General features: G+C 75.0%; 53 protein-coding genes, 1 pseudogene and 1 riboswitch (1 of these 55 running past the window's edge). Of the genes and pseudogenes, 24 read left to right on the top strand and 30 right to left on the bottom strand.

Annotated features, from left to right (window positions below):
- Positions 1-1548, bottom strand: partial view of a nitrate reductase subunit alpha gene (locus FB00_RS14720; protein ID WP_047233673.1) — the start only. 2409 nt of this gene lie to the left of the window's left edge; 1548 of the gene's 3957 nt are visible here — the first part of the coding sequence; its start codon is at positions 1546-1548; its stop codon lies beyond the left edge, outside the window.
- A 236-nt stretch (positions 1549-1784) separates the two neighbouring features.
- Here FB00_RS14720 and FB00_RS14715 point away from each other — a divergent pair, with 236 nt between their 5' ends.
- Complete coding sequence (locus tag FB00_RS14715; RefSeq protein ID WP_047233672.1) at positions 1785-2294, top strand: MogA/MoaB family molybdenum cofactor biosynthesis protein; 510 nt, start codon at positions 1785-1787, stop codon at positions 2292-2294.
- Positions 2295-2301: 7 nt separating this feature from the next.
- On the opposite strand, the gene FB00_RS14710 is transcribed toward FB00_RS14715, so the two are convergent.
- From FB00_RS14710 to moaC, 4 genes are read right to left on the bottom strand one after another with little or no spacing between them, the layout of a single operon-like run.
- Positions 2302-2538: a MoaD/ThiS family protein gene (locus FB00_RS14710; protein ID WP_047233671.1), complete on the bottom strand. Its 237-nt coding sequence runs from the start codon at positions 2536-2538 to the stop codon at positions 2302-2304.
- 3 nt (positions 2539-2541) lie between these two features.
- Positions 2542-2835 carry a DUF6457 domain-containing protein gene (locus FB00_RS14705; protein WP_047233670.1) on the bottom strand — a complete coding sequence of 98 codons (294 nt, stop codon included), beginning with the start codon at positions 2833-2835 and terminating at the stop codon, positions 2542-2544.
- Positions 2832-3497: a molybdenum cofactor guanylyltransferase gene (mobA, locus tag FB00_RS14700; RefSeq protein WP_231581871.1), complete on the bottom strand. Its 666-nt coding sequence runs from the start codon at positions 3495-3497 to the stop codon at positions 2832-2834. Before mobA ends, FB00_RS14705 begins: the two co-directional genes overlap by 4 nt.
- Positions 3494-3976, bottom strand: coding sequence for a cyclic pyranopterin monophosphate synthase MoaC (gene moaC, locus FB00_RS14695; protein WP_047233669.1), 483 nt, complete (start codon positions 3974-3976; stop codon positions 3494-3496). Before moaC ends, mobA begins: the two co-directional genes overlap by 4 nt.
- A gap of 89 nt (positions 3977-4065) precedes the next feature.
- On the opposite strand from moaC, the gene FB00_RS14690 reads away from it, so the two are divergent.
- Complete coding sequence (locus FB00_RS14690; RefSeq protein WP_047233668.1) at positions 4066-4737, top strand: AIM24 family protein; 672 nt, start codon at positions 4066-4068, stop codon at positions 4735-4737.
- Positions 4738-4746: 9 nt separating this feature from the next.
- On the opposite strand, the gene glp is transcribed toward FB00_RS14690, so the two are convergent.
- Complete coding sequence (glp, locus tag FB00_RS14685) at positions 4747-6078, bottom strand: gephyrin-like molybdotransferase Glp (protein ID WP_047233667.1); 1332 nt, start codon at positions 6076-6078, stop codon at positions 4747-4749.
- A 105-nt stretch (positions 6079-6183) separates the two neighbouring features.
- Between glp and FB00_RS14680 the strand changes: the two genes are divergently transcribed.
- From FB00_RS14680 to FB00_RS14670, 3 genes are all read left to right on the top strand, one after another.
- The gene (locus FB00_RS14680; protein WP_052877703.1) at positions 6184-6936 is read left to right on the top strand and encodes a PAS and ANTAR domain-containing protein; all 753 of its coding nucleotides are present in this window, start codon (positions 6184-6186) and stop codon (positions 6934-6936) included.
- Positions 6937-6975: 39 nt separating this feature from the next.
- Positions 6976-7836 carry an SDR family oxidoreductase gene (locus FB00_RS14675; protein ID WP_047233666.1) on the top strand — a complete coding sequence of 287 codons (861 nt, stop codon included), beginning with the start codon at positions 6976-6978 and terminating at the stop codon, positions 7834-7836.
- 327 nt (positions 7837-8163) lie between these two features.
- Positions 8164-8979 carry a GAF and ANTAR domain-containing protein gene (locus FB00_RS14670; protein ID WP_231581870.1) on the top strand — a complete coding sequence of 272 codons (816 nt, stop codon included), beginning with the start codon at positions 8164-8166 and terminating at the stop codon, positions 8977-8979.
- A gap of 39 nt (positions 8980-9018) precedes the next feature.
- Here FB00_RS14670 and FB00_RS14665 read toward each other — a convergent pair whose 3' ends face one another.
- Positions 9019-9759, bottom strand: a complete 741-nt coding sequence (locus FB00_RS14665; protein WP_052877702.1) for a PAS and ANTAR domain-containing protein — start codon at positions 9757-9759, stop codon at positions 9019-9021.
- 92 nt (positions 9760-9851) lie between these two features.
- Between FB00_RS14665 and FB00_RS14660 the strand changes: the two genes are divergently transcribed.
- Complete coding sequence (locus tag FB00_RS14660; RefSeq protein WP_047233665.1) at positions 9852-10343, top strand: DUF6328 family protein; 492 nt, start codon at positions 9852-9854, stop codon at positions 10341-10343.
- Positions 10344-10435: 92 nt separating this feature from the next.
- On the opposite strand, the gene FB00_RS14655 is transcribed toward FB00_RS14660, so the two are convergent.
- Positions 10436-11680, bottom strand: a complete 1245-nt coding sequence (locus FB00_RS14655; RefSeq protein ID WP_047233664.1) for an MFS transporter — start codon at positions 11678-11680, stop codon at positions 10436-10438.
- A gap of 116 nt (positions 11681-11796) precedes the next feature.
- Between FB00_RS14655 and FB00_RS14650 the strand changes: the two genes are divergently transcribed.
- The 4 genes from FB00_RS14650 to FB00_RS14635 are packed head-to-tail and all read left to right on the top strand — an operon-like array spanning position 11797 to position 14494.
- Entirely contained in the window at positions 11797-12501 is a 705-nt protein-coding gene (locus FB00_RS14650; protein WP_047233663.1) for a DUF1361 domain-containing protein, read from the top strand.
- Between the two features lie 33 nt (positions 12502-12534).
- Positions 12535-13233 carry a hypothetical protein gene (locus FB00_RS22125; protein ID WP_156186423.1) on the top strand — a complete coding sequence of 233 codons (699 nt, stop codon included), beginning with the start codon at positions 12535-12537 and terminating at the stop codon, positions 13231-13233.
- Positions 13230-13904, top strand: coding sequence for a hypothetical protein (locus tag FB00_RS22120; RefSeq protein ID WP_156186422.1), 675 nt, complete (start codon positions 13230-13232; stop codon positions 13902-13904). The genes FB00_RS22125 and FB00_RS22120 overlap by 4 nt, the downstream gene beginning before the upstream one ends.
- A 38-nt stretch (positions 13905-13942) precedes the next feature.
- Positions 13943-14494 carry a hypothetical protein gene (locus tag FB00_RS14635; RefSeq protein ID WP_047233660.1) on the top strand — a complete coding sequence of 184 codons (552 nt, stop codon included), beginning with the start codon at positions 13943-13945 and terminating at the stop codon, positions 14492-14494.
- Here the strand turns inward: FB00_RS14635 and FB00_RS14630 are convergent.
- From FB00_RS14630 to FB00_RS14615, 4 genes are all read right to left on the bottom strand, one after another.
- The gene (locus tag FB00_RS14630; RefSeq protein WP_156186420.1) at positions 14461-15840 is read right to left on the bottom strand and encodes a hypothetical protein; all 1380 of its coding nucleotides are present in this window, start codon (positions 15838-15840) and stop codon (positions 14461-14463) included. The genes FB00_RS14635 and FB00_RS14630 overlap by 34 nt on opposite strands.
- A gap of 91 nt (positions 15841-15931) precedes the next feature.
- The gene (locus tag FB00_RS14625) at positions 15932-16210 is read right to left on the bottom strand and encodes a DUF4235 domain-containing protein (RefSeq protein ID WP_052877701.1); all 279 of its coding nucleotides are present in this window, start codon (positions 16208-16210) and stop codon (positions 15932-15934) included.
- Positions 16211-16320: 110 nt separating this feature from the next.
- A complete protein-coding gene (locus FB00_RS14620) occupies positions 16321-18855 on the bottom strand; it encodes an ABC transporter permease (RefSeq protein WP_047233658.1) in 2535 nt (844 codons plus the stop codon).
- Positions 18855-19736 (bottom strand): ABC transporter ATP-binding protein, encoded by an 882-nt coding sequence (locus FB00_RS14615; protein ID WP_082141348.1) that lies wholly within the window; start codon positions 19734-19736, stop codon positions 18855-18857. The genes FB00_RS14620 and FB00_RS14615 overlap by 1 nt, the downstream gene beginning before the upstream one ends.
- Positions 19737-19913: 177 nt before the next feature.
- A riboswitch (TPP riboswitch) is annotated at positions 19914-20018 on the top strand.
- Positions 20019-20100: 82 nt separating this feature from the next.
- Here FB00_RS14615 and FB00_RS14610 point away from each other — a divergent pair.
- The 4 genes from FB00_RS14610 to FB00_RS14595 all read left to right on the top strand — a co-directional run bounded on the left by FB00_RS14610 (position 20101) and on the right by FB00_RS14595 (position 24509).
- The gene (locus tag FB00_RS14610) at positions 20101-21192 is read left to right on the top strand and encodes a thiamine ABC transporter substrate-binding protein (protein ID WP_047233656.1); all 1092 of its coding nucleotides are present in this window, start codon (positions 20101-20103) and stop codon (positions 21190-21192) included.
- Positions 21193-21259: 67 nt separating this feature from the next.
- Complete coding sequence (locus tag FB00_RS14605; protein ID WP_047233655.1) at positions 21260-22975, top strand: ABC transporter permease; 1716 nt, start codon at positions 21260-21262, stop codon at positions 22973-22975.
- Positions 22975-24105, top strand: a complete 1131-nt coding sequence (locus FB00_RS14600; protein WP_082141346.1) for an ABC transporter ATP-binding protein — start codon at positions 22975-22977, stop codon at positions 24103-24105. Before FB00_RS14605 ends, FB00_RS14600 begins: the two co-directional genes overlap by 1 nt.
- 80 nt (positions 24106-24185) lie before the next feature.
- The gene (locus FB00_RS14595; RefSeq protein WP_047233654.1) at positions 24186-24509 is read left to right on the top strand and encodes a DUF4235 domain-containing protein; all 324 of its coding nucleotides are present in this window, start codon (positions 24186-24188) and stop codon (positions 24507-24509) included.
- Between the two features lie 3 nt (positions 24510-24512).
- Here the strand turns inward: FB00_RS14595 and FB00_RS14590 are convergent, their stop codons facing one another.
- Both FB00_RS14590 and FB00_RS14585 read right to left on the bottom strand, forming a co-directional pair.
- Positions 24513-25145, bottom strand: a complete 633-nt coding sequence (locus FB00_RS14590; protein WP_047233683.1) for a response regulator transcription factor — start codon at positions 25143-25145, stop codon at positions 24513-24515.
- An 89-nt stretch (positions 25146-25234) separates the two neighbouring features.
- Complete coding sequence (locus FB00_RS14585; protein ID WP_082141345.1) at positions 25235-26470, bottom strand: sensor histidine kinase; 1236 nt, start codon at positions 26468-26470, stop codon at positions 25235-25237.
- 225 nt (positions 26471-26695) lie between these two features.
- Here FB00_RS14585 and FB00_RS14580 point away from each other — a divergent pair, with 225 nt between their 5' ends.
- Positions 26696-27205, top strand: a complete 510-nt coding sequence (locus FB00_RS14580) for a DUF6069 family protein (RefSeq protein WP_231581869.1) — start codon at positions 26696-26698, stop codon at positions 27203-27205.
- Positions 27206-27326: 121 nt separating this feature from the next.
- Here FB00_RS14580 and FB00_RS14575 read toward each other — a convergent pair whose 3' ends face one another.
- Positions 27327-30338 carry a carbohydrate-binding protein gene (locus FB00_RS14575; protein ID WP_052877700.1) on the bottom strand — a complete coding sequence of 1004 codons (3012 nt, stop codon included), beginning with the start codon at positions 30336-30338 and terminating at the stop codon, positions 27327-27329.
- Positions 30339-30583: 245 nt separating this feature from the next.
- Here FB00_RS14575 and FB00_RS14570 point away from each other — a divergent pair, with 245 nt between their 5' ends.
- A complete protein-coding gene (locus FB00_RS14570) occupies positions 30584-31204 on the top strand; it encodes a dihydrofolate reductase family protein (RefSeq protein ID WP_047233653.1) in 621 nt (206 codons plus the stop codon).
- Here the strand turns inward: FB00_RS14570 and FB00_RS14565 are convergent.
- The 7 genes from FB00_RS14565 to pgi form a co-directional block, all read right to left on the bottom strand.
- The gene (locus tag FB00_RS14565; protein WP_047233652.1) at positions 31162-32772 is read right to left on the bottom strand and encodes a fused response regulator/phosphatase; all 1611 of its coding nucleotides are present in this window, start codon (positions 32770-32772) and stop codon (positions 31162-31164) included. The two genes, FB00_RS14570 and FB00_RS14565, sit on opposite strands and share 43 nt — an antisense overlap.
- Positions 32769-34496 (bottom strand): ATP-binding protein, encoded by a 1728-nt coding sequence (locus FB00_RS14560; RefSeq protein ID WP_047233651.1) that lies wholly within the window; start codon positions 34494-34496, stop codon positions 32769-32771. The genes FB00_RS14565 and FB00_RS14560 overlap by 4 nt, the downstream gene beginning before the upstream one ends.
- Positions 34493-35533: an anti-sigma regulatory factor gene (locus FB00_RS23255; RefSeq protein ID WP_047233650.1), complete on the bottom strand. Its 1041-nt coding sequence runs from the start codon at positions 35531-35533 to the stop codon at positions 34493-34495. Before FB00_RS23255 ends, FB00_RS14560 begins: the two co-directional genes overlap by 4 nt.
- Positions 35530-35952, bottom strand: a complete 423-nt coding sequence (locus tag FB00_RS14550) for an ATP-binding protein (protein ID WP_047233649.1) — start codon at positions 35950-35952, stop codon at positions 35530-35532. Before FB00_RS14550 ends, FB00_RS23255 begins: the two co-directional genes overlap by 4 nt.
- On the bottom strand, positions 35949-36353 hold the full coding sequence (locus FB00_RS14545; protein WP_047233648.1) for an STAS domain-containing protein: 405 nt from the start codon (positions 36351-36353) through the stop codon (positions 35949-35951). Before FB00_RS14545 ends, FB00_RS14550 begins: the two co-directional genes overlap by 4 nt.
- Complete coding sequence (locus tag FB00_RS14540) at positions 36350-37189, bottom strand: STAS domain-containing protein (protein WP_047233647.1); 840 nt, start codon at positions 37187-37189, stop codon at positions 36350-36352. Before FB00_RS14540 ends, FB00_RS14545 begins: the two co-directional genes overlap by 4 nt.
- 145 nt (positions 37190-37334) lie before the next feature.
- Entirely contained in the window at positions 37335-39062 is a 1728-nt protein-coding gene (pgi, locus tag FB00_RS14535) for a glucose-6-phosphate isomerase (protein ID WP_047233646.1), read from the bottom strand.
- A gap of 57 nt (positions 39063-39119) precedes the next feature.
- Here pgi and FB00_RS14530 point away from each other — a divergent pair, with 57 nt between their 5' ends.
- On the top strand, positions 39120-39857 hold the full coding sequence (locus tag FB00_RS14530) for a dienelactone hydrolase family protein (protein WP_331386747.1): 738 nt from the start codon (positions 39120-39122) through the stop codon (positions 39855-39857).
- Positions 39858-39885: 28 nt separating this feature from the next.
- On the opposite strand, the gene FB00_RS14525 is transcribed toward FB00_RS14530, so the two are convergent.
- The 3 genes and pseudogenes from FB00_RS14525 to FB00_RS14515 all read right to left on the bottom strand — a co-directional run bounded on the left by FB00_RS14525 (position 39886) and on the right by FB00_RS14515 (position 42648).
- On the bottom strand, positions 39886-41079 hold the full coding sequence (locus FB00_RS14525; RefSeq protein ID WP_052877699.1) for a GNAT family N-acetyltransferase: 1194 nt from the start codon (positions 41077-41079) through the stop codon (positions 39886-39888).
- Positions 41076-42260 carry a hypothetical protein gene (locus tag FB00_RS14520; protein WP_047233678.1) on the bottom strand — a complete coding sequence of 395 codons (1185 nt, stop codon included), beginning with the start codon at positions 42258-42260 and terminating at the stop codon, positions 41076-41078. Before FB00_RS14520 ends, FB00_RS14525 begins: the two co-directional genes overlap by 4 nt.
- Before the next feature lie 117 nt (positions 42261-42377).
- Positions 42378-42648 (bottom strand): annotated as a pseudogene (locus tag FB00_RS14515) (GlsB/YeaQ/YmgE family stress response membrane protein).
- 130 nt (positions 42649-42778) lie between these two features.
- Here FB00_RS14515 and FB00_RS14510 point away from each other — a divergent pair.
- Positions 42779-43159 (top strand): RNA-binding S4 domain-containing protein, encoded by a 381-nt coding sequence (locus FB00_RS14510; RefSeq protein ID WP_047233644.1) that lies wholly within the window; start codon positions 42779-42781, stop codon positions 43157-43159.
- A gap of 365 nt (positions 43160-43524) precedes the next feature.
- Here FB00_RS14510 and FB00_RS14505 read toward each other — a convergent pair whose 3' ends face one another.
- The 3 genes from FB00_RS14505 to FB00_RS14495 all read right to left on the bottom strand — a co-directional run bounded on the left by FB00_RS14505 (position 43525) and on the right by FB00_RS14495 (position 46165).
- Positions 43525-44190 (bottom strand): lytic polysaccharide monooxygenase, encoded by a 666-nt coding sequence (locus tag FB00_RS14505; RefSeq protein ID WP_231581868.1) that lies wholly within the window; start codon positions 44188-44190, stop codon positions 43525-43527.
- Between the two features lie 292 nt (positions 44191-44482).
- Complete coding sequence (locus tag FB00_RS23020; protein ID WP_047233642.1) at positions 44483-45229, bottom strand: lytic polysaccharide monooxygenase; 747 nt, start codon at positions 45227-45229, stop codon at positions 44483-44485.
- Between the two features lie 354 nt (positions 45230-45583).
- Positions 45584-46165 (bottom strand): 1-acyl-sn-glycerol-3-phosphate acyltransferase, encoded by a 582-nt coding sequence (locus tag FB00_RS14495; RefSeq protein WP_047233641.1) that lies wholly within the window; start codon positions 46163-46165, stop codon positions 45584-45586.
- A gap of 153 nt (positions 46166-46318) precedes the next feature.
- Between FB00_RS14495 and FB00_RS14490 the strand changes: the two genes are divergently transcribed.
- Genes FB00_RS14490 through FB00_RS14480 form a run of 3 tightly spaced genes read left to right on the top strand, consistent with a single transcriptional unit; the run spans position 46319 to position 49916 of the window.
- Positions 46319-47530, top strand: a complete 1212-nt coding sequence (locus FB00_RS14490) for an ROK family transcriptional regulator (protein WP_052877697.1) — start codon at positions 46319-46321, stop codon at positions 47528-47530.
- Entirely contained in the window at positions 47527-48477 is a 951-nt protein-coding gene (locus tag FB00_RS14485; RefSeq protein WP_052877696.1) for a polysaccharide deacetylase family protein, read from the top strand. The genes FB00_RS14490 and FB00_RS14485 overlap by 4 nt, the downstream gene beginning before the upstream one ends.
- Positions 48474-49916, top strand: coding sequence for an MFS transporter (locus tag FB00_RS14480; protein ID WP_231581867.1), 1443 nt, complete (start codon positions 48474-48476; stop codon positions 49914-49916). The genes FB00_RS14485 and FB00_RS14480 overlap by 4 nt, the downstream gene beginning before the upstream one ends.
- A 49-nt stretch (positions 49917-49965) precedes the next feature.
- On the opposite strand, the gene FB00_RS14475 is transcribed toward FB00_RS14480, so the two are convergent.
- A complete protein-coding gene (locus FB00_RS14475; protein WP_082141343.1) occupies positions 49966-50544 on the bottom strand; it encodes a MarR family winged helix-turn-helix transcriptional regulator in 579 nt (192 codons plus the stop codon).
- A gap of 91 nt (positions 50545-50635) precedes the next feature.
- Between FB00_RS14475 and FB00_RS14470 the strand changes: the two genes are divergently transcribed.
- Both FB00_RS14470 and FB00_RS14465 read left to right on the top strand, forming a co-directional pair.
- Positions 50636-51571: an LLM class flavin-dependent oxidoreductase gene (locus tag FB00_RS14470; protein WP_047233640.1), complete on the top strand. Its 936-nt coding sequence runs from the start codon at positions 50636-50638 to the stop codon at positions 51569-51571.
- On the top strand, positions 51568-53913 hold the full coding sequence (locus FB00_RS14465; protein ID WP_047233639.1) for an LLM class flavin-dependent oxidoreductase: 2346 nt from the start codon (positions 51568-51570) through the stop codon (positions 53911-53913). Before FB00_RS14470 ends, FB00_RS14465 begins: the two co-directional genes overlap by 4 nt.
- Before the next feature lie 68 nt (positions 53914-53981).
- Here FB00_RS14465 and FB00_RS14460 read toward each other — a convergent pair whose 3' ends face one another.
- A complete protein-coding gene (locus FB00_RS14460; protein WP_047233638.1) occupies positions 53982-55265 on the bottom strand; it encodes a benzoate/H(+) symporter BenE family transporter in 1284 nt (427 codons plus the stop codon).
- A gap of 90 nt (positions 55266-55355) precedes the next feature.
- Here FB00_RS14460 and FB00_RS14455 point away from each other — a divergent pair, with 90 nt between their 5' ends.
- Positions 55356-55970, top strand: coding sequence for a helix-turn-helix domain-containing protein (locus FB00_RS14455; RefSeq protein WP_231581866.1), 615 nt, complete (start codon positions 55356-55358; stop codon positions 55968-55970).
- The last annotated feature ends 27 nt before the right edge of the window (positions 55971-55997 follow it).

Here is a 55997-nt window from a genome sequence, read left to right as displayed (position 1 = left end):
GGCCTCGTCGCCAGGCGCCGGGTCGAGGTCGAACCGCGGCAGCGCGACAGCGACCGTCTCGTAGGTGAGATCTGCCGAGGTAGAGCCCTGGTGGCGCGAGGTAGAGCCCCGGTCCGCCGAGGTAGAGCCTTGGTTCGGCGAGGTAGAGGCCGGGTCGGACGACGGGCGCTCGGGGACGGTGTCGCGGGTGGGTGCGGCCTGCGGGGCGCCCCAGAAGACGCCGTGGGGGTCGGCGACGGAGAGCAGCGGGTCGATGTCGCCGAGATCGAGGTTCCACCGGCCGGCGTCGGCCTCGCCGTAGCGGTGGCCGAGGCTGCCGTTCGGGACGCGCGGGGTGCCGTCGGCGTCGAGCACGACCGTCTTGAAGCGGGCGTTCGAGGAGGAGGCGTCGTCGTCGCCGGGGCGACCGACGCCGTCGGGCAGGTCCGCCGCGGTGAGGAACTTCCCGGGCACGTAGCCCGACCCCGACCCCGAGCCGTCGCCGTGCTCGTCGAGGACCACGAGGTTCGGGAGGTCGGTGAACCGCGCCGCGTACTCCGCGAACTGCGGGGTGCGGCGCTGCGCGTAGTGCTCGGTGAGGATGACGTGGCCCATGGCCTGGGCGAGGGCGCCGTCGGTGCCGGGGTGCGGGGCGAGCCACTCGTCGGCGAACTTGGTGTTGTCCGCGTAGTCGGGGGACACCACGACGACCTTCTGCCCGCGGTAGCGGGCCTCGGTCATGAAGTGGGCGTCGGGGGTGCGGGTGACCGGGACGTTGGAGCCCCACATGATGCAGTAGGTGGAGTTCCACCAGTCGGCGGACTCGGGGACGTCGGTCTGGTCGCCGAACACCTGGGGGGAGGCGACGGGCAGGTCGGCGTACCAGTCGTAGAAGGACAGCATCGTGCCGCCGAGCATCTGGACGAACCGGGCGCCGACACCGTGGGAGACCATCGACATCGCCGGGATCGGGGAGAAGCCGGCGACGCGGTCGGGGCCGTAGGTCTTGATGGTGTGCACGTGGGCGGCGGCGACGATCTCGGCGGCCTCGTCCCAGGTCGCGCGCACGAGCCCGCCCTTGCCGCGCGCGGACTTGTAGGCGCGGGCCGCGTCGGGGTCGGAGGTGAGCATCTCCCAGGCGAGCACCGGGTCGCCCCCGACCGTGCTCTTCGCGCGCCGGTACAGGTCGAGCAGGGTGCCGCGGACGTAGGGGTAGCGCACGCGGGTGGGGGAGTAGGTGTACCAGGAGAACGCGGCGCCGCGGGGGCAGCCGCGGGGTTCGTACTCGGGGGAGTCGGGGCCGACGGAGGGGTAGTCGGTCTGCTGGGTCTCCCAGGTGATGATGCCGTCCTTGACGTAGACCTTCCAGGAGCAGGACCCGGTGCAGTTCACGCCGTGGGTGGAGCGCACGACCTTGTCGTGGGACCAGCGGTCGCGGTAGAACACGTCGCCCTGGCGCCCGCCGGTCAGGAACACCTGCCGCAGGTCGTCCGACACCCGCCCGCGCTTGAGGTGCTTCCCCAGCCTGAGCAGCGCGTCCTCGACGGGCCCGTCGGACGTCGTCGTCATGCCGCGCTCCCGTCGCCTGCCCCGGCGAGGGAACCCACCGGACGCGCCCGAGAGGGCACGCGCACCGGCGACGCTGACGGCACGGACACGTACGACATACGAGCCTCCTGGGGCGAGCAGGGACGGCGGGGGTCGGTCCACAGCCACTATGCCCAGAACGGGTGGATCGCGCGCGCCGAGCGCACCCCGTCGGGAGACCGGGCAGCGCGGCGCGCGCAGGTCGTTACCGTGGCGCCATGAGCGCACCCACCGGACGGCCCGCAGGCGCGACCGTCGCCGTCGTCACCGTGTCCGACCGCTGCTCGCGCGGCGAGGCCGAGGACCGCTCCGGGCCGCTGCTCGCGGGGCTCCTCCGTGCCGCGGGCTGGGCCGTCGTCACGGACCTCGTGCCCGACGGCGTCGCCTCCGTGCGCGACGCCGTCGCCCGGGCCGCGGCCGGGGGAGCGCGCGTCGTGCTCACGACCGGAGGGACCGGCGTCGGCCCGCGCGACCTCACGCCCGAGGGGACGCGCGAAGTCCTGGTGCAGGACGTGCCGGGCATCGCGGAGGAGCTGCGCCGGCGCGGCGCCGTCAACGTGCCGGCGGCCGTCCTCTCGCGCGGCCTGGCGGGGATCGCGTCAGGGCCGGAGGGCCGGGTGCTCGTCGTGAACCTGCCCGGGTCGACGGGCGGCGTGCGCGACGGCTGGGCCGTCCTCGAGCCGCTCCTGCCGCACGTGCTCGCCCAGCTCGACGGCGGCGACCACTGACGGTGGTTCAGCCGCCGGCGAAGGGAGGCAGCACGTCGACGGTCTCGTCGGCGCCGACCGGGGTGTCGTCGGCGGACGCGCGCACGCCGCCGACGAGGAGCGAGCAGCGGGGGAGCACGTCCGCCAGGGCGGCGTGCCGGGCGACGAGCGCCGCGTGCAGCTCGCCGACCGTGACCGCGTCGACGGTCTCGGTCTCGGTGCCGGCGGCGTCGCGCGCCCCGGCGAAGTACCGGACGGTCGCCATCCGTCAGTCCTGCGTCTCGGCCGGCGCCGCGGTGCCGGGCAGCTCGGGCTCCGGTGTCCACGCCAGCGCGAGCTCGGCGGCGCGGTCGAGGACGTCCTGCACGGTGCGGCCCGAGCCGTCGTGCGCGGCCAGCCCGGCGACGTAGCCCGCGACGAACGTCGTGAGCGGCGCGGCGGGACGCTCGATACCGTGCGCGGCGTCGCGCGCGAGGTCGAGGATCGCGCCGATGTCCACCACCTGCGGGTCGAGGTCGAGGTCGCTCGCCAGCGCGTCGACCCAGCGCTCGAGGTTCGTCATCGGGGCCTCCTGCGGTCCGTCGGGGTGTCGTCGGGCGCCGGTACCGCACCCGCGCCCAGGCGGCGGTCCTGCTCGCGGGCATCTTCCCACGTGTCCACGTCGTCGGTGGCGCCGTCCTCGTCGGGGACCGCGAGCGCGGGCAGGTCGGCGAGCAGGCGGCGCACCGACGCGCCGTGCACCGTGGGGAGCGCCGCGAGCGCGTCGGCGAGCGCCGCCCGCTCGTACAGCCCCACGAGCCACTGGTCGCGCCCGCCGCGCACCGCGTGCACCGCCACCTCGTCCGCCCGGTGGCGCGCCGCGGCGAGCAGAGCGGGCACCGCCTCCGCGGCCCGGGGGACGTCGCACGCGAGGACGAGCACCCAGGGCGCGCCGCCGTCGTCGGTCCCGGGGAGCGCGCTCAGCCCGGTCGCGATGCCCGCGACGGGCCCGCCGAACGGCGGGTCCTCGCGCGTCAGGGTGTAGCGGGCGGGGTCGGCGAGCTCCTCCGGCCCGACGACGACCGTCCGCCCCGCGCCGGCGGTCGCCGCGAGCGCGTGCTCCAGCAGCGACCGACCCCCGACGACGACGCCCGGCTTGGGCGTCCCCAGCCGCTCCGCCCGGCCCCCGGCCAGCACGACCGCGTCGAACGGGAACGCCGGGTCGGCGGGTCGCGGCTCCGTCACGGCTCGCGGTGCCAGTCGCCGGACTTGCCGCCGGTCTTGGCGACGAGGCGGACGTCCGTGAGCTCGACGGACTTGTCGAGCCCCTTGACCATGTCGACGACCGCGAGCCCCGCGACGGCGACGGCGGTGAGCGCCTCCATCTCGACGCCCGTGCGGTCGGCGGTGCGCACGGTCGCGGTGACGTCGACGCCGTGGTCGCCCACGACGAGGTCGACGACGGCGCCGTGCACCCCGATGACGTGGGCGAGCGGCAGCAGCTCCGCCGTGCGCTTGGCGCCCGCGATGCCCGCGATCCGCGCGACGGCGAGCACGTCGCCCTTGGGGACCGTGCCGTCGCGCAGCGCGGCGACGATCTCCGGGGAGCACCGCACGACCCCGGTCGCCGTCGCGGAACGGACGGTGGGCTGCTTGGCGGTGACGTCGACCATGCGCGCGTGGCCGCGCTCGTCCAGGTGCGTGAAGTCGTGCGTGGGGCTCATGGCGCCACTCTCGCACGCGCGACCCGCCGCGCGGACGGGCCGGAGGACCCGCGCGTGCGCCCGGGTCCGCGAGCCGCGAGGATCGGTCCATGCGCAGCTCACTCCTCGACCATGCCGAGCGCTCCGTCGAGCCCGGCTCCTTCCAGCTCCAGAACGACCGCATGCTCAAGGTGGACCTCCGCGGCACGGGCGGGTTCTTCTTCGCCAAGCAGGGGTCGATGGTCGCCTACCAGGGCGACGTCGACTTCGCGTACGAGGGCAGCGGCGGCCTCGGCAAGATGTTCAAGAAGGCGTTCACGGGCGAGGGCATGTCCCTCATGAAGGTGTCCGGCAGCGGCGACGTCTTCCTCGCCCAGGAGGCGGACCAGGTGTTCGTGCTGCACCTGGAGGACGAGGGCGTGACCGTCAACGGCGCGAACGTGCTCGCGTTCGAGAGCTCGTTGACCTGGGACATCAACCGCGTCGAGGGCGCCTCGATGCTCAGCGGCGGGCTGTTCAACACGACGTTCACCGGGACCGGCGCGCTCGCCGTGACGGCGTTCGGCACGCCCGTCGTGCTCGACGTCGACGTCCCGACGTACGTCGACATGCAGGCCGCCGTGCTGTGGTCGACGTCCCTGCAGTCCTCGATCCGCAAGACGGCGAAGCTCGCCGCGGCGATCGGGCGCGGGTCGGGCGAGGCGTACCAGCTCGCGCTCTCCGGGCAGGGGATCGTCGTCGTGCAGGCCTCGGAGGGCCACCCGCCGCCCGCGCAGAAGTGACCCCGGCGGTCAGTCCAGGAGCAGGACCCGGACGGCGTCGCCCGGCTCGACGGCCGTGACGTCGGCGCCGACGACGGCGAGCGCGTCGGCGTGCGCGAGCGCGCTCACGCGGTGCGAGCCGGAGCCCCGTGCCCCCGCGGGGTCGGACCCCGGGCCGCGGTGCCGGCCCGCGGGGACGACCTGACCACCGCCGGGCGCGGTGTGCCGCACGAGCACGAGCTGCTCGCGCCCCGACGGCGACGACCAGCCCTCCCCGGCGACGCGCCCAACGAGCGTCCGGCCCGTGCCGGGGACGCCTCGGAGGCGGTCGAGGACGGGCCGGACGAACAGCTCGAACGACACGAAGGCGCTCACGGGGTTGCCGGGAAGCGCGAGCCAGGGGACGCCGCGCCACCGCGCGATCCCCTGCGGCTTGCCGGGCTGCATGCCGACCGCCACGAGCCGCGCGTCGTCGACCGCGCCCTCCCACGCCGTCCCGGCGCGCGTCGCGGGGTCGAGGACCTCGCGCACGACGTCGAACGCGCCCGCGCTCACCCCGCCCGTGGAGACGAGGAGGTCCGGCGGGGCACCGTCGAACGCGGCCAGCAGGTCGTCGAGGGCCGCGACGAGCGCGGGGGCGGTGTCGCCGACCGCGCCCCGCCGCACCACGCGCGCCCCCGCCGCGCGGGCCGACGCGGCGAGCAGGACGGAGTTGGAGTCGGGGATCCGGCCCGGACCCGGAGCGGTCCCCGGCGCCACGAGCTCGCTGCCGGTGGAGAGCACGGCCACGCGTGGCGCGCGGTGCACGCGCACGGTCGCGTGCCCCGCGGACGCGGCGACGGACACGTGGCGCGCGGTGAGCACGACCCCCGCCTCGACGACGACGTCCCCGCGGCGCACGTCCTCGCCGCGCGCCCGCACGTTGCTGCGCGTCGCGTCGTGGATCTCGACCGTGGCCGGGCCGCTCCCGGCCGCGCCGGGCGTGAAGCGCCCGGTGGACGTGCGCTCGACGGGCACGACGACGTCGCCGCCGCGGGGCACGGGGGCCCCGGTCATGATCCGGACCGCCTCGCCGGGGCCGAGAGGGGCGTCGAGCTCCGGCGCCCCCGCCGCCACGTCGCCGACCACGCGCAGCACGACGGGCGAACCGGTCGCGACCCCGGCCACGTCCGCCGACCGCACCGCGTACCCGTCCATCGCGGAGGCGTCGAACGCGGGCGCGTCGAGCGTCGAGACGACGTCCGCGGCGAGGACCGCCCCGACCGCGTCCTCGAGCGGGAGGTCCGCCGTCGGCGTCGGGCGGACGAGCGCGAGCGCGTCGTCGGCGTGCTGGGCGATCGTCCGGCGCGGCTCGCGGGTCATGTCCGCACCGTAGCGGAGCCCGGGTGCCGACTCCCGGGGAGTGGGCTAGGTTGGAGGGCGGAGTCATGAAGCGGCCCGAAGCCCCCCGAAACTTGGGAGGACACCATGGCCTCGATCTCCGTGACCACCAGCCACAGCCCTGAGCAGACCACGCCCGTGCGGCCCGCAGCCCTCGCCGAGGTGCTCGCCGTGGGCACGCACCTCCTCGTGGGGCAGTACCGCGTCGAGCTCGGCTCCGGGACCTGGTGGTGGTCGGACGAGGTGTACACGATGCACGGCTGGACGCCGGGGGACGTCGAACCGAGCCTGGACGCCCTGCGCTCGCGCAAGCACCCCGACGACCGCGCCCGCGTCGTCCGCGCCGCGACGGAGGCGATCCGGTCCGGCCGTCCCTTCTCGTGCGCGCACCGCATCGTCGACGGGCACGGCAAGGCCCGGTCCGTCGTCGTGACGGGGCAGGGGCGTCGGGACGCCCGGGGCCGCGTCGTCGAGATCGCTGGGTACGTCGTCGACGTCAGCCCGACCCACAAGGAAGCGCTCGAGCGCGAGTCGCAGCGCGCCGTGACGCGTGCGTTCGTCAGCCAGGCCGCCGTCGAGCAGGTCAAGGGCGTCCTCATGGCCGTGCACGGCGTCGACGACGTCGCGGCGAGCCAGCTCCTCGCCGAGGCCGCCAGCGAGGCCGGCGTCCCGGTCCAGGAGACCGCCGCGCAGGTCATGCGGGCGCTGAGCAAGGCCGGCGGGGTGGGCCCGACGGCGGAGGCGACGCTCGCCGGGGCGTTCGCCGCCGTGCGCCCGGTCGCCCGGCCGCGCGCGCACGACGCGCAGCTCGCGCGACGTCGTGAGCCGGCGCGCTCCTGACGCCCCGGTGACCGCACGTCGACAGGACGGAGGGACGAGATGACGGACGAGAAGGCCTTCCCGGCCCAGCAGCAGGAGCCCCCGGGCCTGACCGGTCCCATGGAGCCGGCGCCCGACCACGGCGAGGAGTCGTACCGCGGCAGCGGGCGGCTCGAGGGGCGTCGCGCCCTCGTGACGGGCGGCGACTCGGGCATCGGGCGCGCGGTGGCCATCGCGTTCGCGCGGGAGGGCGCCGACGTCGCGATCGGCTACCTGCCGGAGGAGCAGGAGGACGCCGAGGAGACGGCACGCTGGGTGCGCGAGGCGGGCCGCACGTGCGCCCTCCTGCCCGGCGACCTGACCGAGGAGGCGACGGCGCGTGCCCTGCCCGGGCGTGCCGTCGCGGAGCTCGGCGGCCTCGACGTGCTCGTCAACAACGCCGGGTTCCAGATGGCGCGGCGCGAGTCGATCGAGGACGTCACGACGGACGAGATCGACCGCGTCCTCAAGACGAACCTCTACGCGCTGCTCTGGGTCACGCAGTCGGCGCTCGAGCACCTGGGGGAGGGGTCGGCGATCGTCAACAACTCGTCGATCCAGGCTTTCCAGCCGTCGACGTCCCTGCTCGACTACGCGTCGACCAAGGCCGCGATCAACAACCTCACGGTCAACCTCGCGGCCGAGCTCGGGCCGCGGGGCATCCGGGTCAACGCCGTCGCGCCGGGTCCCATCTGGACCCCGCTCCAGCCGGCGACCCAGCCCGAGGAGAAGATCGAGAAGTTCGGGCAGGACACCCCGCTCGGGCGGGCGGGGCAGCCGGGCGAGGTCGCCCCGGCGTTCGTCTTCCTCGCCTCCCCGACGGACGCGAGCTACGTCTCCGGCACCGTGCTCGGGGTGACGGGAGGCAAGCCCGTGTTCTAGGGCTGGGAAGAGGAAGAGACCTCCCCGTGCGGGCCGCGGACGGATCGGCCGAGGGCCGCGACCCGCCCGGGAGGGTCGGAGGGCGGGCGTGCGCGCCCGCCCGGGGGCGGGTCCGCCGCGAGAGCGACGGTGCCCGTGGGACCCAGCCGCCACGCCCTGTGCGGGCGAGACGGCCACCGCCCCCGACCCGCCCGGGCACCACGCCCGGGCGGGGCCTCCGGCGCGACCGGTGAGGCGAGCGCGACGCAGTGCGGGGCCCGTCTCGCCGGGTACCGGCTGCCGCGCGAGCGATCTACGCTGGGGCCGGGGAACCGTGAGGAGGCCGAGATGACGAGCATCGAGCAGAGCGTCGAGCAGGGGACCGTCGGCATGCCGGCGGGCCCGGGTGCCACCGTCCCGACACCGCAGGCCGAGACCGTCGCCGGGGTGCCGGACGTCGTGGGCGGCACCGAGGAGCAGGGCGTCGCCGCGCTCGTCGCCGACGCCGCCCGGGCGCTCGCCGACGAGCCGACCCTCCAGCAGACCCTCGACCGCGTCGTCGAGCTCGCCGTGTCGATGGTGGACGGGTGCGAGTCCGCGGGAGTCTCGCTCGTCACGCGCGGACGTATCGAGAGCCCGGCCGTCTCCGACCCGCTCGTCGCGCGCGGCGACGAGCTCCAGTACGAGCTCCGCGAGGGGCCGTGCCTGGACGCGGTGCACGACCACGCGCTCGTCGAGTCGGGCGACATCGAGTCCGACGCACGCTGGCCGCTGTGGGCGCCCGCCGTCGCGCGCGAGCTCGGCGTCCGGTCGATGCTGTGCGTGCAGCTCTACACGTCGGAGAACGCGCACGGCGCGCTCAACATGTACTCGACGGCGCCCGACGCGTTCGGGGTCGACGACCATCACCTCGCGTCGACGTTCGCCGCCGTCGCGGCGGCCGCGATCTCGGCCGCGCGGACCGAGGAGCAGCTCCAGTCCGCCGTCCAGACCCGCACCCTCATCGGGCAGGCGCAGGGGATCGTCATGGAGCGCTACTCGCTCACGCCCGGGCGCGCGTTCGCGGTGCTGAGCCGGGTGTCCCAGGACGCGAACATCAAGCTCGTCGACATCGCGCGCCAGGTCGTGGAGACGCGGCGCATCCCCGGGGTCGGGGCGGACTGACGCGCGAGGGCGCTCCGCCGAGCCCGACGACCGGGCGGATCAGTCGAGCGTGCCCCGCGGCTCCTCGTCGCCCGCGCCGTCCGCACCCTCGAGGAGCCGGTCGATGCGACGGCGGGCGGCGTCGTCGACCAGCCCGACGCCCGTGATCGACCCGTCGACGACGCCCGCGACCAGCCGGCGCGCGAGCTCTCGCACGGGCACGTTGACGTCGTTCGACCGACGGCGCAGCAGCTCGAACGCGTCGTCCGGCCCCATCGCGAACGCGGTCATGAGGACGCCCTTCGCCTGCTCGATCACCGAGCGGGACGCGTCGGCCGCGCGGATCGACGCCGTCGCCTCGCGGCGCGCCGCCTCCTCGTGCGCGGTCGTCAGGTCCACGAAGTACCCCACGACCGCCCCCGAGGCCCCGCCGTCGAGGCGGCGGCCCTGCGCGGCCACGGCGAGCGTGCGAGTCCGGCCCGTCGCGTCCACGATGCGGTGCATGGACCCGAACGGCTCCCCGGTGCGCGCCGCCTGCGCGAGCTCGCTCGCGACGCGCTCGCGGTCCTCGGGGTGCTTGTGGGACAGGACGAGGGCCGTCGTCGGGACGACCTCGCCGGGCGCGAAGCCGTGCATCTCGTACACCTCGTCCGACCACCACCACGTGTCCGTGGCGACGTCGACGCGGAATCGGCCGACCGGCTGGGGGTCACCCGGGCCGAGCGCGGCGAGGAGGTCGGCGAGAGCCGGAGGCACGACGCCGTCGGGTTCCGCGACGTCGGAGGGCAGGGCAGCGTCCATCGATGGGGGTCCCCGGAGATCGATCAGGACGGAGCCGATTCCTGACCCCAGCAGAAGGAAGATTATCCCAGGGGCGGCGAGAGGGAGGACTCATGACCACGCAGGTCAGCGACGGACGTGACGAGTCGGCGGACGAACGGTCGGACCGCAACTGGGCCGAGCTGCTCCAGGAGCTGCGCGTCATGCAGATGGGCGTGCAGATCCTCACGGGGTTCCTGCTCACGCTGCCGTTCCAGCAGCGCTTCGGTGACCTCGACACGTTCCAGACCGGCGTCTACCTCACCCTCGTGGCGCTCGCCGTGCTGTCCACCGGCCTGTTCGTCACGCCCGTGAGCCTGCACCGCGCGCTGTTCCGCAAGCACCGCAAGACGGCGCTCGTCACGATGAGCGACCGCATCGCCCGGGTCGGCGTGCTCGTCCTCGCGTTCGTCGTCACCGGGACGGTCCTGCTCGTGGTCGACGTCGTCGTGAACCGCACCGCGGCGCTGTGGTCGAGCGGCTGCGCCCTCGTCCTGCTCGTCGGTCTCTGGTTCCTCCTCCCGCGCCTCGTCGCCCGGGGTCCGGCCTCTCCTGCCTCCCCGTGACCTCGCGAGCGAGAGCCCTCGTGACGCGAGGTGGACCCGGTCCCGTGAGGCAGACCGGGTCTTCTTCGGCACCGGCGGTTCTGTCCGGGGGATCAGGTCGAGGTGGCGGCGCGGGCCTGGACGCCGCGGCGGACGGGCCCGAGGGTGAACAGCAGGGTGAGGAGCGCGGTGAGCGCGAGGAGCGCGAAGCCGAGGCCGTAGGTGCCCTCGAGCTGGTAGACGACGCCCATGAGCAGCGGCGGGATGAAGCCGCCGAGGCCGCCGGCCGCCCCGACGAGGCCGGTGACGGCGCCGACCTTCTCGACCGGCGCGACCTTCGAGACGAGCGCGAACGTGGCGCCCGACGACGCGCCGAGCGCGGCCGCGAGGCCGAGGAACGCGACGGTGCCGACCGGCACGAGCGACGGCTGGAACGCGACGACCGCGGCGAGCGCCGTCACGACGGCGAAGCACACGACGGAGACGGGCACACCGCCGAACCGGTCGGACAGCGCCCCGCCCACGGGCCGCATCAGGACGGCGAGCACGACGAACCCGGCGGTGCGGGCGGCGGCGTCGGAGGCGGTGAGGTCGTACGCGTTGACGAGGAACGTGGGCAGGTAGACGGAGAACGCGACGAAGCCGCCGAACCCGACGGCGTAGAGCCACGAGAGCTGGAGGGTGGCGGGCAGGCGGAACGTCGCCCACGTGCGCGACCAGAACCCGCCGGCGGGTGCGGCCGCGCGGCCCGGCGGGACGCGCAGCAGGAGCCACGACACGACGGCGAACACGGCGAGGACGGCGGCGACGAGGAGGAACGGCGCGGCGTCGCCCCACGCGTCGCGGATGCGCACGGTGGTGAACGCGGAGATCGCCGTGCCGCCCATCCCCATGCCGAAGATCCCGACGGCGGTGCCGCGGCGGGCGGGCGGGTACCAGGCGTTGACGAACGGGACGCCGACAGCGAAGGCCGTCCCGCCGAGGCCGAGGAAGAACCCGCCGACGAGCAGCGCGACGAAGCTGTCCGCGACGAGCCCGACGAAGAGGACCGGAAGGATGGTCAGCGCGCTGACGAGCGGGAACATGACGCGCGCGCCGTAGCGGTCGGTGAGCGCGCCCACGGGGATGCGCCCGAGGGACCCGACCACGACCGGCACGGCGACGAGGACGGAGACCTGCACGTCCGTGAGGTCGTAGAGCTGCCCGTACGCCGCGCCCAGCGGGCTGATGAGCGCCCACGCCCAGAAGTTCACGGCGAACCCGATCGTCGCGAGGACGAGCATGAGGGTCGGGGAGGTGGACGGGGACGTCGTCGTCGGGGTGGGACCGACGGTCCCGCTCGCGTCCTGCTGCGCCATGGCGACTCCTGGTGGGAGGTGCCCGTCGCCGGGCACGGGAGGTCGTTGCGTCGAGCGACTCCACGCTAACGACGCTCGTCGCGCCCCGCGCGGCGAACCCCCCGTACCGTGGGGGCGTGCTCGACTGGCTCTTCGGGGGCGTGGCCCTGCTCAACGTGTACGCGCTCGCCCTCGTGGTGCTGCGCGCCCCGCTGTACCGCACGCGCCTGTACCGGCCGATGCTGCTCAACATCGGGCTGTCGATCGCCCCGGTCCTGGTGCTGGGCCTGGTCGTCCTCGTGGACGCCGTGCTCATCGCGGGCGGCGCGCCGCCGTGGGTGATCCTCACCGTCGCGGTCGCCGGGTTCCTCGTCTGGCTCCTCCTGCTGCCCAACGCCGGGTACCTCGTCACCGAGCTCAACTACAGCCACCGGCAGGAGGGGGAGGACGTCCCGCTCTGGTACGACATCGTCGCGGTCCTCACGCTCGCGATGTCGGGCGTCATGAACACGGTGGTCAACGTGTTCCTCGCGCAGGCGCTGTTCGTCCTCGTGCTGTACCCGAACGACGACGACCCGTTCCACCGGCCGGCGTCGTGGGTCGCGGTGCTCGTCGTCCTGGCCCTGGTGTCGGTGGGCATCTACCTGGGCCGGTACGTGCGCTTCAACAGCTGGGACCTGGCCCACCCGGTGGAGTTCGTGCGCAAGCTCGTGCGGCACTTCCGCGCCCGCGGCGCCGTCCGGGACGCCCTGCTGTTCGTCCTGCTGCACACGTTGTTCTTCGCGTTCATGTACGCGATCGTCATGGGGCCGGTCACGACCCTCCTCGTCCGCGGGGCCTGACGGCGGCGTCGCCCGCCCCGTAGGATGCGCGCCGTGACGTCGACCGCGCCGAGGGCTGCCCGCAGCGTCCCGCTGCTCCGCGCGGTCGTCGGGACGTGGCCGCGCCGCATCGCCCTGGCGGTCGTGCTCGGCCTCGTCGCCGGGACGGCGGCGGCCGGCGGGTTCGCGCAGCACGTCGCCGCCGACGCGGGGCCCGCCCACGCCGCCGCGGGGGAGCCCGTCCCGACGGGACCGTTCGACCTGAAGGTGCGGTCGTGGTCCGTGACGGACGCCGTGCAGGTCTCCGCGCTCGAGGACTCCGGCGCCGACGCCTGGCTGGTCGTGGTCGTGGGCGCGCTCGACACCGACCGGGAGCCGCGCCGCCTGGACCGCACCGCGGTGACGCTCCCGGACGAGCTGCCGGGCGGCCTGGCGCTGGCGGGCGACGCGGAGCCGGACCGTCCGGACCCGACGCTGCTCGTGCGCGACGCCTCGGTCTACCCCGTGCTGCAGCCGGGCCTGGCGGAGGACGTCGCGCTGCTGTGGCCGGTGACGGTTCCGGAGGCCGGCGCCACGTCCGCCGCCCCGGACGCGCGGCTCACCGTCACCCTCCCGGCGTTCCGCTACCGCGACATGACGGTCGGCGGCGGGCGCCGCTGGGCCGAGACGGGTGCCGTGGTGCTCGTGGACGCCCCGCCCGGGGACGTCCCGCCGGAGATCGTGGACCCGCCCGAGGACGAGGAGGCGTGGTGACCGAGCCCACCGTGGAGACGACGACCACCACCGCGACCGCCGGCGAGCCTGTCCCGGAGACCGGCGGGCCCGCCGCGGCCGCGCGCCCGCGTCGAGCGGACGTCGTCGTGACCGTCGTCCTGCTCGTCCTCGCCGTGGGCGTCGGGGCCGCCGTGGCGCGCGTCGACGCGTGGTGGCCCACGCTCACGGCGACGACGTCGCGCGGCGACGTGGGCGACGTCGTCACCGCCGGACCGCTGCGGGTGCGCGTCGACGACGTGCGCACCGGCGCGGTGCTCGAGGACGGTTTCGACACCCTGACGACCGACGGCGTCTGGGTCGCCGTCGACCTCGCGGTGTCCGGCACGACGACGGAGGCGGGCATCGAGGCGCTCGAGCTGCGCGACGCCGAGGGACGCGACCACGCGGCGTCGCACCGCGTGAGCAGCTCGATGACGAGCACGTTCGTGGACCCGGACGTCCCCGAGGCCGGGACGGTCGTCGTCGAGGTGCCGGCACGCGCGCTCGAGGGCGACGTCGTGCTGCGTGTCCTCACGGAGCACGACGACGCGGACATCGACCGTCCGCAGGCGGTCGCCGAGATCGACCTCGGCCGGCTCGAGCTGCCCGCGGCGGACGCGGTCGTCGAGGTGTTGCCGCCCGCGCTCGTTCCTGGGGGGTGGGGCGGATGAGCGCGAGGTCGGGCGGGAGGTCGGGCGGGGCATCGAGCGTGGGATGGTGGCGCGCGAACCGCTGGTGGCTCGTCGTGCTGGCGGGAGCGCTCGCGGCGCTCGGCACGCTCACCTGGCGTTCCGACGCGGTGCAGGGGTGGTGGGCGTCGGAGCCGCACCGCGCGCACACGGCGGACGCCGAGAGCTGGGCGCAGGTCGGCGACGTCCGGGCGCGTCTCGCCGGGCTCGAGGAGGTCGACTGGCTGGACGACGGGTACGGGGACCGCATCGAGGCCCCGGAGGGCTACACGCTCTGGGCCGTCGACGTGTCGCTGCGATCCGATGCGCCCGCCGCCCCGGCGAGCGAGGAGGAGACGTACTCGTCGTGCGAGGTCGTGCTGCTCGACGCCGCCGGGCGCGAGTTCACGGCGGGGGCGTCGGCGCTGCCGGGCATGCCGTTCCCCGAGGCGCCGGTGTGCACGGGCGCCGTCTCGAGCCGCAGCACGCAGTACTTCCTCACGCCCGACGGCGCCGTGCCCGCCGAGGTGCGTCTCGTCGAGCCGGAGCTCCTCCCCGCCTACTGGTCGCTGCCTGTCCCCGACGTGGCCTGACGGCGCCGGGTGCGCAGCGCCGACGGCAGGCCGAGGCTCGCGAGGAGCGCGTCCGCGGCGGCGGCGAGGAGCACGGTCGTGAGCACCTGCACGACCACCGTCGCGACGATCTCGAGCGGGCCGACCAGCGCGCGCCAGGCGACGATCCCGGGCTGGCCGACGATGGCCTGGGCTGCCGTGTAGACGACCTGCTCGCCGAGCGTCAGGAGGGCGAAAGCGACGCAGAAGAGCAGCACGGCGCTCCAGCGGCTGCGCCACAGCATGCCGAGGGCGCCCACGAGGCCGCCGAACCGTCGGCCGGGGTCCAGCATGAGCTCCCACGCCTTGCGCGCGCCGCTCTCGCCGAGCGTCCGGTTGAACCGGTCGACGACGCGCGTCGCACGGCCCGCGGGCTCGGCGCCGCCCGGCGTCGCGTGCGCCGGGTCGACGACGTCGATCGCCTCGACGCCGTAGACGATGGTGCCGAGGGTGAGCCAGGCGAGCGGCACGACGAGGCCGGTGACGACGCCGGCGAGGAGGAGGGACGTCGTCGGGCCCAGGGCGTCGACGAGCGGCTTGAGCACGTCGACGCGCGCGACGACGCCGTCCCACCACGTGGTGGTCTCGACGACGACCACGCGCGACGTCCACCACTCGCGCACCCGCCCGACGACGGCGGTGACGGTGAACGCGCCGACGACGATCCACACGACCTCGCAGTACCCCGCCGCGATGCGGACGGCGGCGGAGCGCGCGCTGCGCCGCGTGTCCCCGCCTGCCGCGGAGACGCCGCGGTCGACGCGCTTGGCGAGGCGCTCGAGCAGCGTCCGGGCGAGCAGCGCGCCCGCGACGACGAGCACGACGGTGAGCCCGAAGCCCTCGGGGATCGGGCTCGCCGTCTCGATCCCGGAACCGGCCGCGAACGCGTGGTCGAGCGCCGCGGAGTCGATGTAGGACTGCCAGTCGGACGACAGGCCGCCGTAGAACTCGTAGATGACGAGGTAGGGGACCAGGACCGACGCGATCGAGCCGAGCAGCGCCCGGACCTCGAGCCGGTCGCGCTCGGTGCGCGGCTCGCGGCGCAGGACGTGCAGCATGACCACGATGCCGACGACGGTCGCGAGCGGCGAGAAGCACAGCACGAGCAGGCCGAGCACCCCGGACGACGGCGCGACGGCGAGCGCGGCCCGCAGCGCGAGCTCGTGGACGACCTCGGCGAGGACGGCGATCGCGACGAGCGCGGGCCAGTGCCGGGCCAGCAGGCGGCCCGCGTCGGCGAGGACGCGCACGCCCGAGCGCAGGACCGGGTCCTGGGGGACCGTCGTCGCGCTCTCTGGGCTCTCAGGGGTCGCCGGTGGGGCCGTCACGCGCGCCAGGGTACCGGTGCGCTCCCGAACCCGGGGTCGTTCCCCCCTCGTCGTGACGATCGTGAGGAACGACCCGGGCTCGAGCGGTGGGCTACGACGCGCGCGACGCGAGGCGGGAGACGAACCGCTTGGCCTCCTTGCCGGCGAACCGGCGCGCGAGGACGCCGACGCCGGCGGCGACGGCGGCGAACGTGACGGCGGAGACGATGCCGACCTCGTCGTCGTCGAGGTCCTTCGGGGCGTCGTGGCCGGTGACCTTCGCCCAGACGAACGTGACGAGCTTCTGCGCGGCCCAGCCCGCGGCGAAGGTGAGGGCGACGGTCCCGACCTTCAGGGCCAGGGTCTGCTCGGTCTCGTTCGTGTCGGCCACGAGGGTCCTCCGTGAGTCGGGGCGCCGGTCGGCGCGGGCGTGCTCCCACCGTAGTGCGAACCGACGACCCCTCGCCCGCCCGGCGCGCATCGGGCGGGCGAGGGGATCCGTCACTCCTGGCTCACCGCGTCGAGCACGCGCAGCCGGGCCGCGCGCGTCGCGGGCCAGGCCGCCGCGACGACCCCGACGACGGCGGCGAGCGCGAGCATCGCGCCGAGCTGGGCCCAGGGCACCGCGAGGGTCGTGAAGCCCTCGTCCGCGAGGACGGACGGGAGCGCAGCGGCCAGGCCCGTCCCCACGACCAGCCCGACCGCCGTCCCGAACACCGCGACGAGCACCGACTCGATGGCGATCGTCGTGGCGAGCTGGGCACGCCCCAGCCCGACGGCGCGAAGGAGCCCGATCTCGCGCGTCCGTTCGACGACCGACAGGGCCAGCGTGTTGACGATCCCGAGGACGGCGACGAGCACGGACAGTCCGAGCAGCGCGTAGACGATCGCGAGGATCGACTCGACCTGCGACGCGACCTCCCCGGCGAACTCGTCGGCGTCGAGCACGCTCGCGACGACGTAGGGCGCGACGGCGTCTGTCACGGCGCTCCGCACGGCTGCGAGGTCGGCGCCCGGTTCGATGTCGAGGAACAGCATCTCGGGTGTCGTCGCGCCGACGGCGGAGGCGACGTCCGGCGGCAGGAGCATGTCGACGGAGAACGCGTGGGAGTCGATCACCGCGCCGATGCGGACGTCCTGCGTCGGGAGGTCGGGCCGGGTGGGGTCGACGATCGTCACGACGTCGCCGAGCGCCCAGCCGTGCTCGTCGAGCGCGTCCTCCATGACGGCCGCCTCCCCGCGGGCGTACGCGCCGAGGTCGCCCTCGACCGCCGTCGTGCGGACCGAGCGGCCGAAGCCCTCGGCGGGGAACCCGACGACGAGCTGTGGCTCGTCGTCGACGGCGACCTGCCCGTACGTCGTGAGGTCGGCGGACGCGACGCCGGGCACGGCGCGGACGTCGGCCGCGACGCCCTCCGGGAGGTACGGGGTCGCGGACCGGACGACGAGGTCCGCGGCCGTCTCCTCGTCGACGATGCCGGTCACGGACTCGCGTGCCGAGAGCGCGAGGACCGACGTCGTCGACACGAGCGCCATGCCGACGACGAGCGCACCCGCGGTCGCGGCCGCGCGCCGCGGCTGGCGCGTGACGTTGCCGCGCGCGAGGCCGCCGAGGGGCCGGACCAGCGCGACGAACGGCGCGGCGAGGACGCCCAGCACGGGGCCGACCGCGAGCGGGGAGAGCAGCAGCACGCCCGCGATCACCCCGACCGCGCCGAGGCCGAGGAGCGGCGCCCCGCCGCTGCCGACCGCCGCAGCGCCCACCACGAGCCCGGTGCCGGCGAGCAGGGTCAGCGTCCCCGTGACCACCCGGGCGACCCCTGGACCGGCGGGACGCACGACGTCGGCCCGCATGGCCTCGACGGGCCGGACGAGCGCCGCGTGCCGCGCGGGCAGGGCCGCCGCGACGACGGACACCACGACCCCGACGACGAGGGGGACCACGATCCCGGCGGTCGTCACGGGCAGCGACCCGGCGAGCTCCATGCCCACCGCGCCGAGCCCGGCCCGGGCGAGCTCGGCGAGCCCGAACCCGGCGGCGACGCCCAGCACCGCACCGACGACCCCCACGACCGCGGCCTGCCCCAGCACGGACGCGAACACCTGGGCCGGCGACGCCCCGACGGCGCGCAGCAGCGCGAGCTCGCGTGTGCGGCGGCGCACGTGCATCGCGAACGTGTTGGTGATGATGAACGTGCCGACGAACAGGGCGAGCGCGGCGAACACGAGCAGGAACGTCGAGACGAAGCCGAGCTGGTCGGCGATGGCGCTGCTCGTCTCGTCGCGCAGGTCGCCACCCGTCACGGCCTCGGCACCGTCGGGGAGCGCCGTCGCCACGGCGTCGCGCAGCGCCTCGGGGGAGACGCCGTCGGCGGCGTACAGGGCGATCGACGGCACGACGCCGTCCGGCGCGTACGTGGCGGCGGCCGTCTCGGCGTCGAGCAGGACGATGGTCGCGCCCGCCATGGGCGCGGACAGCGAGAGCTCGCCGACGACCCGCACGGGCCGCACCTCGTCGCCGAGCACGACGTCGGTCGTGTCGCCCACGGCGAGCCCCGACGCCTCGAGCGTCGCGGACTCGAGCGCGACCTCGTCGGCGCCCTCCGGTGCGCGGCCCTCCACGACGCGCGGCCCGGGGTCGCGGGGGTCGTAGCCGACGGCCATGCTCGGCGCCTGCGTGCTGAGCACGGCGGTGCCGTCGGCGCCCACGAGGACGGCCGGGCCGCTCACCTCCGCGAGCGCGAGGTCGACGTCGTCGCGCGCGTCGAGCGTGCCGGCCAGGTCCGCCGGGACGAGGCTGCGGGCCCCGCCGAGCTGCGCGGACGACGACTCGAGCGCGGACCCGGCGGCGGTCCCGCCGCGCACGTACGCGTCGGCCTGGATCGACGACGCGACGATGCCGTCGAACGTCGACGCGAGCATCGCGCGCAGCGCGAACGTGCCGGTGACGAACGCGACGCCGATCGTCACCGCAAGGACGGACAGCACGAGCTGCGCGCCGTGCGCGCGCACGCCGCGCAGCGCGATCCGGCCCATCATCGGACGGCCGCCGGTGCGGGCACGGCCGGGGCGGCGTGCGCGCCCGCGGGCGCCGCGGGTGTGAGAGCACCGAGCGTGTCGAGGACGGCCTGCGGCGTGGGGTCGCGCAGCTCGGTCATGAGGCGGCCGTCGGCGAGGAACAGGACGCGGTGCGCGTACGACGCCGCCGTCGGGTCGTGCGTGACCATGGCGACGGACTGGCCGAGGTCGTCCACCGAGGCGCGCAGGAAGCCGAGCACCTCCGCGGCGGCGCGCGAGTCGAGGTTGCCCGTCGGCTCGTCCGCGAACACGACGGCCGGCCGGGACACGAGCGCCCGCGCGCACGCGACGCGCTGCTGCTGCCCGCCCGAGAGCTCCGCCGGGCGGTGCCCGAGCCGCGGGCGCAGCCCGACGGCGTCGACCACGCGCTCGAACCACTCCCGGTCCACGGGCCGCCGCGCGATCGCGAGCGGCAGCACGATGTTCTCCTCCGCGGTGAGCGTCGGGACGAGGTTGAACGACTGGAAGACGAAGCCGATGCGCGTGCGCCGCAGCCGCGTCAGGTGCCGCTCGCTCATCGCCGAGACGGTCTCGCCGTCCACGACGACGGTCCCCGCCGTAGGCGAGTCCAGTCCGGCGAGGCAGTGCATGAGGGTCGACTTGCCCGACCCGGACGGGCCCATGATCGCGGTCAGGCGTCCCCGCTCGAGGTCGACGTCGACGCCGTCCAGGGCGCGGACCGCGGCCTCGCCGCGCCCGTAGGTCTTCACGAGGCCCCGCGCGGTCGCGATCACGGGACGCTCCGGCGTGGTTCCCGAGGCTCCTGCGGCTCCCGTGGCGTGCTCCGCGGACGCGGCGACGGTCGTCGTCGCACCCGTCGTCCCAGGTCTGCTGCTCATCGGTCCTTCTCCTCCTGCGTCGTCGGCCGGGGATCCCGGGCCGGTCGTCACGACCCTCCCGCGGGGGCGCGCCCCCGGGCATCGGGGACCGGCCCGGACCCTTCCCCCGGTCGCCGCGGGGCCGCTCTCAGGGTTCTCTCAGGGGGATTCCCGAGGGGCGGCCCGGTGTAGGCTCGACGTGAACGACAGGGGAGCTCCTGGAGGAGCTGAGAGTGCGGACCACCGCAGACCCTCGAACCTGATCCGGTTAGCACCGGTGGAGGAAGTCGGGAATCTCGATCACCTGCTCGTGCGGTCTCCCGCGCTCGCGCGAGCACGGGCCGTGCGGGTCGGTGGACCCCTCCTGAACGTCCTGGGAGGACACATGCAGCGCACGACCGCCCGCACCCGCCGGGCCCGGTCCCTCGTCACCGGCGCGGGGACGACCCTCGCCCTCCTCGCCCTCGCCGCGTGCGGCGGCGGCGACACCGCGGGAGGCGACGACGCGTCGTCGGGCACGGGCGGGACCGTCACCCTCGTGACCCACGACTCCTTCGCCGTGAGCGACGAGGTGCTCGCCGCGTTCGAGGAGGAGAGCGGGCTCACCGTCGAGCAGGTCGCCCCCGGCGACGGCGGCGCGCTCGTCAACCAGCTGGTCCTCACGAAGGACTCGCCGCTGGGCGACGTCGTGTTCGGGATCGACAACACGTTCGCGTCCCGCGCGATCGACGAGGGCGTGCTCGCGCCCTACACGCCGGAGGGCCTGTCCGACTCGGCGGCCCCGTACGCCGTCGGCGACGGCGACGAGCTCACGGCGGTCGACCTCGGCGACGTCTGCGTCAACGTCGACCACGCGTGGTTCGCCGACGCCGGGATCCCGGAGCCCGTCTCGCTCGAGGACCTCGCGAAGCCGGAGTACGAGGACCTGCTCGTCGTGACCAACCCGGCGACGTCGTCGCCCGGTCTCGCGTTCCTCCTCGCGACCGTCGGCGCGTTCGGCGAGGACGGCTGGGAGGACTACTGGGCGGAGCTCCGTGCCAACGGCGTGAAGGTCGTCGACGGGTGGTCGGACGCCTACTACGTCGACTTCTCCGGCTCCGAGGGCGCCGGGCCGCGCCCGCTCGTGCTGTCGTACTCGACGTCGCCCGCGTTCACGCTCACCGAGGACGGCTCCGCGTCCACGACCGGCGCGCTGCTCGACACGTGCTTCCGCCAGGTCGAGTACGCGGGCGTGCTCGCGAACGCGAAGAACCCCGAGGGCGCGCAGCAGCTCGTCGACTTCCTCGTGAGCGAGGCGTTCCAGGCCGACGTGCCGGGGCAGATGTACATGTACCCCGCGGACGACTCCGTCGCGCTCCCCGACGGCTGGGCCGAGTTCGCCCCGCTCGCCGCCGAGCCCTTCGAGGTCGCGCCCGAGGACGTGTCGGCGCACCGCGACGAGTGGATCAAGGCATGGACGGCGACGGTCGTCGACTGACGCCCGGTCCCCGAGCGACCACGGCTCTCCCTCGCGAGGTAGAGCCGTGGTCGCGCGAGGTCGAGCCGTGGTGAGGGGCCGGGCGGTCTGGCGGGGTGGCGTCGGCCGCGGGGTGCTGTGGGGGATCGCGGCGGCGGTGCCGCTGCTGTTCCTCGGGGTGTTCTTCGCGTGGCCGGTGATCACGCTCGTGGCGCGCGGGTTCGTCGGGGACGACGGCGGCCTGGACCTGTCCGGGTTCGCGGAGGTCTTCTCCCAGCCCCGGACGTGGCGCATCCTCGGGCTGACGCTGTGGCAGGCCGTGCTCGGCACGGCGTTCTCGCTGCTGCTCGGCGTGCCCGGCGCCTACGTGCTGTACCGGTGCCGGTTCCCCGGGCGGCGGGTCGTGCGCGCGCTCGTCACCGTGCCGTTCGTGCTCCCGACCGTCGTCGTCGGCGTCGCGTTCCGGTCGCTCCTCGTGCAGGGCGGCCCGCTCGGGTTCCTGCGGCTCGACGAGACGTTCGCCGCGATCGTCGTCGCGCTCGTGTTCTTCAACTACTCGGTCGTGGTGCGCACGGTCGGCGGGCTCTGGGAGCACCTCGACCCGCGCGCCGAGCAGGCGGCGCGCGCCCTCGGCGCGACGCCGTGGCGCGCGTTCCGCACCGTGACGCTCCCGGCGCTGACGCCCGCCGTCGCGAGCGCCGCGTCGATCGTCTTCCTGTTCTGCGCGACGGCGTTCGGCGTCGTGCTCGTGCTCGGCGGCATCCGCTACGGGACGATCGAGACGGAGATCTGGATCCAGACCACGCAGTTCCTCGACCTGCGCACCGCGGCGGTGCTGTCGGTCGTGCAGCTCGTGGTCGTCGCGGCGGCGCTCACGGTCGCGAACCGCACGCGGGCCCGGCGCGAGCGCGCCCTGAACCTGTCGTCCTCCGCGTCGTCCGCGCACCCGCTGCGCCTGTGGCGCGACGGCCGCCCGACGGGCGACCTCGCGCCCGCGGCGCTCACCGCGGCCGTGGTCGTCGTGCTCGTCGGGCTGCCGCTCGGCACGCTCGTCGTGCGCTCGTTCCGCGTCCCGGGCGTCGGCTGGGGGCTCGACAACTACGCGAACCTCGGCACCACGGGCGGGCGCAACGCGCTGTCCGTCACCGTGTGGGAGGCGGCGGGCAACTCGCTGCGGACGGCGGCGCTCGCGACCGTGCTCGCCGTCGTGATCGGCGGGCTCGTCGCGCTCGTGGTGTCGCGGCGCCCGCGGTCGCGCAGCGGACGGCGGGCGATCTCGGTGCTCGACTCCGTCTTCATGCTCCCGCTCGGGGTCTCCGCCGTGACGGTCGGCTTCGGCTTCCTCCTCACGCTCGACCGGCCGCTCGGCCTCGACGTCGACCTGCGCACGTCCGCCCTGCTCGTGCCGATCGCACAGGCGGTCGTCGCGATCCCGCTCGTCGTGCGGACGGTCCTGCCGACGCTGCGCGCGATCGACCCGCGCCTGCGCGAGGCCGCCGCGACGCTCGGCGCCGCGCCCGGGCGCGTGTTCCGCACGGTCGACGGCCCGATCGCCGCCCGCTCGCTCGGCCTCGCCGTCGGGTTCGCGTTCGCGGTCTCGCTCGGAGAGTTCGGCGCGACGTCGTTCCTCGCCCGTCCGGACAGCGCCACGCTGCCGGTCGTGATCTTCCGGCTCATCGGGCGCCCGGGGGCCGAGAACTACGGCATGGCGCTCGCGGCGAGCGTCGTGCTCGCGCTGCTCACCGCGACCGTCATGCTGCTCGCCGAGCGGTTGCGCGGCGACCGACCCGGAGGAGAGTTCTGATGGTGCAGACCGACCCCGCCCCGGCGCGCGCGGGCTCGCCGGAGCCGTCGCGCCCCGACGCCGCGCCCGACGCGGTACCGGACCCCGTGCCCGGGGAGGACGCCGGGATCGCGGTGCGCGACGTCGTCGTGCGCTATGGCGGGGGTGCGCGCACGGACCCCGGCACGACGGCGGTCGCGGGCGTCACGCTCGACGTCGCGCCCGGCGAGGTGCTCGCCCTGCTCGGGCCGAGCGGCTGCGGCAAGTCGAGCCTGCTGCGCGCCGTCGCGGGGCTCGAGCCCGTCGCCTCGGGGTCGGTGTCCTGGGACGGGCGCGACCTCGCGGGCGTCCCCGTGCACCGCCGTGGGTTCGGGCTCATGTTCCAGGAGGGCCAGCTCTTCCCGCACCGCGACGTCGCGGGCAACGTCGCCTACGGGATCGCGGGGCTGCCCCGCGCCGAGCGTGACGCTCGCGTGGCCGAGCTGCTCGACGTCGTCGGGCTCGCCGGGTACGAGCGGCGCGCGGTCGCGACGCTCAGCGGGGGAGAGCGCCAGCGCGTCGCGCTCGCGCGGTCGCTCGCGCCGCGGCCCCGGCTGCTCCTGCTCGACGAGCCGCTGTCCGCGCTCGACCGCGGGCTGCGCGAGCGCCTCGCGCTCGACCTGCGCGAGGCGCTGCGGGCCACCGGGACGACGGCCGTCTTCGTCACCCACGACCACGACGAGGCGTTCACGGTCGCCGACCGCGTCGCCGTCATGGACGCCGGCCGGCTCCTCCAGGTCGCGCCGCCGGAGGACCTGTGGCGTGCGCCGACCTCGCGCCGGGTCGCCGAGTTCCTCGGGTACCAGGCGTTCGTCCCGCGTGGTGCCGCGAGCGTGCTCGCGATCGGCCCGCGCGGGCTGCGCCTCGCCCCGGCGACCGGGGACGCCTCGGCGGACGGCACGTGGGACGCGACGGTCGTCGGTAGCGTGTTCCGCCGTGGCGCGGTCGAGGTCACGGTGGACGTCGACCTCCCCGGGACCGGCGGCGGCGCGTCCGCCCGGCTCGTGGCGCTCGCGGCCGGTGCGGCAGGTGACGACGCGGCAGGTCCGGCGCCGGGCGGCCGCGTGCGGGTCGTGGTCGACCCGGCGGGGTGCGCCGTCGTCCCGGCCTGACGGCCGCAGACGGCGCTCACAGACGGTGCTCGCGGGTCGTGCGACGGGCGAGAGAGCCGCAGCCGTCCTAGCGTCGTGTGATGAGCGACGACGTGACGGCGGGGACGCATCCCCCGGAGAAGACCGGCGGCAAGGCCGCGAAGATCCTCTACCGCCCCGTGGGGCTCGCCAGCTCGATCGTGGGCGGGCTGGTCGCGGGCCAGGTGTTCAAGCAGGTGTACAAGCGCGTCACCCCCGGGCACCGCTCGGACGCGCCCAAGCCGCTCGAGTCCGAGTACTCGCTGCGCGAGATCCTCGTCGCGTCGCTGATCCAGGGCGCGATCTTCGCCGCGGTGAAGGCGCTGATCGACCGCGGCGGCGCGCGGGCGTTCGAGCGCTGGACCGGGGAGTGGCCCGGCGACTGACGGTCAGTCCAGGCCGGCGGCGTGGACGAGCAGCGCGACCTGCGTCCGGTTCTCCAGGCCGAGCTTGAGCAGCACGTTCGACACGTGGGCCTTGACCGTCGGGACGCTGAGGAACAGGGCTGCCGCGATCTCCGCGTTCGCCGCGCCGCGGCCCAGCTCGACGGCGACGTCCCGCTCCCGGCCGGTGAGCGTGCCGAGCGCCGCCCGGGCGCGGTCGCGCTCGCCGCCCGCGTCCGCGACCGACGTCATGAGGCGCCGCGCGATCTCCGGAGACAGCACCGGCTCGCCCGCGGCCGCCGCGCGGACCGCCGCCACGATCCTCTCGGGCGGCATGTCCTTGAGCAGGTAGCCGGCCGCCCCGGCGTGCAGGGCCCCGACGACCTCCTCGTCGCTGTCGAACGTCGTGAGCACGACGACGGCGGGTGCGCCCGCCCGTGACCGGACCCGTCGCGTGGCCTCGATCCCGTCGACCCGCGGCATGCGCAGGTCCATGAGCACGACGTCGGTCGGGTGCGCGTCGAGAACGGTCGCGACCTCGGACCCGTCCGCGGCCTCGCCGACCACCTCGATGCCGTGGGCGCCGTCGAGCATGAGCCGCAGCCCCGCGCGGACGAGCGCGTCGTCGTCGACGATCACGAGCCGGGTCCGCGGCGCGTCCCGCGGGACCGCTCCGTCGTCGTGCCGATCGCTCGCACGCGGCCCGTCCCCGCGCCCACCCTGGTCGCTCACGCGTCCCACGGTAGCCGGACATCGAGGACGAACCCGTCGTCCCGCGCCCCGGCGTCGAGGGTCCCGCCGAGCAGGGCGACGCGCTCGCGCAGCCCGACGAGCCCGGTGCCCGTCCCCTCGGCGACGGCCCCGCCGACGGCGCCGCCGACCGCGACGAGGCGCGGACCGGCGTCGGACACCGTGACGCGCACCTCGCCCGCCCGTGCCGCGACGCGCAGGACGACGGGGCTGCCGGGCGCGTGCCGGCGGGCGTTCGTCAGCCCCTCCTGCGCGACGCGGAAGGCCGCGACCTCGACGGTCCGTGGCACGTCCGCCGAGCCCGACCGCTCGTAGGCGACGTCGCCGCCCGCCTCGCGCGCCTCGGCGACGAGGCGGTCGACGTCGTCGAGCGTGGGCTGGGGTGCGAGGGCGCCCTCGACGTCCTCGGGGTCGGCGCGCAGCACCCGGACGACGTCGCGCAGGTCGCCGAGCGCGGCGCTCACCCCGGCCCGGACCAGGCCCGCGGCGCGAGCGAGCTGCGCCGGGTCGGCGTCGGGGCGGTACTCGAGCGCGCCGGCCGTCGCGGCGAGGAGCGAGAGCCGATGGGCGAGGGTGTCGTGCATCTCGCGGGCGATCCGCGTGCGCTCCGCGACCCGTGCCTCGACGACGCGGCGCTCCTGCTCGCGCTCGGCGCGCCGGGCGCGGTCGCGCAGGGACCACATCAGCTGGGCCCGCGCCTGCCAGTACATGCCCCAGCCGAGCAGGGCGGCGTGCACCGCGAGGTCGCACAGGAGCCACCAGCCGAGCGGCAGCGCCTGCGGCCGCCACAGCGCCTGCACGGCGTGGCCGACGAACCCGGCGACTGCGACCGGGACCGCCGTGCGCGCCGGGTACCAGCGCGCGACCTGGAGGGTCGCGACGGTCGAGGCGGGGGTCGCCGCGCCGGAGTACGCGGAGAGCGACGCGAGCACCAGGGCGCCGAGCACGGGGGCGTTACGCGGGGACCGCGACCACAGGAGGGGGAGGGCCGCGAGGGCCAGCACCGCGACGGTGACGTCGATCGCGGGCTGCGCGCCGGCGTCGTCCTGGTCGACGATCCCGGCCGTCGCGAGCACGGTGAGCGCGGCGACGGCGAGCCACGCGACGGCGAACGTCCACCAGGGGACGAGCGGGCGGTTCCCGTCACGGCGGGCGGCGGCCGTCGCGAGGACGGGGCGTCCGGCGAGCGGAGGGCAGTCGGTCGGTGCGGTCATGCTCCGGACGCTAGGGGGCGCCGTGGCGGGCGACCACCGACCAAGGTCGGGGGTCGCGGTCCGCCGGGAGGGTCGGGGACCGACGGCGGTCGGGACGGGCGTCGACGTCCGGCCGGTGCGGCCGAGGCCGCGCCAGCGCGAGCGTGGGGGACGCCGGCACCCCGCCGGCCGCGGCCCCGGCCGCGTGAGCACGCGGCCCTCGTCGCGTGACGAAGGAGAAGTCCCATGCCCACGACGCCGACCACCTCGAACGGCACCTCCGACAGCGCTTCGCACGGAACCTCGAACGTCCCCCGCCACCCCGCCTCGTCGGAGTCCGCCGCCCCGGGCGCGCGGCCCGGGACCGAGGTCGTCCCGGCCCGACGGCGCATCCCGCGCTGGTCCGTCCCGCTCGTCGCGGCGGTGGTCGCCGCCGTGGTGCTGCTCGTCGGGACGGCGCTCGGCGTCGATCCGGAGGTACGTACCGCGACCGGGACCCAGACCGTCGGCGTCGTGGCCGCGGTCGTCACGGCGCTCGTCGTCGGGTACGCCGCGTGGGGCGTGCGCGTCCTGCTCGGCCGGCTGTCAGCCCGTCGCCCCCGCCGGGGCGAGCGCGCCTGGCTCGTGACGTGCGCCGTCGTGCTGCTCGTCTCCCTCCTCGGCCCCCTCGGAGCGGTGACCCCCGGGGCGGTGGCGCTCCTCGCCGTCGAGCACCTCGCGGTCGGCGCGACCCTCGCGCTGACCCTGCGCCGCTGACCCGCCGCCCGGCAACCCGCCGAACACGACATGGCGGTCGTTATCGCACGGATAACGACCGCCATGTCGTGCTCGACCGCGCGCCGTGTCGTGGTCGAGCGCGCGCGCATCGCGGGTCGGGTCAGAAGCCTGAGTTGCCGCTCCCTCGGTCGAGCGTGAAGCCCATGTCGTTGAGCAAGCCGCCGGAACCCGAACCCGACACCGTGGTGTTCGCGAACGACGCGCTGCCCGTCGCGTGGATCTCGATGCCGTACGTCCCCGACCCGGTGATGCTCACGCGGTCGAGGCTGACCTGCTGGATCGACTTCTGCCACGACATGAGGACGCCCGCGTAGGTGCTGTCGACGATCTCGACGTCCCGGACGACGATCGGGGCGTCGATCGCGTGCACGTCCGCATAGATCCACAGCGCGCCGAGCTCGGCGGGCCAGTTGGGCTCACGGCTCCCGGTCCGGACGAGCGTGTTGCGCTGGACCGTGGTCGTCCCGCTGAACGGCACCCCGAAGCGCGTGCTGATCGCGATGCCGGCGGCGGCGTTCACCGTGTCCGCCACGACGTTGTCCTCGACCCGATTGCCCGTCCCGCCGTACACCGCGAGGCCGTTGGCGAGCGCCGGGGCCTGCACGGTGTTGAACGCGAACACGCAGTTCGTCACCGGGCCGCCGTCGGACCACATGGCCAGGCTGTCGTCGCCGGTGTTGCGGAACGTGGACTGCACGACGCGCGAGTTCGACACGTTGGTGCGGAAGTTCACGCCGTCCGCGTAGGTGTCGCGCACGCGCAGCCCGACGGCGAGCACGTCCTTCGACCCCGGCCGCACCCACAGCGCGACCTTGGTGTGCTGGACCCAGACGTTCTGGATCAGCGTGTCGTTCGCGAAGTCGCCCTCGATCGCGGCCTGCGAGTTCGCGTCGTCCCGGACGGTCGCGTCCCCGAAGATCGCGAGGTCGGCGATGGTGACGCCGCCGCCCGTGCCGTAGAAGCCACCCTTCGAGCCGGTGCCCTGGAGCACCGAGTGCCACGGACCGGCGCCGAGCACGGTGACGCCCTGGACCTGGACGGCGTCGTTCACGTGGAACGTCCCCGCCGGGATCCACACGGGGACCCCGGCGCTCTTCGCCGCGACGACGGCGGCCCGGATCGCGGCGGTGTCGTCGCCGCCGCCCGACGTCGCGCCGTGCGACGTGATCGACACCGCGCCCGCGGGCGCCGTGAGCGCCGCGGGGACGACCTCCGCCTCGACGAGGTCGACGTCGATGTACGGGACCGTCGCCGTGTCCTTGCGCAGCATGATCACCGTGCCGGCCGGGCGGTCGCCGATCGGGACGCGCAGCTCGTCGTAGTAGCGGTGCGGGCTGCCGAGCGAGGGGTCGTCGTGGAACGGGTACTCGCCGTACACCCACGCGTGCTTCGAGGTGAGCGTCGCGTCGGTGACCTTGCTGCCGTTCGCGTAGACGCCGAGCGGCGACGTGAGCCCGCCGCCCGCCGGGGCGTCGGGGAGGGAGTAGCGCAGCACGAGCCCGCTCGCGGGCTTCGTCAGGGTGATGCTGATGTGCTCGCCCGTCGCGTCGAGCCGCACCGCGCGGCGCCCGCTCGACTCCGCCTGGACGGTCCCGTAGGTGCGCGACGCCGCGAGCGCGGTGCCGTTCGACGAGCCTGCCTCGGCCTCGTACTGGGTGTACGGGGTCGTGGCGCCGCGTGCCGCGAGCGCGGTCTCGCCGGTCGTGACGAGGCTGTCGACCGCGACGTCCGCGCCCGACGTCGTCGCGCGGAGGGCGACGGTGTTGACGCCCGCGCGCAGCGGGACCTGGGCGTTCGCCGTGCGCCACCCGGAACCGGACGACAGGGCGATCGTCCCCTCGGACCGGCCGTTCACGACGAGCCCGAGCGTCCGCGCGGACCCCGAGGTGTTCGCGAAGCGGACGGTGAGCGTCTGCGCGCCGGCCGACGCCGCGGCGAGCGTCCGGACGACGCGCGCGCCGGTGGCCGTGAAACCGGTCGCGTACCCCGTGCCGGCGTAGCCCGCGATCGCGGTCGACGACGTCGCGCCGCCCGCGAGGTAGGCGGACTCCGCCTCTCCCGGTCCGCCGGCGGGCGGCTCCGGTTCCTCGGGGTCCGTCTCCGCCGCCGTCACGGTCAGGCTGTCGAGGTTGGCGTTGCCGTTGTCGGCGGTGCCGTAGGAGTACGAGATCGTGTGGTTCCCGGCGGCGAGGGTCACGCGCGTGGTGACGGTGCCCCACGTCGCCCAGCCCGACGTCGGGGCGAGCGTGACCTGCTGCGTCGCCCCGCCGTCGACCCGCACGGAGAACGTGCGCGGCGAGCCGGTGCCGTTCGCGTAGCCCAGGGCGAGGTCGTACGAACCGGCGGACGGCGTCGCGACGGCGAACGTCACCGTCGCCGAGCCCCGGTTCGCGTCGGTGAAGCCGCCGACGAACCCGCTCCCGGTGTACCCGGCGTGCTCGGTGGACACGACCGCGCCGCCCGCGAGCGCCGCCTGCTCCGCCTCGAACAGCGGCCCCGTCCCGGGCCCGGAGCCGGGCGAGGCCGGCGTCACGTCGAGGTGGTCGAGGTTGACGTTGCCCGAGTCGGACGAGGCGAACCGGTACGCGACGGAATGGCTCCCGGCGGTCAGCTCGACGCTCGTCGAGACCGTGCCCCAGGCGCCCCAGCCCGCGGTCGCGGGGAGCGTCACCTGGTGCGGGGCACCCCCGTCGAGGACGAGGCTCAGGGTCTTCGGCGCGGTCGTGCCGTTGGCGTAGCGCAGCGTGAGCGTGTGGGTCCCCGCGGCGCTCGCCGTGACGGCGAACGCGGTCGCGGCGGCTCCCTTGTTGCCGTCGGTGTACCCGCCGACGAAGCCGTTGCCGGTGTACCCCGCGTGCTCGGTCGACACGACCGCTCCGCCGGACAGCGTCGCCGCCTCCGCCTCGTAGCGGGTGGTCGCGGCGCTCGCGGGCGCGACGACGGCGCCGACCAGCGTCGCGACGAGCGCGCTCGTCGTCAGCGCGGCGAGCGCACGGGCGAGGTGTCGGGGTGCTGGGCGACGGCGTCGGCCGCGGTGCCCGGGAGGTGCGGTCGTGCGGGTGGTGCGCGCTCGCGGCGGATGGGGTGCAGCGTGCTCGAGGATGAGACGCACTGGTGTCTGCTTCCTGTCGGGAGCCCGCCCTCGTTGGCGGGCTCGGGGCGACGCAGGCCCTCGGGGAGCATCCGCACCGATGCCGACCGGTAAGGTTTATCGCTAAACCTGCGCCGTGGTCCTGAACCTACCACCGGATTCGACGCCGTGGCCAGTACCGAGCCGTCCGCTCTGGACCGATGAGTTCTGGCGCGCTCCACCGTCGATCCCGACATCGACCCACCATCCCGACCGGAAGGCCAACCATGACCGCGACGCTCGTGTCCACCCTGTTCCTCTCGCTCGACGGCATCGCCGAGATCGACCCGGCGTGGCACTTCCCGTACTTCGACGACAACATGGCGGCCGCCGTCGACGAGGACTACCAGGACGTCGACGCGCTGCTCCTCGGGCGGGTCACGTACGACAGCTTCGCCGGCGCATGGCCCGAGCGGGAGACGGCGGGGGGCGAGGACGCGTCGTTCGCGGCGCGCCTCGGCGACATGCGCAAGATCGTCGCGACGCGCGGCGACCAGGAGCTCGGCTGGCGGCACGTCGAGCGGGTCGACGGCGACCTCGTCGAGGCCGTGCGCGCGCTCAAGGAGGAACCGGGCCTGGGCAAGGTGCTCGTCGCGGGGTCGATCTCGGTCGTCCGCCAGCTCCTTGCCGCCGGGCTGCTCGACGAGCTGCGGCTGCTCGTCCACCCCGTCGCGGCGCGCACGGGCGAGCGGCTCTTCGACGAGGGCGAGCCGTACTACCCGCTCACGCTCCTGCGGTCGGAGACCTACCCGACCGGCGTCGTGCGCCTGGTCTACGCGCCGGCCGAGCCGCCGGCGGAGGTCACCTACGACGACGTCGCGGACAAGGTGCCGTCCGGCGACGCCTGACGCGCGACCGCCACCACGGCGACGTCGTCCTCGCGGCCGGGGTCGTCGAACGCGGCGACGAGGCGGTCGCACAGGACGGCGGGGGCGACGCCCGCGTTCTCGGAGGCGACCCGCGCCAACCGGTCGAGGGCATCGACGAGCGACCCGCCGCGGCGCTCGACGAGCCCGTCGGTCACGAGCACCAGGAGGTCGCCCGGCCGCAGGACGTCGTGGTGGGCCGGGCGGTCGTCGGGGCTGGCCACCCCGAGGAGCCGCGAACCGGACTTCGCCCGGTCGACGCTGCCGTCGCCACGGACGAGGAACGCGGGCAGGTGCCCGGCGTCGGTGAGCTCCAGCGCACCGGAGGCCGGGTCGAGCACGCACACGCACACCGTGGCGAACTCGGGGTGGTCGTCGCGCAGCGCCGCGTTCAGCAGGTCGAGCGCCGTGGCGGCCTCGTGCCCCTCGCGCAGGTACGCGCGGAGCGTCATGCGCACCTCGGCCATCACGGTCGCGGCGCGCAGCGAGTGACCCTGCACGTCGCCGATGACCACGGCGACGCGCCCGTCAGGAAGGTCGAAGGCGTCGTAGAAGTCGCCGCCGACGTCGAGGCGCGCGTCCGACGCCTCGTACCGCGCCGCCACCTCCACCCCGCCCCGCACGCGGAGGCCGGCCGGCAGGAACGCGCTCTGGAGCGCGAGGGCGATGCGGTGCTCCTCGGTGAACGTCCGCAGGTTCGCGAGGGCGACCGTCACCGCCTCGGCGAAGCGACCGGCGGCCTCGAGCTCCTCGTCGGCGAGCGGCTCGTCACCGACCTCGATACCGAGCCCGCCGACGAGCGCCCCGGTGCCGTCGACGAGCCAGAAGGTGAACCACGACGAGCGACCGACCCCCGCCTCGGCCAGGAGCGGCCGCCACGGAGAGGGCACCTCGTCCGGCCCGAACAGGGCGGACGTCGCGCCCGTCGGCGGCAGGACCGCCGTCGGCCCCCGACCACGGACGAGCGCGGCGCCCTCCGTCGTGCACACGGAGCGCAGCACGACGCCGGCCTCGGCGACGACCATCGAGACGACCGCACGGCCGAGGACCGCGCACGCGCCGCGCGCCGCGTGGTCGGCGACGGCCTCCGGCGACCGGGCCTCGTGGAGCGGGACGAGCGCGTCCGTGAGCGCCTCGAGCCGCCGCGCCGTGCGGCCCGCGCCGCGCTGCGCGTCCACGCGTCGGCACAGGGCGCTGATGGTCGCCAGGAACTCGTCGCGGTCGAGCGGCTCCGGCAGGTAGGCGTCCGCCCCGCCCTCGAGGCCGGCGGTGCGCGCCGCGGCGTCGACGTCGGTCGCGGACACGTGCAGGACCGGCACGTGGGCCGTCGCCGGGTCCGCCTTGAGCCGGCTGCACACCTCGCGGCCCGGGATGTCCGGGAGGTTGACGTCGAGGACGACCGCGTCGACGTGCGCCGCCGCCTGGGCCAGCGCCTCGCTCCCCGTCGCGGCCTCGACGACGTCGAACCCGGCGCGGCGGAGCCAGCTCGCCATGACGTAGCGGTGCGCGTGCGTGTCGTCGACCACCAGCACGGTGCGTTCGGCGCTCATCGGGCGCTCACCTCCCGGCGCAGGGTCGCGACGAGGCGGTCACGGTCGATGCCCGACTTCGCGAGGAACGGTGCGTCACCGATCCCCGCGGGGGCAGGCGCGCTCGACATGAGCACCGTCGCCGTCGCGGGGTAGAGGCTCTGGATCGTCGACCGGAGGGCCAGCCCGTCCGTCCCCGGGAGGCACACGTCGAGGAGCGCGACGTCGGCCGCGCCGTCGTGCAGGAGCGCCAGGGCGTGCGACGCGTCGTGCGCGACGCTGACCCGCGCCGCGTCGTCGCGGAGCATCGAGGAGACGACCGAGGCGTAGGCCCGGTCGTCGTCGACGACGAGCACGTGCCCGAGGCCGCCGTCCGCCTCGTCGGGCTCGGGCCGCGCGTCCTGCGGGACCGCGTCGTCGACGGACAGCGACGGGAGCCGGAGCGTGAACACGCTCCCCTCCCCGGGGCGCGACGTCGCGACGAGCGTCCCCCCGAGCGCCTCGGAGGTCCGGCGCGCGTACGGCAGCCCGAGGCCCGTGCCCCGCACGGTCGGCTGGAGGCGGTTGGGGACCTGGACGAACTCCTCGAACACGGCGTCGAGCTGGTCCGCGGGGATGCCGAGACCGGTGTCGTGGACGTCGAACCGCACGACCTCCCCGTCGGCCTCGGCACGGAGCACGACCTCACCGTGGTCCGTGAACTTCACGGCGTTCGTGAGCAGGTTGCGCAGCACGCGGGACAGCAGCCGGCGGTCGGTGACGAGCACGAGGCCGGTTGCGGCGACGGTCCGCAGCGCGACGCCGGGGCGCACCACGGGAAGAGTCGTCCCGCGCAGCTCGTCGAGCAGCTCCGCCACGTCCACCCGGCTGGGCGCGACGTCCTCGTGCCCGGCCTCGGCGCGCGCGAGGTCGAGCAGCTCGTCGACGAGGGTGAGGAGCGTCGCCGCGCTCTCCCGGAGGAACCCCACCTGCTGGGTCTGCTCGCCGTCGAGGTGGGAGTCGACGAGCAGCGAGGTCAGCCCGAGGATCGAGTTCACGGGCGAGCGGAGCTCGTGGCTCACGTTGCGCAGGAAGCGCGTCTTCGCCTCGTTCGCGGCGGCGAGCTCGCGACCGCGCTCGTCGAGCTCGGCGTAGAGCGCGACGACGCCGGTGTTGGTCTCCTCGAGCTCCGAGGAGAGCTGGTCGTACATCGCGAGGACGCCCCGGTTCGTCTCCTCCAGCTCCACGTTGAGGCGCCGCTGCTCCTCCTGCTGGCGGGTGAGCTCGTCGAGGGTGCGGACCAGCTCCGCGTTCTGGACGCGCAGCTCGTCGACCGCGTCGGCCACGTGCGCGGCCGCGGTGGACCGCCGCACGGCCGCGAGCGTCGCCTCGTCGGTCCGCGCGGTCGCGGGGAGCGACTTGGTGAGCAGGACGCGCGTCCCGGTCGGGTCGACCTCGAGGCCACGGACGAGCCGGCGCGCCGCGGGGATGCCGCCGTCGCTCGAGTCGCCCTCGACGAGGAACGGCGTGCCGGCCACGATCTCGGCGCGCAGCGTCGCCTGGGGAAGACCAGGCAGGACCCCGACGACCACGTCCGCGGTGCCGGAGGCGACGGCGGACCGGCCGATCTCGGACAGCGCGGTCGCGACGCGCACCTGGTCCTGGGTGTCGAGCCCGAGCCGGTGGCAGATCTCCCGGCCTGCCCGGCGCAGCGCGATGACGTCGGAGTCGGAGCGGAGCTGGGTGACGAGCAGCGTCGTGCTCATGCCGCCTCCCGGCCGATCGGGAGCACCGCCACGCACGAGTCGTCCCGGCGCACCGCGTGGTCGCGCAGGACGACGCCCGCGACGACGAGCGGCGAGCGGGTCGCGAGCCCCGGGTAGTCGGCGAGCGACCACCGGGCGGTCAGCCCGTCGCTGTGCAGCACGACGACGTCCCCGGCCTCGACCGGGTAGGTGGTCTCGCGCAGCGGGCGTCCTCGGGTGCCGGCGATGCCGGGATAGCTCACGAGCCCGCGCGCCCGGTCGCCGTGGACGGCCCCGGCGATGTTGCCCAGGCCCGCGTACCGCAGCACACCGCCCCCGGCTGCCTGGGCGACGGCGACGGCGGCGCCGCGCGTGCCGCCGAGCGCCGCGTGCACGCGCTCGAGGAGGGCGACGGCCGACCCGGCCGGCGCGTCGAGGAACGCCCGCACGGCGGCGCCCGACGCCGCGGCGGCGAGCGGGCCGTGCCCCAGGCCGTCGGCGACGAGGAGGCTGGGGACGCCGTCGTCGTGGCGCACCGCGAGCGCGTCCCCGCACACCGACTGGCCCGTCATCGGCCGCGTGACGCCCGTGGGCTCGGCGAGCCCCACCACCGCCCCGTGCGCGGCGAACGTCGCCGCGATGACCGTCCCGCGGCCCGGTGACGTCCACGCGTCCCACGACGACGCGAGCCGCGGCAGCGTGCCCAGGCCGATGCCGAGCGTGCCGCGGCTCGAGACGCCGTCGCGCATGGCGGCGCCGATGTCCCGCATGCCCGGGCCGGAGTCGACCGCGAGCACCTCGAGCGCGGTGTCGTCGCCGGTGCGTCGCACGCGGACCAGCATCGAGCCGGACCCGGCGTGGCGGCACTGGTTGGTCGCGAGCTCCGAGACCACGAGCCCGATCTCGGCCGCGCGGTCGTCGTCGAGGCCGAGGCTCCGGGCCACGGTGCTCGCGCCGCGGCGCACGCTCCCGACCGCCGACGGGTGGTCGACGGTGTACCAGGTGCCGTCCTCGACGACGCTGCGGCGCTCGTCGGGACGGTCGGGGGCCGGGATCATCGGGACCAGGTCGCGATCTCGACGCGGGTGCCCGCGCCCGGTGCCGTGTCGATCGCGAAGTGCTGGACGAGCCGGCGCGAGCCCGACAGACCCAGGCCGAGCCCGCTCCCGCTGGTCCAGCCGTCCGTGAGCGCGAGGTCGAGGTCCGGGATGCCCGGGCCTTCGTCCGAGAAGACGGCGCGCACGCCGGTCCGCGCACCCTCGGTGACGAGCTGGACCTCGGCCTCGCCGCCCCCGCCGTAGACGAGCGTGTTGCGCGCGAGCTCGCTGGCCGCGGTGACGAGCTTGGTCTGGTCGACGAGCGACAGGCGTGCCTGCTGCGCGAGCGTGCGGACGAGCTGGCGGACCCGGACGACGTCGGAGTCGGTGCGCACGGGCACGCGCTCGGCCGTCGCGGCCGGCGGGGTCGTCGTCGTCATCTCTCCTCGCGCTCGGCGGCGGCGAGGAGCACGTCCTCGGCGGACCGCTCCTCGGGCGCGAGGAGCGCGAGGCCGCGCTCGACGTCGAGAGCCGTGCGGACGTCGCCGAGCGACAGCCCGAGCTCGACCATGGTGATCGCGACGGCGGGGCGCATCCCGACGACGACGGTCGTCGCGTCGAGCACGTGGGAGATGCCCGCGACGGACGCGAGCATGCGCCCGATGAAGGAGTCGACGATCTCCAGCCCGGAGATGTCGATGATCACGCCCCGCGCTCCGGTGTCCGTGATCCGCTGGGCGAGGTCCTCCTGGAGTCGCAGGGCGGTGTCGTCCTGGAGATCGACCTGGATCGAGACGAGGAGCGTGGAGCCGATCTTGAGGATGGGGACGGCGTCGGTCATGCCGGGAGCCCGGTCCGCCGGGTGTCGCGGCCCGCGCGCAGCGCGTCCACGAGCGCGTCCGCGAGGCTCGCGCGCGTGCGGATGTCGCCGAACTCGATGCCGAGCGCGACGATCGTCTGAGCGATCTGCGGGCGGATGCCGCTGATCGTGCACTCGGCGCCCATGAGGCGTGCGGCGACGACCGTCTTGAGCAGGTGCTGCGCGACCTGGGTGTCCACCGCGGGGACACCCGTGATGTCGATGATCGCGTGCTCGCTGCCCGTGTCGACGAGCGTGTTGAGCAGCTTCTCCATGACGACCTGCGTGCGCGCCGAGTCGAGCGTGCCGACGAGCGGCACCGCGACGATGCCCTCCCAGAGCTTCACGACGGGCGTCGAGAGCTCGAGGAGCTGCTCGGCCTGCTCGGCGATGATCGCCTCGCGCGCCGCGGCGAACGTCTCGAACGTGAAGAGGCCGAGCTGGTCGACCAGGCGCAGGAGCGGGGTGACGTCGGTGTCGGCGTCCGTCGCCGCGGCGAGCCGGTACAGGCCCTCCTTGAGCGCGAACACGCCGATCGCCGTCTCGCGCGGGGTGAACCCGAGGCGGGCGCGCGCGGAGGAGACGTCGGCGAGGATGCCGCGGAGCTGGTCGAACGCGGCGTCGGACAGGCCGACGCCGCCCGAGCGCAGGCCGTCGAGGAGCGCGTCGAGGATCTCGCCCTGCTCCCGCTCGAGCTCGCCGCGCGAGGTGCGGCCGTGCAGCTCGTGCGCGGCGGCCTCGAGCCAGGCGCTGCGCACGTCGTCGGCGTGCTCCGTCAGGAGGTGGGCAAGGGTCTCGGGTGTGGCGGCGTCGGCCATCGGTGTCCTTCCGGGTTGAACGACGCCGAACGGGCTCGCGGCTGTCGCGCCGTCAGTGTACGCAGGGCGCGCGCACACGCAGCACGGCCGGAGGTCCGTCGTCCCGTGGACGACGGACCTCCGGCCGTGCTCGACGGGAGGCGGGTCAGCTGCGCAGGTCGAGGTACCGGTCGATGAGGGCCGCGGTGGACGGGTCCTGCGCGGCGAGGGCGTCCTCGTCGCCCGCGACGGCGGGCGCGATCTCGAGCGCGAGCTTCTTGCCGAGCTCGACGCCCCACTGGTCGAAGCTGTCGATGCCCCACACGACGCCCTGCACGAACGTGATGTGCTCGTAGAGCGCGATGAGCTGGCCCAGGACCGACGGCGTGAGCGCGGGGGCGAGGATCGACGTCGTCGGGCGGTTGCCCGGGAAGGTGCGGGCGCTCACGAGCTCCTCCGCCGTCCCCTCCGCGCGGACCTCGTCCGCCGTCTTGCCGAAGGCGAGCGCCTTGGTCTGCGCGAAGAAGTTCGCGAGGAACAGCCCGTGGACGTCCGCGCCGGGCTGGACCGCGCCGCCGTCGCCGACGTCGTCCGTGAGCGGGTGCGCCGGGTTCGCGACCGCGATGAAGTCCGCCGGGATGAGGCGCGTGCCCTGGTGGATGAGCTGGTAGAACGCGTGCTGGCCGTTGGTGCCGGGCTCGCCCCAGAAGATCTCGCCCGTCTCGGTCGTCACGGGTGAGCCGTCCCAGCGCACGCGCTTGCCGTTGGACTCCATGGTGAGCTGCTGGAGGTAGGCCGGGAAGCGGTGCAGGTACTGCGCGTAGGGGAGCACCGCGTGCGTGTGGGCGTCGAGGAAGTTGACGTACCAGACGTTGAGCAGGCCCATGAGGACGGGCACGTTGCGCTCGAACGGCGTGCGGCGCACGTGCTCGTCGATCGCGTGGAAGCCCGCGAGCAGCTCGGCGAAGCGGTCCGGGCCGATCGCGATCGCGAGAGACGTGCCGATCGCGGAGTCGACCGAGTAGCGCCCGCCGACCCAGTCCCAGAACCCGAACGCGTTGGCCGGGTCGATGCCGAACGCGGCGACCTTGTCGAGCGCGGTCGAGACGGCCACGAAGTGCTGCGCGACGGCGGCCTGGCGAGCCTCGTCCGTGTCGTCGAGAGCGCCGACCGCGGCGAGCTCCGTCCACAGCCAGTCGCGCGCGAGGCGCGCGTTCGTCAGGGTCTCGAGCGTGCCGAAGGTCTTGGACGCGACGATGAAGAGGGTCGTGCGCGGGTCGAGGCCCGCGGTCTTCTCCGCGACGTCCGTCGGGTCGATGTTCGAGACGAACCGGACCTCGATGTCCTGGTGCTTGTACGGCAGCAGCGCCTCGTACGCCATGACGGGGCCCAGGTCGGAGCCGCCGATGCCGATGTTCACGACCGTGCGCACGCGCTCGCCCGTGACGCCCGTCCACTCGCCCGAGCGGACCTTGTCCGCGAACGCGTAGACCTTCGCGAGCTCGGCGTGCACGTCCGCGTCGACGTCCTGCCCGTCGACGACGAGGTGCTCGTCGTCACCCAGCGGGGTCGGCCGGCGCAGGGCCGTGTGCAGGACGGCGCGGTCCTCGGTGACGTTGATGTGCTCGCCCGTGAACATCGCCTCGAGGCGGTCGTCGAGGCGGACCTCCTCGGCGAGGCGCACGAGCAGCTCGAGCGTCTCCTCCGTGACGAGGTTCTTCGACAGGTCGACCGTGAGGTCGGCGGCCTGGTGCGTGAGGCGGCGCGCGCGGTCCGGGTCGGCCGCGAACCAGGTGCGCAGGTCCGGCTCCACGGTGTCGCGGTGCACGGTCAGCGCGGTCCAGGACGGCGTGGTGGTGGGGTCGATCGGCGGCGGCACGGGCTGCGAGGTCATGACCACCAAACTACTGACCGACGTCGGCGCACGCCCACCCCGACCGTCCCGCGGTCGATGGTCCGGTGGCCTGACGAACGGCCGCCGTCGGTCCCTGGACTCGGCTCCGGGCGAGCGTGGGCGCCCCGCGCGACGATGGTCGGTGTGCGCCGCGCGGCGCGCACCGGACGGCGACGGCGCCGCCGGGCCACCGACGGAACACCGGAGGAGGGGACCATGGCCGAGGTCGTGCTGTTCCACCACGTGCAGGGACTGACCGAGGGCGTGCGGACGATCGCGGAGTCGCTGCGGGGCGCGGGGAACGTCGTGCACACGCCGGACCTGTTCGAGGGGCGCACGTTCGCGACCCTCGACGAGGGGATGGCGCACGTGCAGGAGCTGGGCTTCGGCACCGTCCTGGAGCGCGGGCGCGCCGTCGCCGACGGCTACGACGCGGGCGTCGTCTACGCGGGGATCTCGCTCGGCGTGCTCCCCGCGCAGATGCTCGCCCAGACGCGCGCCGGGGCGAAGGGCGCGGTGCTGCTCGAGGCGTGCGTGCCGGTCTCGGAGTTCGGCGAGGCGTGGCCCGACGCCGTCCCCGTCCAGGTGCACGGCATGGACGCCGACCCGTCGTTCGCGGGGGAGGGCGACCTCGACGCCGCGCGCGAGCTCGTGGACTCCACGCCCGACGCCGAGCTGTTCGTCTACCCCGGCGACCGGCACCTGTTCACCGACCCGGGCCTGCCGTCGTACGAGCCGGAGGCCGCCGCGCTCGTCACCGAGCGGGTGATCCGCTTCCTCGACGGCATCCGCTGAGCGGCCGACGTCGCGGCGGCCTCCGGGGTCAGGAGGTCTCGCCGGGCTGCTGCCCGGGCGCTCCGGCGGGTGCCGCGTCGAGCACGAGCTGCCACTCGGCGTCGACGCTCGCCGGCGCGAAGCCGAGCGCGACGTTGATCGCGAGCATGTGCGCGTTCTCCTGCGCGTTCCACGTGTGCACCCGGCGCGACGACGGCCGCGCCCGCGCGAGCTCGTCGAGCACGGCGACCTTGACGAGCATGCCGAGGCTGCGGCCGCGGTGCTCCCGGAGCACGAGCGTGTCGTACTGGAGCACGACCTCCGGCCGGTCGCGCGGGTACGCCACCATCGAGAACGCCGCGAGCGTGCCCGACGCCGCGTGCTCCGCCGCGGCGATGACGTAGCCCTGGCCGCGGTCGAGGATCTCCTGGGACGTCGTCCGGACGCGCTCGGCGTCCCACGGGTCCTCCTCGAGGTCGAGCCCGCCGCTCGGGGCGTCGGTGCTCATGCGCGTCTCGAGCACCGCGAACTGGTCGATCCACTCCTCGGGGACCGCGTCCGTCCACACGTGCACGCGGTAGCCGTCGGACCGCTCCGTCGCCGCCGCGCGCAGCGGGTCGAGCACCTCGGAGGCGACCGGGAGGTCGAGCACCGAGTGGCGCATCACCTGCTCGAGCGTGAACCCACGCCGCAGCGCGAACGTCGTCCCGTCGTCGTGCGCCGGGACGCGGCCGCTGCCCGTCGGGGCCTCCAGCGCGCCCGGCCCTGGCGGCGGCTCCGGCGCGAACGACGAGTCGGACTGGACGACGCGCCGCCCCTCCGCGCGCGCGACGGCCAGCGCCGCGTCCCACAGCGCGGAGCCGACGCCGCGGCGCCGGTGCGCGGGATCGACCCCCACGTAGACGACCGCCACGTGCGTGTTGCCCTGCTGCGGGAGCGCCACCATCGACCGCCCGACGACGTCCTCGGGCCGGGGCGTCGTGCCGTCCGGGGCGTCGTCGAGCACCGCGACCCAGCGCAGCACGCGGCGGTAGCCGGGGCTCGCCACCGTGCCCGCGACGGTCGCCGCGTCCAGGGCGAGGTCCGTGTGGCCGTGGATCGCACGGTCGATCGCGTCGCCCACCCGGACCGTGCCGTGGACGGCCCAGGCGTCCGGCGCGTCGAGGCTCCCCGGGACGGGCTCGATGCGCACGCGCACGTCGCGCGGGGTGGTGGTGGTCGGTCCTGCCTGCGGTGCGGTCACACGCCGTCCTTCGGGGTCGTCCTGCGCTGCCATGCGGCCCACACGCCCGCGGGCCGGAACCCGAGCGCGACGTTGATCGCGAGCATGTGGTCGTTCTCCTGCGCGTTCCAGGTGTGGACGCGCCGGGTCGCGGGGCGCTCGCGGGCGAGCGCGTCGAGGTTGGCCACCTTGACGAGCATCCCGAGCCGGCGCCCGCGGTGCTCGCGGAGCACGAGGGTGTCCTCCTGGAACGCGAAGTCGTCGTGCTCGCGCGGGTACAGGAAGACGGTGAACGCGGCGAGCGTGCCGGTCGGCACGTGCTCCGCGGCGCTCAGGAGGAAGCCGTTCCGCTTCTCGACCTGCTCGCCCACCCAGGTGCGCACGCGCCGCGCGTCCCACGGGTCCTCGCCGTAGTCGACGCCTCCCGTCGGCGGGTCGGTGCTCATGCGGGTGAAGAGCACGGCCACCTGGTCGAGCCAGACGTCGGGGACCTCGTCGGTCCAGGTGTGCACCCGGTAGTCGGAGCCGGCGTGCTCCCGGGCGTCGGCGCGGTGCGCGTCGAGGGTCTCGGGGGCCACCGGGAGGTCGAGCACGGAGTGGCGTTCGACCTGCTCCAGGGCGTACCCGCGCGCGCTGAGGAAGCGCGGGCCGGGGGCGTCGGCGGGGACGCGGCCGGCGCCGGTCGTGGCGGCGAGCGCGCCCGGGCCCGGCGGAGGCTCCTCGCCGTGCGAGGTGTTCGAGAGGAGCACGGTGCGCCCGGCGTCCGCGCCGAGACGCTCGGCGAGCGCGAGCAGGGGAGTCCCGATGCCGCGCCGGCGCTCGGACGGCCGGACGAGCACGAAGGCCTCGCTCAGCCGCTCGTTGCTCGTGGTGGGGTGGAGCACGAACAGGTGCGCGACGACGTCGGGCACCGTGGGCGGGACGCCCTCGGCGATCAGGGCGCGGGCGGCCGCGGAGCGCACCACGACGAAGCGGCGCTTGGCCGCGTACTCCTGGTGGTCCATGCCCGAGAGCACGTCCCGGGACCGGAGCGCGAGGTCGTCGTAGCCGTGGACCTCGAGCTCGTGCTCGCGCTCGAGGTCCGCGACGGCGTGGTACGCCCACGCGGCGGGGTCGTCGAGCGACGCGGGGTGCGGGGCCTCGACGAGCGTGTACCCCTCGGGGAGGGACACCTCGGGGGCGGTGCGGGCGACGCTGCTCATGCCGTCCAGCGTCACCGCGCCGGCCGCCGATGTCCACGTCTTTTGGGACGACGACGGCCCGGGCTCCCGCAGGAACCCGGGCCGGGTGCGCCGCCGGTCGCGGCGGTCGTCGGTGCCCTACTTGTGCGCCGAGCGACGGGCGATCGCGCCCCAGATGAGCAGCACGAGCAGCGAGCCGACGAAGGCCCAGAACCAGGTGGTGAGCGAGAAGAACTCGTCGTTGGCGTCCGCGCCGAACAGCGCGCCACCGATCCATCCGCCGAGGAGGGCACCCAGCACACCCACGATCAGCGTGACGATCCAGCCCCCTGTGTGCCTTGCCCGGCAGGATGGCGCGTGCGATCGCGCCCATGATGAGGCCGATGAGGATCCATCCGATGAAGCTCATCCCTGTCTCCGTTCTCTGGGGGACGAAACAGTCATAGCGGGCAACTACCCCGTATGCCTGACTTCACGGTGGCACGGCGCGAGGCGGTTCGCACGCCGGGCGCCCTCCCCGTGGTCGTTAGGCTCGGAGGATGGCGACGACCGAGGCGACGAGCGCGCGTGTCGACAGCTGGCTGTGGGCCGTCCGGGTGTTCAAGAGCCGCTCGCAGGCGACCGCGGCGGTCAAGGCCGGGCACGTGCGGGTCAACGGAGAGCGTGCGAAGCCGGCGACGGGCGTCAAGGTCGGCGACCGCGTCGTCGTGCGCGGCGGCCCCGCCGAACGGATCCTCGTCGTCGAGAAGGTGCTGGTGAAGCGCGTCTCCGCGCCGCTCGCCGCGCAGGCCGTGATCGACCAGAGCCCACCCCCGCCGCCCCGGGAGCTCGCCGTGCGCGTCGCCGTCCGCGAGCGCGGCGCCGGCCGCCCGACGAAGCGGGAGCGCCGCGACCTCGACCGCCTCCGCGGCCGCGGCTGACCCCGGTACACCGAGTGCTGCGTCTGCGCTCGAACGATGCGTTCACGGACGCAGCGCTCGAACGCAGACGCAGCACTCGACTGTCGCCCTCAGTGCAGACCGGGGCGCGCGACATGGGGCACCGTCCTCAGGGCGGGGACCATCCGCCGGACGCGGTCGGCGACCTGCTGCTCGCTGCGCACGAGCGGAACGATGGCAGCGCCGCCGTGGCGATGCGGACGCCCTGTGGACAGAGCGGTCCTGTGGTCGGCGCAGACGACCGGAGGTGGGCCGAACCGAGCCGGGAGCGAGAGATGCGTCAGCGGCCGACGGATGCGTTCCGGGGACGCATCCGTCGGCCGCTGACGCAGCGTTCGTGGGTCAGGTCAGCAGGCGCCGAGGTCCTTCCAGACGCCCCACTGGCCGCTCTGGGCGGGGTTCTCGCCCGTCGTCCACCACTTGGCCTGGTAGTTGCGGCCGTCGTGCGAGACGTTCGCGCCGCCGAGGTACACCCCGCCCGCGGTCCACGCCGGCGCCGTGCAGTTGCCGGGCTCCGGGTCGGTGGGCTCGGGGTCCGGGTCGCCCGGGTCGGTGCCGCCGGCGCCGATCTTCAGGTCGACGCAGTTGTAGAACGCGTTCACCGTGTTCGAGACGTTCCAGCGCGCGAGGATCGTGTGGTTGCCCTCGGGCAGGCCGGTCAGCGTGTGGGAGATGTTGCTCGGAGGCTGGGCGCCGCCCTGGTTGAACGTCTTGAACAGCACGCCGTCGACGAAGTACTCCCAGGTGCTCGTGTTGTGCGCCGCGGTGAGGTTCCACTGGAACGTCACCGACGTGCCGGTCTGCGTGCGCGGCCACGGCTTGCTCGTGTCGTCGAGGATGCTGAACCCGCTGCCGCCGGAACACTTCATCGAGCCCTTGGGGGCCTCGACGGACTGCGGCTCGTACTTGATGCCGCCGCAGTCGAAGGACGTGGTGCCCTTCGCGCAGTGGTCCTGCCGGCTCGGCGGGGACGTGATCCAGCCGTGCGCGCTCGCGCTGGGGGCGATCGCCACGGGGGCGATGATCGCGACCGCGCCGACGACGGCCGCCAGGAGTACCGCTCTCAGTCTTCGCATGAGTTGTCTCGCTCTCCATCCGGTGGTGCATGGGTCCTGCGGCGCGCTTCGTCGCGGGCCGCTCTCGGATCGGGCACTTTCGACGCTACGAAACGTGAGGAGTGCGGACAATTGGGCAAAGCCCGTACGTGCTTCCGCGTACCCGGCGCGCCGTCCACCCCGGCACGCACGACGGCGGGTGCCCTCGCCCGTACGGACGAGGACACCCGCCGTCGCGGGGTTCAGCGGGTCAGCAGGCGCCGATCAGCTTCCACGGACCCCATGCCTCGGAGCCGGGGACGTTGTTCTGCGTCCACCACTTCGCCTCGTAGATGTTGCCGGCGTGCGAGATCTTCGCGCCGCCCGTGTAGACGGAGGTCGACGACCACGCCGGGTCGGTGCAGGTGCCCGGCTGGCCGCCACCGGGGTTCTCACCCTCGCCGCCGCCGGGGTTCTCCCCGCCGCCGGGGTTGGTGCCGTCGGCCGTGACGGTCAGGTCGACGCAGTTGTAGAACGCGTTCACCGTGTTCGACACGTTCCAGCGAGCGAAGATCGTGTGGTTGCCGAGCGGCAGGCCCTTCAGGGTGTGCGAGATGTCCTTGGGCGGCTGGACGCCGCCGCCGTCGAACGTCGCGAAGAGCTGGCCGTCCACGAAGTACTCCCACACGCTCGTCGCGTGGTTCGCGGTGAGGTTCCACTGGAACGTCACGTCGCGGCCGGTGGTCGTGCGCGGCCAGGGCTTGCTCGCGTCGTCGAGGATCGCGTAGCCGCTGCCGCCGGAGCACTTCATCGAGCCCTTGGGGGCCTCGACGGACTGCGGCTCGTACTTGATGGACCCGCAGTCGAAGGACGTGGTGCCCTTCGCGCAGTGGTCCTGCCGGGAGGCCGGAGAGGTGATCCAGCCGTGCGCCGAGGCGCTGGGGGCGATCGCGATCGGGGCGATGATCGCGGTCGCGCCCACGACGGCGGCGAGGAGCGCCGCGCGAAGTCGCTTCATGGGGGACTCGCTTCCTGTGTCGAGGAGGGCCGACACCGTGCGGAGCCCGCACCGTCGGCCGTGACGGGGTGGACCGTAGGCAGCCGGACGACGTCCGCTCAACGACTACGCACGACCGGCGCCGGGTACGGGAAGTCCCGTACCCGGCGGGTCGATTCGCCGGGATCGTGCGCCTGCGCGGTCGAGCGTGCTCCCGCCGACGTGCCCGGTCGGGCGCCTGGGCGGGTGAAACCATGTGGGGACCACGTATCCCCGGGGACGCTCCGACGCCGAGCCCGGGTCGAGAGATGCGTCTGCGGTCGACCGATGCGTTCGGGGACGCATCCGTCGACCGCAGACGCAGCGTTCGGTGGGTCAGGCGGCGGCCGCGTCCTCCTCGCGCAGGCGCGGCTCGGTGCGCAGGGCTGGGCGGAGGCCGGACTTGTCGGCGTAGAACGCGCGCACGACGTCCATGTCGGCGCGCACGTCGCCCGAGAGCTCGATCGTGGGGCCGAGGCCGGTCGTCATGGTGGTGCGGTCGACGTACCCGAGGGTCACCGGCAGGTGCGCCTCGCGCGCGATCCGGTAGAAGCCCGACTTCCAGTACGACCCCGCGCCGCGCGTGCCCTCGGGCGTCACGACGAGCGAGAACACCTCGCCGGCCTGGAGGCGCGCGACGACGTCGGCCACGACCCGGCTCGGGTCGCGCCGGTCGACGGGGATGCCGCCGAGCGCGCGCATGAGCGGCCCGGCCGGGCCGGCGAACAGCGTGTGCTTGCCGAGCCAGCGCACGTGGATCCCCGTGCTCCAGGCGATGGCGAGCATGAGGACGAAGTCCCAGTTCGACGTGTGGGGGGCGCCGACGAGGAGCGTCGGGCGGCCGGTGTCGTACGGCTCGGAGCGCAGGGACCACCGGCTGGTCGCCCAGTAGGCGCGGGCGAGGGCTCGGCGGATCACGACGCCACGGTACAGGGCCGTCCACAGGGAGACCGGTTGCCGTCGACAACCACAGGGAGCCCGGCTAGTCTCCGGGCGGGTAGGGAACTTCCCGCCCTACCTGCACGGCCCGGACATGTCGGCTCGACCCACCCACTGCTCGACGGAGACCAGATGGACACCACTCCCGCCGGTACACCCGCCCTCCTGCGCACCCTCAACGCGCGCGCCGTGCTCGACGTGCTCGGCACGGGCGCGCAGGTCGCCCGCCCCGACGTCGTCTCGGCGACCGGGCTGTCCAAGACGACCGTCGCGCAGACGCTGCGCGCGCTCGAGGCGACGGGCGTCGTGACGGAGGCCGGGCTCGACCGCGACCGGCGGGGGCCGGCCGCGACGCTGTACCGCGTGGACCCCGACTACGCGTTCGGCCTGGGGATCGACGTCGCGCGCGACCGGGTGCGGGTCGCGCTCGTCGACGTCACGGGCGCGATCCGCGCCCGCGCGGAGCGTCGGGACGTCAAGCCGACGACGACGGCCCGCGCGCGTGCGGCCGCGGAGCTCGCCCGTGCGTGCGTGAACGACGTCGCCGCCCGCCTTCCCGAGAGCACCGCGGTCGAGGTGACGCGCGCCGTCGCGGCGGTCCCGCTGATCGTCGGGGCGGACCAGCGGACCATCCGCCGCGTGCCCGGCTACGAGAAGGGCGGGACCGACCTGGTCGAGGCGCTCGAGGACTCGCTGGGCTGCCCGGTGTCGCTCGAGAACGACCTCAACCTCGCGGCGCTCGCCGAGCAGCGCGACGGGGTCGCCGCGGGCGTGCGCTCGTTCGCGGTGCTCGGACTCGGCGACGGGTTCGGCGCGGGGCTGGTGCTCGACGGGAAGCTCCACCGCGGGTTCGCGGGCGGTGCGGGCGAGGTCTCGTTCCTGCCGCACCCCGCCCGGGCGCTGGGTTCCGAGGCGCTGGGTGCGTCGTCGCTCGCCGTGCTCGCGAAGGAGCACGGCCTGCCCGACGACGTGACGGTCAAGCAGCTCGTGGACCGCGCCGAGCACGGCGACGGCGCCTCGAACGACGCGCTCGACGAGGTCGCCGAGCGCATCGGGGTCGTCGCGGCGTCGGTCGCGCTCGTCGTCGAGCCGGAGCTGTTCGTCCTCACGAACCAGGCGGCGCGCGCGCCGATCGCGGACCGGGTGAAGCGGTTCCTCGCGGAGAAGATCGCCGTGCTCCCCATCCAGGTCGTGTCGTCGGAGCTCACGTGCGACGCCGTCGTGGTGGGTGCCGCACGCTCGGCCAGCGACGCGCTGCGCGACGAGGTGTTCCGTTCTGCCGCCGCCCACCCCGCGTCGGGCGAGGCCGAGGCCGCCGACGAGCGCGAGGAGGCGGCGTCGTGACCGCCGCCGCACCGGGTGGGGGAGCGCCGCCGTCGGACCTGGTCTCTCGGCTCGGCCTCGCCGCCGACGCGCGCGCCATCATCCTCAACGCCGACGACTACGGCATGTGCCGCGCCGCCAACCGCGCGGTCTCCGAGCTCCTCCTCGCCGGGCAGATCGACTCCGCGACGGTCATGGTCCCGTGCGGGTGGGCCCCGGACGCGCTCGCCTTCGCGGCCGCGCACCCCGTCGACGTCGGGGTGCACCTCGTGCTGACGAGCGAGTGGACGCGGTACCGCTGGCGGCCGCTCACCGGGACGGGCACGTCCCTGGTCGACGACGCGGGCTACTTCCCGCGCGACGTCCTGTCCGTCGAGCGCCGGGCGCGTGTCGAGGACGTCGTCGCCGAGCTCACGGCGCAGCTCGACGCGGCGCTCGCGGCCGGCGTCGACGTCTCGCACCTCGACAACCACATGGGCTCCGTCTACGGGCTCGAGACAGGGCGGTCGTTCCTGCCGCAGGTCTTCGAGCTCGCCGCCCGGTACCGTCTGCCGTTCCGGCTGCCCCGGACGACCGACGGGATGGTGCTGCCCCCCGGCGACTTCCAGCCGCTGCTCGACGAGGCGACGGCCGCCGCGGACGCGCTCGGCGTCGTCGTGGTCGACCGGCTCTGGACCCACCCGTTCGAGCTCGACGGCGCCGGGACGGTCGAGGAGGAGGACTACGAGGACGTCCGGGCCGACTTCCTCGACCTGCTGCGCCGCGTCCCGTCCGGCGTGACCGAGATCTTCCTCCACCCGATGCTCGACGACGACGAGCTCGGCGACGTCGCCGACTACGGCGTCGCGAAGCGCGGCTTCGAGCGTCGGCTGCTCGCCGACCCGGCCGTGGCGGCCGTGATCGCCGAGGAGGGGATCGTCCGCGTCGGCTGGCGGGACCTGCGCGCGGTGCAGCGGGGCGAGCGGTGAGCGCCCCGCACGGGACGCCGGGCGCGACGACCACGGGCGGGGGGCTGCTCGCTCGTGTCCGGGACCGCCGGCTCGTCGGCACGCCCTCGCGCGCGCAGACGGTCGCCTACGGTGCGTCCGCGTTCCCGTCGAACCTGCTCATGCAGACGTTCTCCGCGTTCGTCGTCTACTTCTACGTCGACCACCTCGGCGTGCGCGCCGGCTGGGTCGCGGGGGCGATGATCGCGCACGGCATCCTCAACGCCCTGCTCAACCCGCTCGTCGGCGCGGTCTCCGACCGCCGTCGCACGCGCTGGGGCCGGCGCGTCCCGTGGATCGTGCTGGGGATCGTCCCGCTCGTCGTCGCGTTCGCGCTCGTGTGGACCCCTCCCGCCGTGGGGCCGACCGGTCTCATCGTGTGGTTCCTCGTCGTCGTGGCCCTGTTCGACGTCGCGTACGTCGTCGTCGCGCTCAACATCTCGGCGCTCTTCCCCGAGATCTTCCGGACGACGGCGGAGCGAGCCCGCGGCAACACGCCGCGCCAGATCTTCGGGCTCGTCGGGATGATCCTCGGCACCGCCGGCGCGCCGCTCCTGTACGGCACGCTCGGGTGGACCTGGATGGCGTTGCTGCTCGCCGTCGTGAGCCTCGCGTTCTTCGTGTGGTCCCTCGCCGGCATGGTCGAGCGCCCCGTCGACGTCGCGACGGTGCGCGAGCGCGAGGCCGCCGTCGGGCTGGGGGACCAGCTCCGGTACACGTTCGCCAACCGCGCGTTCGTCACCTACGTGCTCGGGTCGCTCCTGCTCCAGAGCACGACCGCCATCGTGCTCGCCGCGATCCCGTTCTACGTGCGCTACACGCTCGGCGGCGCCGAGGCCGACGCGACGTTCCTCCTCGCACCGATCTTCGTCGCCGCGATCCCGTCGATCGTCGGATGGTCGTGGGTCGTGCGGAAGATCGGCCCGCGCTCGGCCATGCTGTGGGTCGTCGCGGTGTACGGCCTCGCGACGTGCCTCTACCTCGTCCCGTCCACCGTCCTGGGCGCCGCGCTCGCGGGGCTCGCCGTGGGCGTGGGCGTCGCGGGCCTCATGCAGGTGCTCGAGGTCGCGCTCGCGCAGGTCATCGACGACGACGAGCGCCGCACCGGCCTGCGCCGCGAGGGCATGTACTTCGGCGCCAACGGGTTCGTCGTGCGCGGGTCGGTCATCGTGCAGGCCGTGCTCGTCGCCGGTGTGCTCTCGGCGAGCGGGTACGTCGAGGGTGCGGGCGACGTCGTGCAGCCGGACAGCGTCGCGACGGGCGTGCGCCTCCTCCTCGGCGGCGTCCCCGTGGTCCTCGCCGCGCTCGCGTTCGTCTGCTTCTGGCTCTACCCCCTCCGCGGCCGCGACCCCGGCGACACCGACGCCGCCCTCACGGAGGCCGACGCCTCACCGACCGCGGCGGACCCCCTGCCGAGGTAGACCTCTGGTCCCGCGAGGTAGAGCTCTGGTATCGCGGAGAACCACGGTTCTACCTCGGCGGACCGGGGTTCTCCTCCGGTCGAACGGGGTTCTTCCGGGGCGACGTCGCGCCCGCGAGGGTGTGCTCGGCGACGGTGCAGGGGTCGGTGGTGGCGTCGACGTCGCGCAGGTCGCACGCGACGCGGCGCATGAGCGTGCGGAAGGCGCTGCGCTCGTCAGGTGACAGCATGCCCAGGAGCTGCTCCTCGGCGTCGTGCACGGCGGTGGCCCATCCGCCGAGGCGACGGCGGCCCTCGGGCGTCGCGACGACGCGGCGCGCGCGACGGTCGGCGGGGTTCTGCTGCCGCTCGACGAGCCCCGCGGCGACGAGGTCGTCGACGAGGTAGGTCATGACGGTCCGGTCGATGCCGTGGTGCTCGGCGAGCGCGAGCTGGGTGGGGTGGTCGCCCTGTGCCACCGTGACGAGGACCTGGTAGCCGCGCGTGCCGTGGGGGACGTCGTCGAGCGCCTGCTCGACCGTCGCGCGGTAGGCGCGCAGCAGCACGCCGAGGTGCCAGCCGAGGTCCTCGAGGCGGCCGGGGAGCTCGGCCGGGCCGGTGGGAGCGGCGGTCGTCGTGGTCGTGCTCATCCGTCCAGCCTACCGCCGGGAATGCGGTTGCACCACCTATCTGTTACAGATATGTTCTGCGTAGCAACGTATCTTCAGATCGCGAGGAGCCATGCCCGACTACGGCCACGACCTGCGCTTCGGGTCCTTCGTCACGCCCGCCGCCGCGGTGCCGCACCAGGCGGTCGCGCTCGCGCAGCTCTCCGAGGAGGTGGGTCTCGACCTCGTCACGTTCCAGGACCACCCCTACCAGGCGGCCTTCCTCGACACGTGGACCCTGATGTCCTGGGTCGCGGCGCGCACCGAGCGCATCCGGATCGCGGGCAACGTGCTCAACCTGCCGCTGCGCCCGCCTGCCGTGCTCGCGCGGGCCGTCGCGAGCCTCGACCGGCTCTCGGGCGGGCGCGTCGAGCTCGGCCTCGGCGCGGGCGGGTTCTGGGACCCGATCGTCGCGATGGGCGGCGAGCGCCTGACCCCGGGGGAGTCGGTCGACGCGCTCTCCGAGGGAATCGACGTCGTCCGCGGCCTGTGGGACACGTCCACGCGCGACCGCCTCGTCGCGGGCGGCGCACGCCACCACGTCGACGGCGCCAAGCGCGGGCCCGCACCCGCGCACGACGTCGAGATCTGGGTCGGCGCGCTCAAGCCTCGGATGCTGCGCCTCGTCGGGGCGAAGGCCGACGGCTGGCTCCCGTCGCTCGCGTACCTCCAGAGCTTCGAGGCGCTGGCGACGGGCAACGCGACGATCGACGCCGCCGCCCGGGACGCGGGTCGTGACCCGCGGGCAGTGCGGCGTCTGCTCAACGTCGGCGGCCGGTTCACCGCCGACGGTGGCGCAGGGTTCCTCCAGGGCTCGCCGCGCCAGTGGGCCGAGCAGGTTGCCGAGGTGACGCTCGAGCACGGCGTGTCGACGTGGATCGTCGCGGGCGACGACCCGACGACGCTCGCCGTCGTCGGTCAGGAGGTCGCCCCCGCGGCGCGCGAGCTCGTCGCGGCCGCGCGCGGCACCGCGCCGGGAGCGACGACCGACGGCGAGGCCCGCGCATGACCGACTACGGCCACCCGCTCCGGTTCGGCACGTTCGTCACGCCGTCGGCGCCGGATCCAGAGGCGACGGTCGGGCTCGCGCGCCTCGCCGAGGACCTCGGCTACGACCTCGTGACGTTCCAGGACCACCCGTACCAGCCGCGCTTACTCGACACGTGGACGCTGCTGTCGTACGTCGCGTCCGCGACGGAGCGCATCCACGTCGCGCCCGACGTCGTCAACGTCCCGATGCGCCAGCCCGCCGTGCTCGCGCGCGCCGCGGCGAGCCTCGACCTGCTGTCCGACGGGCGCGTCGACCTCGCGCTCGGCGCCGGCGCGTTCTGGGACGCCATGGTCTCGATGGGCGTCGAGCGCCTGACGCCGGGCGAGTCGGTCGACGCGCTCGCCGAGGCGATCGAGGTGATCCGGGCGATCTGGGGCGAGGACGGCGACGGCGAGCTGTTCGTCCCCGGGCGCCACCACCGGCTCGACGGCGCGACCGCCGGGCCGGGGACCACGCGGCGCATCCCCGTGTGGCTGGGCGCGCTCGGCCCGCGCATGCTGCGCCTCGTCGGCGAGAAGGCCGACGGATGGCTTCCGTCGCTGGGCCGCGTGGGCCTGGACGGGCTGCGCGCGGGCAACGCGCGCATCGACGAGGCCGCGACCGCCGTCGGGCGCGACCCGCGCGAGATCACCCGGCTGCTCAACGTGTCCGGCGCCTTCGGGACGGGAGACGGCGGTGGCGGGCTGGGCGGCGCGCCCGACCTCGCCGGACCGCCCGAGGCCTGGATCGAGCGGCTCCTGCCGCTCCTCCTCGAGGAGGGCGTCTCGACGCTGGTCCTCGCGACCGACGACGAGCGCACGACCTGCCGGTTCGCCGAGGAGGTCGCGCCCGTGCTGCGCGACGCCGTCGCCGCCGGACGCGCGTCGCACGGCACCGACACGTCGCGCGTCGTGCCGCTCGCGGTCCGCGCCGCGCGCCGACCAGGCATCGCGTACGACGACGTCCCCGCCTCGCTCGCGGAGCGCGCGGTCGAGCCGGGCGACGCCGCGTACGCGGGCGTGCGCTCGAACTACCTGCGCGGCGGTTCGCCGGGGCTCGTGCTCCGCCCCCGCGACACGGCGGAGGTCGTCGAGGCGCTCGCGTTCGCGCGCGGCCAGCAGGTGACGCGCACGGTGCCGCTCTCCGTCCGCTCCGGAGGCCACGGGATCAGCGGACGCTCGACGAACGACGGCGGGATCGTCCTCGACCTCGGCGCGCTCGACGCCGTCGAGGTGCTCGACGACGCCGCGCGCCTCGTGCGCGTCGGGCCCGGCGCGCGCTGGGGCGAGGTCGCGGCGGCGCTCGCGCCGCGCGGGTGGGCGATCACGTCGGGCGACTACGGCGGCGTCGGCGTCGGTGGGCTCGCGACCGCGGGCGGCATCGGGTTCCTCGGCCGCGCCCACGGCCTGACGATCGACCACGTGCGCGCCGTCGAGGTCGTGCTCGCGGACGGCTCGGTCGTGCGCGCGAGCGCGGAGGAGAACCCGGACCTGTTCTGGGCCGTGCGGGGTGCGGGGTCGCAGGTCGGGATCGTGACGTCGTTCGAGCTCGTCGCGGACGAGGTGTCCGCGGTCGGGTTCGCGCAGATGGTGCACGACGCGTCCGACCTCGCCGGGTTCCTCGAACGCTGGGGCGCGACGGTCGAGGCCTCGCCGCGGGACACGACGAGCTTCCTGATCGTCGGGCGCCCGCGCCCCGGGCAGCCGGTCGTCGCGCAGTCCATGACCATGGTCGACTCCGACGACCCCGACACCGTCCTCGCCCGGCTCCAGCCGTTCGCGGCGATCTCCCCGCTGCTCGCCCAGGCGACGGCGCAGATCGTGCCGTACGACGCCGTCGTCTCCGCGCCCGCGCCCGGGCCGCACGGCGGCCGGGGGGAGCCCGTGTCGCGGTCCGGACTGCTGGAGCACCTCACGCCCGAGGCGTCGGCCCGGCTCGCCGGCCTCGTCGCGAGCGGCGACACGTACTTCTTCCAGATCCGCTCGACGGGCGGCGCGGCGTCCGACGTCCCCGCGGACGCGACGGCGTACGGGCACCGCTCGGCGAACTTCTCCGTGGTGGCGATGGGAGCGAGCCGCTCGCGGCTCGACGCCCGGTGGGACGCGCTCGCCGACGTGTTCGAGGGCATGTACCTGAGCTTCGACACCGACCTGCGCCCCGAGCGCGTGGCCGACGCGTTCCCGCCCGCGACGTTGTCCCGGCTGCGGGAGGTCAAGCGCCGCGTCGACCCGACGAACGTCTTCCGCGACAACCTCCCGGTCCTCGGGCCGGACCCGCTCGACCGGGAGCCCCGCGAGGCGGCACCGGCTCCCGCGAGGTAGGAACCCTGCCGAGGTAGAGCCCAGGTAGCGCGAGGTAGAGCCCTGGTCATGACCACGTCTCTACCTCGCTATCGGGCCTCTACCTCGTGCGGCGGGGTGTCGACCGGTGTCTCGGTCTCGGTCTTGGCTGCGGTCTCGGTCTCGGTCTCGGTCTCGGTCTCGGTCTCGCTCGTGGGGCCCGGTGCCCGACGGCGCACGGAGAGGACCGCGTGGACCGCCAGGCCCGCGAGGATCGCCCAGAACGCGGCGGCGATGCCCGCCACGACGACGCCGCTCGCGGCGACGAGGAACGTCACGACGGCCGCCTCGCGCCCGCGCGGCTCGGCGACGGCCCCCGCGACGGCGGCGCCGAGCGTGCCGACGAGCGCGAGCCCCGCCGCCGCCTCGACGAGCCCCGCGGGCGCGGCGGCGACGAGCGCGGCGAGGCCCGCGGACCCCACGGCGAGCACGAGGTACGCCCACCCGGCGGTGTGGGCGGCGAGCCAGCGGCGTCGGGGGTCGGGGTGCGCCTCCGGCCCCGCGGCCAGCGCGGCGGAGATCGCCGCGAGGTTGATCGTGTGGCCGCCCGCGGTCGCTCCGGCGAGGGTCGCGAGCCCGGTGACGGTCATCGCCTCGCGCCACGGCACGCGATAGCCGAACGACGCCATGACGGCGACACCCGGCACGTTCTGCGACGCCATCGTCACGACGTAGAGCGGGACGGCGAGCCCGACGACGGCCTGCCACGAGAGCGTGGGCGCCGTGAGGTCGAGGCGCGGGACGGCGTCGGACCAGGCGAGCGTGCCGCCGTGCACGGCCTCGTACCCGACGATCGCGAGCGTCACCGCGAGCGCGGCGGGCGCCGCCCAGCGCGGCGCGACCCGCAGGAGCACGAGCCAGGTGAGGATCACCGGCGCGACGAGCAGCGGTGTCGCGACGACCGCGCGCACGGGCGCGAGACACAGCGTGAGGAGCACGCCGGCGAGCATCGCCTGCGCGATCGGGGCGGGGATGGCGGCGACGAGGTCGCCGAGGCGCGGCCAGAGCGCGGTGAGCAGCACGAGCCCGCCGACGACGCAGAACGCCCCGACCGCGGCGGGCCACCCGCCCGCGACGGCGCCCGTGCTCACGAGCAGCGCGGCGCCGGGCGTGGACCACGCGAGCGTGAGCGGGGTGCGGTGCCGGGTCGTGAGCCAGAGGATGCCGACGGCCTGCGTGACGCAGAGCGCCAGGAGCCCGGATGCGGCCTGGTCGGGCGTCGCGCCGACGGCGCGCAGCCCCGCGAGCACGACGGCGAACGAGCTCGTGAAGCCGACGAGGGCGGTCACGACCCCGGCGAGGACGGGGCGCAGGCGGTCCGAGGCGGGGTCCATGCTGCTCCTGGCGGGCGGCGAAGGGAGAGCGTTCTGTTCACAGAACGCTACCAGAGGCCCCGCGATACTCGCGCCGGTAGGCTGCGGCCCGTGAGCGACGGGGCAGGGCGCGCGGAAGATCGGCCGGACGGGAATGCCCGGGGAGTGCCCGGGCGCGCGCCGGAACGGCCCGGGGACGGGACGCTCGCGGCGGTCGCCGCGCAGCTCCGTGCGCTGCGTGCCGAGCGCGGACTCTCGTTGTCGGCGCTCGCCGCCGCGGCGGGCATCGGCAAGGGCTCGCTGTCCGAGATCGAGCACGGTGCGCGCAACCCGACGCTCGCGACCCTCTACGCGCTGGCCGGGGCGCTCGGCGTCCCGCTCGCGACGCTGCTCGCCGAGCGGGCGGGCACCGAGGTGTCGTCCGAGGGCGTCACCGCGCGGCTGCTCGACGCCCACCACCTGCCCGGCGGCACGGCCGTCGAGGTCTACCACCTGCACCTGGAGCCCCACGCGGATCGGACGTCCCCGCCCCACGGGCCGGGAGTCGTCGAGCACCTCCTCATCACGCGCGGCCGCCTGCGGGCCGGTCGTCACGGCGCGGAGGCGGTCGTCGAGGAGGGCGACGAGCTGCGCTGGGTCTCCGACGCGGACCACTCCTACCGGGCGCTCGACGGCGCCCCGGTCGACGCGGTGCTCGTCATCCGGACGCCGCCCCGGGCCGGGTAGGCGTCGCCGGGGGCCACCGGGCTAGTT

It is taken from the genome of Cellulosimicrobium funkei, from assembly GCF_001019615.1.
Lineage (GTDB): Bacteria > Actinomycetota > Actinomycetes > Actinomycetales > Cellulomonadaceae > Cellulosimicrobium > Cellulosimicrobium cellulans_E.
The sequence above is the reverse complement of the archived record's forward strand: the minus strand, read 5'-3'. Positions and strand labels throughout refer to the sequence as shown.

Bases quoted from the DNA above. Each gene is read 5' to 3' on its own strand.
- FB00_RS14715 (WP_047233672.1), top strand. From the start codon at position 1,785: ATGAGCGCACCCACCGGACGGCCCGCAGGCGCGACCGTCGCCGTCGTC.
- FB00_RS14710 (WP_047233671.1), bottom strand. From the start codon at position 2,538: ATGGCGACCGTCCGGTACTTCGCCGGGGCGCGCGACGCCGCCGGCACC.
- FB00_RS14705 (WP_047233670.1), bottom strand. From the start codon at position 2,835: ATGACGAACCTCGAGCGCTGGGTCGACGCGCTGGCGAGCGACCTCGAC.
- moaC (WP_047233669.1), bottom strand. From the start codon at position 3,976: ATGAGCCCCACGCACGACTTCACGCACCTGGACGAGCGCGGCCACGCG.
- FB00_RS14690 (WP_047233668.1), top strand. From the start codon at position 4,066: ATGCGCAGCTCACTCCTCGACCATGCCGAGCGCTCCGTCGAGCCCGGC.
- glp (WP_047233667.1), bottom strand. From the start codon at position 6,078: ATGACCCGCGAGCCGCGCCGGACGATCGCCCAGCACGCCGACGACGCG.
- FB00_RS14680 (WP_052877703.1), top strand. From the start codon at position 6,184: ATGGCCTCGATCTCCGTGACCACCAGCCACAGCCCTGAGCAGACCACG.
- FB00_RS14675 (WP_047233666.1), top strand. From the start codon at position 6,976: ATGACGGACGAGAAGGCCTTCCCGGCCCAGCAGCAGGAGCCCCCGGGC.
- FB00_RS14670 (WP_231581870.1), top strand. From the start codon at position 8,164: ATGACGAGCATCGAGCAGAGCGTCGAGCAGGGGACCGTCGGCATGCCG.
- FB00_RS14665 (WP_052877702.1), bottom strand. From the start codon at position 9,759: ATGGACGCTGCCCTGCCCTCCGACGTCGCGGAACCCGACGGCGTCGTG.
- FB00_RS14660 (WP_047233665.1), top strand. From the start codon at position 9,852: ATGACCACGCAGGTCAGCGACGGACGTGACGAGTCGGCGGACGAACGG.
- FB00_RS14655 (WP_047233664.1), bottom strand. From the start codon at position 11,680: ATGGCGCAGCAGGACGCGAGCGGGACCGTCGGTCCCACCCCGACGACG.
- FB00_RS14620 (WP_047233658.1), bottom strand. From the start codon at position 18,855: ATGGGCCGGATCGCGCTGCGCGGCGTGCGCGCGCACGGCGCGCAGCTC.
- FB00_RS14615 (WP_082141348.1), bottom strand. From the start codon at position 19,736: ATGAGCAGCAGACCTGGGACGACGGGTGCGACGACGACCGTCGCCGCG.
- FB00_RS14610 (WP_047233656.1), top strand. From the start codon at position 20,101: ATGCAGCGCACGACCGCCCGCACCCGCCGGGCCCGGTCCCTCGTCACC.
- FB00_RS14600 (WP_082141346.1), top strand. From the start codon at position 22,975: ATGGTGCAGACCGACCCCGCCCCGGCGCGCGCGGGCTCGCCGGAGCCG.
- FB00_RS14595 (WP_047233654.1), top strand. From the start codon at position 24,186: ATGAGCGACGACGTGACGGCGGGGACGCATCCCCCGGAGAAGACCGGC.
- FB00_RS14585 (WP_082141345.1), bottom strand. From the start codon at position 26,470: ATGACCGCACCGACCGACTGCCCTCCGCTCGCCGGACGCCCCGTCCTC.
- FB00_RS14580 (WP_231581869.1), top strand. From the start codon at position 26,696: ATGCCCACGACGCCGACCACCTCGAACGGCACCTCCGACAGCGCTTCG.
- FB00_RS14570 (WP_047233653.1), top strand. From the start codon at position 30,584: ATGACCGCGACGCTCGTGTCCACCCTGTTCCTCTCGCTCGACGGCATC.
- FB00_RS14565 (WP_047233652.1), bottom strand. From the start codon at position 32,772: ATGAGCGCCGAACGCACCGTGCTGGTGGTCGACGACACGCACGCGCAC.
- FB00_RS14560 (WP_047233651.1), bottom strand. From the start codon at position 34,496: ATGAGCACGACGCTGCTCGTCACCCAGCTCCGCTCCGACTCCGACGTC.
- FB00_RS23255 (WP_047233650.1), bottom strand. From the start codon at position 35,533: ATGATCCCGGCCCCCGACCGTCCCGACGAGCGCCGCAGCGTCGTCGAG.
- FB00_RS14550 (WP_047233649.1), bottom strand. From the start codon at position 35,952: ATGACGACGACGACCCCGCCGGCCGCGACGGCCGAGCGCGTGCCCGTG.
- FB00_RS14545 (WP_047233648.1), bottom strand. From the start codon at position 36,353: ATGACCGACGCCGTCCCCATCCTCAAGATCGGCTCCACGCTCCTCGTC.
- FB00_RS14540 (WP_047233647.1), bottom strand. From the start codon at position 37,189: ATGGCCGACGCCGCCACACCCGAGACCCTTGCCCACCTCCTGACGGAG.
- pgi (WP_047233646.1), bottom strand. From the start codon at position 39,062: ATGACCTCGCAGCCCGTGCCGCCGCCGATCGACCCCACCACCACGCCG.
- FB00_RS14530 (WP_331386747.1), top strand. From the start codon at position 39,120: ATGGTCCGGTGGCCTGACGAACGGCCGCCGTCGGTCCCTGGACTCGGC.
- FB00_RS14520 (WP_047233678.1), bottom strand. From the start codon at position 42,260: ATGAGCAGCGTCGCCCGCACCGCCCCCGAGGTGTCCCTCCCCGAGGGG.
- FB00_RS14510 (WP_047233644.1), top strand. From the start codon at position 42,779: ATGGCGACGACCGAGGCGACGAGCGCGCGTGTCGACAGCTGGCTGTGG.
- FB00_RS23020 (WP_047233642.1), bottom strand. From the start codon at position 45,229: ATGAAGCGACTTCGCGCGGCGCTCCTCGCCGCCGTCGTGGGCGCGACC.
- FB00_RS14490 (WP_052877697.1), top strand. From the start codon at position 46,319: ATGGACACCACTCCCGCCGGTACACCCGCCCTCCTGCGCACCCTCAAC.
- FB00_RS14475 (WP_082141343.1), bottom strand. From the start codon at position 50,544: ATGAGCACGACCACGACGACCGCCGCTCCCACCGGCCCGGCCGAGCTC.
- FB00_RS14470 (WP_047233640.1), top strand. From the start codon at position 50,636: ATGCCCGACTACGGCCACGACCTGCGCTTCGGGTCCTTCGTCACGCCC.
- FB00_RS14465 (WP_047233639.1), top strand. From the start codon at position 51,568: ATGACCGACTACGGCCACCCGCTCCGGTTCGGCACGTTCGTCACGCCG.
- FB00_RS14460 (WP_047233638.1), bottom strand. From the start codon at position 55,265: ATGGACCCCGCCTCGGACCGCCTGCGCCCCGTCCTCGCCGGGGTCGTG.